This window comes from Streptomyces sp. PR69, from assembly GCF_026420845.1.
Taxonomy (GTDB): Bacteria; Actinomycetota; Actinomycetes; order Streptomycetales; family Streptomycetaceae; genus Streptomyces.
In genome coordinates, this window is record NZ_JAOWCB010000018.1 from 1 (window position 1) to 57671 (window position 57671).

43 protein-coding genes and 4 pseudogenes (1 of these 47 running past the window's edge) are annotated in these 57671 nt (G+C 71.3%); 14 read left to right on the forward strand and 33 right to left on the reverse strand.

From position 1 onward, the window contains the following. Positions 1-532 precede the first annotated feature (532 nt). Positions 533-727: an acyl-CoA carboxylase subunit epsilon gene (locus OF819_RS18370; protein WP_267244659.1), complete on the reverse strand. Its 195-nt coding sequence runs from the start codon at positions 725-727 to the stop codon at positions 533-535. Positions 728-739: 12 nt separating this feature from the next. Then, complete coding sequence (locus OF819_RS18375; protein ID WP_267244660.1) at positions 740-2338, reverse strand: acyl-CoA carboxylase subunit beta; 1599 nt, start codon at positions 2336-2338, stop codon at positions 740-742. A 368-nt stretch (positions 2339-2706) separates the two neighbouring features. On the opposite strand from OF819_RS18375, the gene OF819_RS18380 reads away from it, so the two are divergent. Next, positions 2707-3327, forward strand: a complete 621-nt coding sequence (locus OF819_RS18380; protein ID WP_267244661.1) for a YceI family protein — start codon at positions 2707-2709, stop codon at positions 3325-3327. Positions 3328-3334: 7 nt separating this feature from the next. Here OF819_RS18380 and OF819_RS18385 read toward each other — a convergent pair whose 3' ends face one another. Next, positions 3335-3610 (reverse strand): hypothetical protein, encoded by a 276-nt coding sequence (locus OF819_RS18385; protein ID WP_323748935.1) that lies wholly within the window; start codon positions 3608-3610, stop codon positions 3335-3337. A 167-nt stretch (positions 3611-3777) separates the two neighbouring features. Further along, positions 3778-4902: a carboxylate-amine ligase gene (locus OF819_RS18390; RefSeq protein WP_267244662.1), complete on the reverse strand. Its 1125-nt coding sequence runs from the start codon at positions 4900-4902 to the stop codon at positions 3778-3780. A 347-nt stretch (positions 4903-5249) separates the two neighbouring features. Here OF819_RS18390 and OF819_RS18395 point away from each other — a divergent pair, with 347 nt between their 5' ends. The 5 genes and pseudogenes from OF819_RS18395 to OF819_RS29135 form a co-directional block, all read left to right on the forward strand. Further along, entirely contained in the window at positions 5250-6779 is a 1530-nt protein-coding gene (locus OF819_RS18395) for an FG-GAP-like repeat-containing protein (protein WP_267244663.1), read from the forward strand. 154 nt (positions 6780-6933) lie between these two features. Continuing rightward, a complete protein-coding gene (locus OF819_RS18400) occupies positions 6934-7761 on the forward strand; it encodes a helix-turn-helix domain-containing protein (protein WP_267244664.1) in 828 nt (275 codons plus the stop codon). Next, positions 7761-8024: a DUF397 domain-containing protein gene (locus tag OF819_RS18405; protein ID WP_267244665.1), complete on the forward strand. Its 264-nt coding sequence runs from the start codon at positions 7761-7763 to the stop codon at positions 8022-8024. The genes OF819_RS18400 and OF819_RS18405 overlap by 1 nt, the downstream gene beginning before the upstream one ends. Continuing rightward, positions 8021-8179 (forward strand): hypothetical protein, encoded by a 159-nt coding sequence (locus tag OF819_RS29130; protein WP_323748936.1) that lies wholly within the window; start codon positions 8021-8023, stop codon positions 8177-8179. The genes OF819_RS18405 and OF819_RS29130 overlap by 4 nt, the downstream gene beginning before the upstream one ends. A gap of 21 nt (positions 8180-8200) precedes the next feature. Then, positions 8201-8428: pseudogene (locus OF819_RS29135) on the forward strand (GNAT family N-acetyltransferase); the annotation flags it as partial. Between the two features lie 18 nt (positions 8429-8446). On the opposite strand, the gene OF819_RS18415 reads toward OF819_RS29135, so the two are convergent. The 6 genes and pseudogenes from OF819_RS18415 to ureA all read right to left on the reverse strand — a co-directional run. After that, complete coding sequence (locus tag OF819_RS18415; RefSeq protein ID WP_267244666.1) at positions 8447-9793, reverse strand: hypothetical protein; 1347 nt, start codon at positions 9791-9793, stop codon at positions 8447-8449. A gap of 166 nt (positions 9794-9959) precedes the next feature. Continuing rightward, positions 9960-11570, reverse strand: a complete 1611-nt coding sequence (gene cimA / locus OF819_RS18420; RefSeq protein WP_267244667.1) for a citramalate synthase — start codon at positions 11568-11570, stop codon at positions 9960-9962. Between the two features lie 281 nt (positions 11571-11851). Beyond that, positions 11852-12394 carry a TetR/AcrR family transcriptional regulator gene (locus OF819_RS18425; protein ID WP_267244736.1) on the reverse strand — a complete coding sequence of 181 codons (543 nt, stop codon included), beginning with the start codon at positions 12392-12394 and terminating at the stop codon, positions 11852-11854. 158 nt (positions 12395-12552) lie between these two features. After that, positions 12553-13569 carry an agmatine deiminase family protein gene (locus OF819_RS18430; RefSeq protein WP_267244668.1) on the reverse strand — a complete coding sequence of 339 codons (1017 nt, stop codon included), beginning with the start codon at positions 13567-13569 and terminating at the stop codon, positions 12553-12555. Positions 13570-13579: 10 nt separating this feature from the next. Continuing rightward, positions 13580-15271 carry an urease subunit alpha gene (locus OF819_RS18435; RefSeq protein ID WP_267244669.1) on the reverse strand — a complete coding sequence of 564 codons (1692 nt, stop codon included), beginning with the start codon at positions 15269-15271 and terminating at the stop codon, positions 13580-13582. Between the two features lie 518 nt (positions 15272-15789). Beyond that, positions 15790-16467 (reverse strand): annotated as a pseudogene (ureA, locus tag OF819_RS18440) (urease subunit gamma); the annotation flags it as partial. A gap of 127 nt (positions 16468-16594) precedes the next feature. On the opposite strand from ureA, the gene OF819_RS18445 reads away from it, so the two are divergent. After that, entirely contained in the window at positions 16595-18019 is a 1425-nt protein-coding gene (locus OF819_RS18445; protein ID WP_267244670.1) for a cytosine permease, read from the forward strand. A 614-nt stretch (positions 18020-18633) separates the two neighbouring features. Here the strand turns inward: OF819_RS18445 and OF819_RS18450 are convergent. Further along, on the reverse strand, positions 18634-19722 hold the full coding sequence (locus tag OF819_RS18450; RefSeq protein ID WP_267244671.1) for a branched-chain amino acid aminotransferase: 1089 nt from the start codon (positions 19720-19722) through the stop codon (positions 18634-18636). 230 nt (positions 19723-19952) lie between these two features. Continuing rightward, a complete protein-coding gene (locus tag OF819_RS18455; protein ID WP_267244672.1) occupies positions 19953-20996 on the reverse strand; it encodes a 3-isopropylmalate dehydrogenase in 1044 nt (347 codons plus the stop codon). Positions 20997-21148: 152 nt separating this feature from the next. On the opposite strand from OF819_RS18455, the gene OF819_RS18460 reads away from it, so the two are divergent. Beyond that, the gene (locus tag OF819_RS18460) at positions 21149-22792 is read left to right on the forward strand and encodes a purple acid phosphatase family protein (protein ID WP_267244673.1); all 1644 of its coding nucleotides are present in this window, start codon (positions 21149-21151) and stop codon (positions 22790-22792) included. A gap of 34 nt (positions 22793-22826) precedes the next feature. Here the strand turns inward: OF819_RS18460 and OF819_RS18465 are convergent, their stop codons facing one another. Further along, complete coding sequence (locus OF819_RS18465; protein WP_267244674.1) at positions 22827-22958, reverse strand: hypothetical protein; 132 nt, start codon at positions 22956-22958, stop codon at positions 22827-22829. Between the two features lie 448 nt (positions 22959-23406). Continuing rightward, positions 23407-23964, reverse strand: coding sequence for a GNAT family N-acetyltransferase (locus OF819_RS18470; RefSeq protein ID WP_267244675.1), 558 nt, complete (start codon positions 23962-23964; stop codon positions 23407-23409). Between the two features lie 187 nt (positions 23965-24151). On the opposite strand from OF819_RS18470, the gene OF819_RS18475 reads away from it, so the two are divergent. Continuing rightward, complete coding sequence (locus OF819_RS18475; RefSeq protein ID WP_267244737.1) at positions 24152-24778, forward strand: nitroreductase family protein; 627 nt, start codon at positions 24152-24154, stop codon at positions 24776-24778. 20 nt (positions 24779-24798) lie between these two features. On the opposite strand, the gene OF819_RS18480 is transcribed toward OF819_RS18475, so the two are convergent. From OF819_RS18480 to OF819_RS18490, 3 genes are all read right to left on the reverse strand, one after another. Next, positions 24799-25032, reverse strand: a complete 234-nt coding sequence (locus OF819_RS18480) for a hypothetical protein (protein ID WP_267244676.1) — start codon at positions 25030-25032, stop codon at positions 24799-24801. A gap of 141 nt (positions 25033-25173) precedes the next feature. Continuing rightward, a complete protein-coding gene (pruA, locus tag OF819_RS18485; RefSeq protein WP_267244677.1) occupies positions 25174-26805 on the reverse strand; it encodes an L-glutamate gamma-semialdehyde dehydrogenase in 1632 nt (543 codons plus the stop codon). A 51-nt stretch (positions 26806-26856) separates the two neighbouring features. Next, a complete protein-coding gene (locus OF819_RS18490) occupies positions 26857-27783 on the reverse strand; it encodes a proline dehydrogenase family protein (protein WP_267244678.1) in 927 nt (308 codons plus the stop codon). Between the two features lie 184 nt (positions 27784-27967). Here OF819_RS18490 and OF819_RS18495 point away from each other — a divergent pair, with 184 nt between their 5' ends. Next, entirely contained in the window at positions 27968-29137 is a 1170-nt protein-coding gene (locus OF819_RS18495; RefSeq protein ID WP_267244679.1) for a PucR family transcriptional regulator, read from the forward strand. Between the two features lie 107 nt (positions 29138-29244). Here the strand turns inward: OF819_RS18495 and serA are convergent, their stop codons facing one another. From serA to OF819_RS18525, 6 genes and pseudogenes are all read right to left on the reverse strand, one after another. Then, a complete protein-coding gene (gene serA / locus OF819_RS18500) occupies positions 29245-30837 on the reverse strand; it encodes a phosphoglycerate dehydrogenase (RefSeq protein WP_267244680.1) in 1593 nt (530 codons plus the stop codon). Positions 30838-31095: 258 nt separating this feature from the next. Further along, entirely contained in the window at positions 31096-32097 is a 1002-nt protein-coding gene (gene ilvC / locus OF819_RS18505; protein WP_267244681.1) for a ketol-acid reductoisomerase, read from the reverse strand. Positions 32098-32258: 161 nt separating this feature from the next. Further along, positions 32259-32783: an acetolactate synthase small subunit gene (gene ilvN / locus OF819_RS18510; protein WP_240137233.1), complete on the reverse strand. Its 525-nt coding sequence runs from the start codon at positions 32781-32783 to the stop codon at positions 32259-32261. 41 nt (positions 32784-32824) lie between these two features. Continuing rightward, entirely contained in the window at positions 32825-34684 is a 1860-nt protein-coding gene (locus OF819_RS18515) for an acetolactate synthase large subunit (protein ID WP_267244682.1), read from the reverse strand. A 1161-nt stretch (positions 34685-35845) separates the two neighbouring features. After that, positions 35846-38683 (reverse strand): annotated as a pseudogene (locus tag OF819_RS18520) (putative bifunctional diguanylate cyclase/phosphodiesterase); the annotation flags it as partial. A 420-nt stretch (positions 38684-39103) separates the two neighbouring features. Continuing rightward, positions 39104-40051 (reverse strand): 2-hydroxyacid dehydrogenase, encoded by a 948-nt coding sequence (locus tag OF819_RS18525; RefSeq protein WP_267244683.1) that lies wholly within the window; start codon positions 40049-40051, stop codon positions 39104-39106. Between the two features lie 74 nt (positions 40052-40125). On the opposite strand from OF819_RS18525, the gene OF819_RS18530 reads away from it, so the two are divergent. From OF819_RS18530 to OF819_RS18540, 3 genes are all read left to right on the forward strand, one after another. Then, complete coding sequence (locus tag OF819_RS18530; RefSeq protein WP_267244684.1) at positions 40126-41181, forward strand: aldo/keto reductase; 1056 nt, start codon at positions 40126-40128, stop codon at positions 41179-41181. Positions 41182-41384: 203 nt separating this feature from the next. After that, positions 41385-42539 carry a PQQ-dependent sugar dehydrogenase gene (locus OF819_RS18535; protein WP_267244738.1) on the forward strand — a complete coding sequence of 385 codons (1155 nt, stop codon included), beginning with the start codon at positions 41385-41387 and terminating at the stop codon, positions 42537-42539. A gap of 9 nt (positions 42540-42548) precedes the next feature. Beyond that, entirely contained in the window at positions 42549-42740 is a 192-nt protein-coding gene (locus OF819_RS18540) for a DUF6191 domain-containing protein (RefSeq protein ID WP_267244685.1), read from the forward strand. A 31-nt stretch (positions 42741-42771) separates the two neighbouring features. Here OF819_RS18540 and OF819_RS18545 read toward each other — a convergent pair. The 3 genes and pseudogenes from OF819_RS18545 to OF819_RS18555 all read right to left on the reverse strand — a co-directional run. After that, positions 42772-43158, reverse strand: a pseudogene (locus OF819_RS18545) (ATP-binding protein); the annotation flags it as partial. A gap of 347 nt (positions 43159-43505) precedes the next feature. Continuing rightward, complete coding sequence (locus tag OF819_RS18550) at positions 43506-44060, reverse strand: GNAT family N-acetyltransferase (RefSeq protein ID WP_267244686.1); 555 nt, start codon at positions 44058-44060, stop codon at positions 43506-43508. Positions 44061-44078: 18 nt separating this feature from the next. After that, positions 44079-46289 carry an MMPL family transporter gene (locus OF819_RS18555; RefSeq protein WP_267244687.1) on the reverse strand — a complete coding sequence of 737 codons (2211 nt, stop codon included), beginning with the start codon at positions 46287-46289 and terminating at the stop codon, positions 44079-44081. Positions 46290-46679: 390 nt separating this feature from the next. On the opposite strand from OF819_RS18555, the gene OF819_RS18560 reads away from it, so the two are divergent. Next, on the forward strand, positions 46680-47474 hold the full coding sequence (locus tag OF819_RS18560) for a hypothetical protein (protein WP_416370567.1): 795 nt from the start codon (positions 46680-46682) through the stop codon (positions 47472-47474). A 696-nt stretch (positions 47475-48170) separates the two neighbouring features. Here the strand turns inward: OF819_RS18560 and gatB are convergent. From gatB to OF819_RS18595, 7 genes are all read right to left on the reverse strand, one after another. Further along, positions 48171-49679 (reverse strand): Asp-tRNA(Asn)/Glu-tRNA(Gln) amidotransferase subunit GatB, encoded by a 1509-nt coding sequence (gene gatB / locus OF819_RS18565; RefSeq protein WP_267244689.1) that lies wholly within the window; start codon positions 49677-49679, stop codon positions 48171-48173. A gap of 16 nt (positions 49680-49695) precedes the next feature. Next, the gene (locus tag OF819_RS18570) at positions 49696-49926 is read right to left on the reverse strand and encodes a hypothetical protein (RefSeq protein WP_267244739.1); all 231 of its coding nucleotides are present in this window, start codon (positions 49924-49926) and stop codon (positions 49696-49698) included. A gap of 5 nt (positions 49927-49931) precedes the next feature. Further along, on the reverse strand, positions 49932-51428 hold the full coding sequence (gene gatA, locus OF819_RS18575) for an Asp-tRNA(Asn)/Glu-tRNA(Gln) amidotransferase subunit GatA (protein WP_267244690.1): 1497 nt from the start codon (positions 51426-51428) through the stop codon (positions 49932-49934). A 5-nt stretch (positions 51429-51433) separates the two neighbouring features. Then, positions 51434-51730: an Asp-tRNA(Asn)/Glu-tRNA(Gln) amidotransferase subunit GatC gene (gene gatC, locus OF819_RS18580; RefSeq protein ID WP_030258164.1), complete on the reverse strand. Its 297-nt coding sequence runs from the start codon at positions 51728-51730 to the stop codon at positions 51434-51436. Positions 51731-52028: 298 nt separating this feature from the next. Then, on the reverse strand, positions 52029-54191 hold the full coding sequence (locus OF819_RS18585) for a bifunctional diguanylate cyclase/phosphodiesterase (RefSeq protein WP_323748937.1): 2163 nt from the start codon (positions 54189-54191) through the stop codon (positions 52029-52031). Positions 54192-54525: 334 nt separating this feature from the next. Then, entirely contained in the window at positions 54526-56718 is a 2193-nt protein-coding gene (ligA, locus tag OF819_RS18590) for an NAD-dependent DNA ligase LigA (protein ID WP_267244691.1), read from the reverse strand. Between the two features lie 88 nt (positions 56719-56806). Next, positions 56807-57671 carry the 3' portion of a methionine synthase gene (locus tag OF819_RS18595; RefSeq protein WP_267244692.1) on the reverse strand. The gene runs 131 nt beyond the window's last position, so only the last 865 of its 996 coding nucleotides appear in the window; the start codon falls outside the window, past its right edge; the stop codon is at positions 56807-56809.

Consider the following 57671-nt stretch of genomic DNA (forward strand, 5'->3'; position numbering starts at 1 on the left):
CGGTAACCGCTGCGCGGCGGCGAAGGACGCTGAGACGCCCTCGCACTCCTCGCGGAGTGCGGGGGCGCTGTGTTTTCCCCACCCACCCGCCCAAGACGCGCGGGCTTCGCCCCCACGCCCCCCCCACACCCCCGACGCACCCGGCCCAGCGCTCCGCGCGGGCCCGTGCGCCGCGGCCACCCCATGCCTCGTGCGGGGCGCGGGCTCCGGACCCCGCGCCCAAGGCCACGCCAACCAGCGCCGCGCGGGCCACAGGCTCACGGGCCCTGCGCCCGCCCAGCGCAAGGCGGCACTTGCCGAGGGCCCCCGGCCATGCAGACCAGCACGGTGCGCGGGGCGGGCGTTAGGGACTTACGAGGGGACTGGGGCGCGGCCCGCCACGGCGCAGGGGGGAGCGTGGGGGGTCTGGGGGCGAAGCCCCCAGTTTCGGGAAGGGGCGGGGCAGGGGAGAACCCGGCACGGTGAGGCGGCCGCACAGGGCAAAGGGCCCTCACCCATCCGGGTGAGGGCCCTTGAAAGACGGCCGGTCGCGTCAGGCCTGCCAGCTGTGCGCCGAGCGGAAACCGCGCTGCCGCTCCAGGCGGCGCCAGCCCACCGTGCTGGGACGGTGCGGCTCGGCGGCTGGCTGAGCGGAGGCGCGGGCCAGCAGGATCGCGGTGATGGCCGCGAGCTCCTCCGGCTCGGCGTGGCCCTTCTCGACACGGAGCAGGGATGCGTCAGTCGTCACGAGGGGCTCCTCTTACTGGGGCGGGTTGCCGTGCTTGCGCGACGGCAGGTCTGCGTGCTTGGTGCGGAGCATCGCCAGAGACGCGATCAGCACTGACCGGGTCTCCGCGGGGTCGATCACGTCGTCGACCAGTCCCCGCTCGGCGGCGTAGTACGGGTGCATCAGCTCGGCCTTGTACTCCTTGACCATGCGCGCGCGCATCGCCTCGGGGTCCTCGGCCTCCGCGATCTGCCGGCGGAAGATGACGTTCGCCGCGCCTTCCGCGCCCATGACCGCGATCTCGTTCGTCGGCCAGGCGTAGGTGAGGTCGGCGCCGATGGACTGGGAGTCCATGACGATGTACGCACCTCCGTACGCCTTCCGCAGGATCAGGGAGATCCGCGGCACGGTCGCGTTGCAGTACGCGTACAGGAGCTTCGCGCCGTGGCGGATGATCCCACCGTGCTCCTGGTCGACGCCGGGCAGAAAGCCGGGCACGTCCAGCAGAGTGACGATCGGGATATTGAACGCATCGCACATCTGCACGAAGCGCGCGGCCTTCTCGGACGCCTCGATGTCCAGCACACCGGCCAGCGACTGCGGCTGGTTGGCCACGATCCCGACGACCTGGCCGTCGAGCCGCGCCAGCGCGCAGATGATGTTGCGGGCCCAGCGCTCGTGGACCTCCAGGAAGTCGCCGTCGTCGACGAGCTCCTCGATCACCTTGTGCATGTCGTACGGCCGGTTGCCGTCGACCGGGACGAGGTCCAGCAGGGTGTCGCAGCTGCGCTCCGCCGGATCGTCGGAGGCGACCGCAGGCGGGTTCTCGCGGTTGTTCTGCGGGAGCATCGACAGCAGATAGCGGACCTCGGCGAGGCAGGTCTCCTCGTCGTCGTAGGCGAAGTGCGCCACGCCGGACGTCTCGGCGTGCACATCCGCGCCGCCCAGCCCGTTCTGGGTGATCTCCTCGCCGGTGACCGCCTTGACCACGTCGGGGCCGGTGATGAACATCTGCGAGGTGTCCCGGACCATGAACACGAAGTCCGTCAGCGCCGGGCTGTAAGCCGCGCCGCCCGCGCACGGGCCGAGCATCACGCTGATCTGCGGGATGACGCCCGATGCGCGCGTGTTGCGCTGGAAGATCCCGCCGTACCCGGCGAGCGCCGAGACGCCCTCCTGGATGCGCGCGCCCGCGCCGTCGTTCAGCGACACCAGCGGGGCGCCCGCCGAGATCGCCATGTCCATGATCTTGTGGATCTTTGTGGCGTGGGCCTCGCCCAGCGCCCCTCCGAAGATCCGGAAGTCATGGGCGTAGACGAAGACCGTGCGGCCCTCGACCGTGCCCCAGCCGGTGATCACACCGTCCGTGTACGGCTTCTTCGCCTCCAGGCCGAAACCGGTCGCCCGGTGCCGGCGCAGCTGCTCGACCTCATGAAACGAGCCCTCGTCCAGCAGCAGCTCGATCCGCTCCCGCGCGGTCAGCTTGCCCTTGGCTCGCTGCGCCTCGGTCGCGCGGTCGCTCGGTCCGCGCCGGGCGGATTCGCGCAGAGCGTGCAGTTCGGCCACGCGCCCGCGCGCGTCACTCGCCTCGCTGGCAGTCGCCTCGCTGGCGGTCTCGTCCATAACGGTCATGCATCGACCCTACGGATCCGACCAAGAAAACCCTGCCGTCGGTTCCGTACAGTCTCCGGCCCCATCTGCTGTGAGCCTTGAACATACGAGTGCGAAGGTTGACCCCTACTGCCAGCGCGGAGGCGGTCCACGTTGTAGGGGTCCAACAATCGGCTTATCGGGCGCAGTCGCCTTGCGCAACGGCGTGTCGCGCGCCCCACCGTACCCGCCGGACAGACGGGGCAAGAGCCGGCGTCGAGCGACCCCGTAGCGGCGGGCCCTTTCCTGAAGAGTGGAGACAACTGTTGAAACTTAAACGGAATAGCCCTACAGTGAATCTCGTTCAACATTCAACAAGAATCTGATCACCTCCACCCCGGGAGCACACCATGGGCCTGTTCAACCGCAAGCCGGAAGCCGCTGCCGCGACCGCGACCGCCGCGACCCCCGCGGCCGTCGACCCCGCGCTGGCCGCGCTGACCGGCGACTACACCATCGACGCCGCCCACAGCAGCATCGGCTTCACCGTCCGTCACGCCATGGTGACGAACGTCCGCGGCTCCTTCGGCGAGTACGAAGGCACACTGCACCTGGACGGCTCCGACCCGTCCCGCTCCACCGCCGCCATCGACGTCAAGATCGCCAGCATTGACACGGGCATCGCCGACCGCGACGGCCATCTGCGCAGCCCGGACTTCTTCGACGCGGAGAACCACCCGCTGATGACCTTCCGCTCGACCGGCGCGGAACAGCTCGGAGGCGACGCCTACCGGATCACCGGCGACCTCACCATCAGGGGCGTCACCCGCCCCCTCGCCATCGACCTCGCCTTCAACGGCTCCGCCAAGGACCCGTACGGCAATGAGCGGGTCGGCTTCGAGGGCAGCGCGGAGATCCTCCGCTCGGACTGGGGCCTGACGTGGAACGCGGCGCTGGAGACGGGCGGTGTGATGGTCAGCGACAAGGTGAAGCTGACGTTCGACATCTCCGCGATCAAGTCCCCGGCCTGACGCGCCGTCAGCAGGAGCCCAGCATCCCTGGTGAGTCGATGTCGACGGTGACCACACCGGGCGGGTACGCATCCTCGTTGTCCGTGAGCAGGATGGACATACCGGTGAACTCCGGGCGAGGAAGCGCACAGTACAGCGCATGGCACGCATCGGGGCCGCCATAGCCGTCGCGGATCATGTTGCCGACGCTGACAGAGGACGCCGTGTCGAGGTCGTCGACTACGACAGAGGAGAAGGCGAGCACCCTGCGAGCAAGGTTTTCCTCATCGGCCTCGGCCTGCATCAGACAGAGGGCGGGGACACGAAGCCGCTCGCCCGGCGTCCGCGCCATATTGGCCGCCAGCAGAATCAGGGTCTTGTGTCCGCCCGCAAGCGCCTTGACGGCGCCGGGCCTCAGCGAGCCTTCGTCCGCACCACACCCGTACAGGCTCGGCCGAGGGCTCGGCGGATCTACGCCCGGCCGTCGACGGGATCGGTGACCGCGCCGATGAGGCAGTCGACCACGTCCGGAAGGCTGGACCTGCGGCGGTGGGCGGCCAGCTGGCGTTCCGCGCCCGCGCCGGCGCCGCGCAGCCACTCCCACGACGCGTCGGTCTGCTCCGCGTCGCCGCTGCGCTCCAGCGCGGGGCGCACGTACGCGTACAGCCGGTCGGCGAGGACAGCGGCCGGCACCAGGCGGTGCGTGCGCACGTCCAGCCCCTGGCCGCGCAGCCCGTCACGCGCGGCCCGCCAGTACGCCGCGCGCATCGTCTCCGGGGCGGGGTTCGGCACGGGCTCCCCCTGCTCCGTCTCACGCAGGGCGGTCGCCACCAGCGCCCGCACCAGCGACGCGTACAGCACCGTGTCCCGCGCGCTCATCAGGGCGTCGGCGGTCCGCACTTCGAGGGTGGGCACATGGACCGAGGGGCGTACGTCCCAGTAGAGGCCCTGCGGGTCCATCACGGCCCCGCCGGCGAGCAGCCTGCCCACCAGCTCCTCGAAGTGCGCCACGGATTCGAAGTGGGGCGGCGGCCCCGAAATGGGCCAGCGGGCCCAGATCAGGGTGCGCCAGCTGGCGTATCCCGTGTACCGCCCGGCCCAGTATGGGGAGTTGGCGGCGAGCGATACGAGCACCGGCAGCCAGGGACGCAGCCGGTTGCTCACCTCGATCGCGAGTCGCCGGTCCGCCAGACCGATGTGCACATGGCAGCCAGCTGTGCCCTGGTCGTCGTTCAGGGCCCGGAAGACCTCCAGATTGCGCGCGTACCGGACCCCCGGTGTGAGCGGCGGCGGCACGATATCGCCGAGAACCGGCGACCCGGACGACACCACCGCCAGCCCGTGCGCCGCCGCCGCGCTGACGGCAACCGTGCGCATCTCCCGGATCTGGTCGCCGAGTTGCCGCATCGTGGCGCACGGCGTGGTCCTCGCCTCGATATGGAAGCGGGTGAGCTCGTCCCCGACCCGGTCCTCCCCCAGCTCCTTGGCGGCGGACGCGATCACACTCTCGGCACAGGGCCGCACGGCGCGCGACACCGGATCGACGATGAGGTATTCCTCTTCCAAACCCACGGTGAGCAGTTCGTCACTGCGCATGCCTGGGAGAGTCTCACACCGGACGCGGGCAACGTGCGGCTGCTGTCGGCCAATTGCGTGGCTCAGACACCTGGGTACGGCATGCGCGCGAGCGGCTGCTCGAAGCTGCTCCGGCCCGCACCCGCCCGCCAACAGCCGCTCATCGTTTGTCGGCTGACCAGCTCCCACACCCAATTGCCGCGGTTCGGACAGAGTCAGAGAGAATCCAGGATGGGCGCAGTCCGCCACGTTGCCACGGGAAATCGACCACTCGTGACGATTCGTCACTATGCCCGGGGCGCTGTCCAGGTCCGGTGCTCACATCGCCCTGCCACCCACCCGTACGATCAACCGAAGAAGGAAGTACGTTGTCCCACATAGGAATCCGCACCCGACGGGCTCGCGGCACCCTGACCGCCGGGATTGTCGCGGCCCTCGCCGCCGGGCTGATCACCGCGGCGCCGGCCGCGCAGGCGGTCTCCGACAAGCCCGCGGCCGCAGGTGACCATGCCTTCACCGCCCAACTTCGCATCGGCGAGGGCGATGCGATGCGCGGCTGCTCCGCCGCGCTGGTGCACCAGCAGTGGCTGCTGACCGCCACGAGTTGTTTCGCTACCGCCCCGGGTGCCGAGGTCAAGTCGGGCAAGCCCGCGCTGAAGTCCAGGGCGACCCTGGGCAAGCAGACCGTCGACATCGTCGAGGTGGTCCCGCGCGACGACCGGGACGTGGCCATGGTCCGGCTCGCCGAGCCCATCACCGCGGTCAAGCCGGTGGAACTGGCCGCCGACGCCCCCGAGGCGGGTGAGACCCTGCTCGGTGCCGGATTCGGGCGGACCCGGACTGAGTGGGTCCCGAACCAGCTGCACACCGGTGAGTTCCGGGTTGACTCCACGACCGACACCACCGTGGCGCTGACCGGGCAGGACGGGGTCTCCGTCTGCAAGGGTGACGCCGGTGGCCCGGCCCTGCGCCGCAAGGGTGGCGAGGTCGAACTGACCGCCGTCCACAGCCGTTCCTGGCAGGGTGGGTGCTTCGGCGAGACGGAGACCCGGACCGGTGCGGTGGACGCCAGGGTCGACGGCCTGGCGGGCTGGGTGAAGGACGTCCGTAACCGCGACCGGAGCTACTCAGCTGACATTGACGGCGACGGCAAGGCCGACCTGGTCGTCCTCCGCTCGAACGGCGACGTCGTGGTCTACCGCAACCAGGGTGACACCTTCGCCCCGGGCCGGGTCATGTCCGGCGGCTGGGACCTCTTCGTGACCTGGAAGGACCTGGGCCGGCTGTACTTCGCCGACGTCAACGGCGACCGCAAGGCCGACATGCTCGTCCACACCAAAGACGGCAACATCGCCGTCCGCACCAACCACGGCACCTACTTCGACCAAGGCAAGCACTGGTCCGGCGGCTGGGACCGCTTCATCGACGGCAGTGACCTGGGCCGGCTGTACTTCGCCGACGTCAACGGCGACGGCAAGGCCGACATGCTCGTCCACACCAAAGACGGCAACATCGCCGTCCGCACCAACCGCGGAACCCACTGGGACCAGGGCACACACTGGTCCGGCGGCTGGGACCACTTCCTGACCTGGAAGGACCTGGGCCGACTGTACTTCGCCGACGTCAACGGCGACCGCAAGGCCGACATGCTCGTCCACACCAAAGACGGCAACATCGCCGTCCGCACCAACCGCGGAACCCACTGGGACCAGGGCACACACTGGTCCGGCGGCTGGGACCACTTCATCGACGGAACCGAGTTGGGGACCCTCAAGTTCGGCGACGCCACCGGCGACGGCAAGGCTGACATGTTCGTCCACACCAAGGACGGCAGAGTCGCGGTCCGCACCAACCGCGGAACCTACTGGGACAGCGGCAAGGTCGTGATCACTCTCTGACGCCGCTGATCCGTGGGGTGTCGAAGGTCGCGACCGGGCCGTCGTGGGCCGCCGCGATAGCCAGGTCCGCCCCCCGGCCGGACACCGCCCGTACGCCAAATTTGTACGGGTGGTGTCCGGTCGAGCACCCTGTGTACGGGGAAGGGGGGTTGCCATGCACGGAAAGCGAAACAGCAACAGGCCCAAGAGGATCACCTCTTGGCATCTGATCGGGGCGCAGCTCGCGGTGTTCCGGGCTGCGGCGAAGATGACGCAGGGCGGGTTGGCGAATCTGCTGGGGGTGAGCGAGGAGACGGTCGCGTCGATCGAGCAGGGGCGCAGGCCGCTGAAGATGGACCTGGCGATCAAGCTGGACCATCTGCTGGATACGAAGCAGGCGTTGCAGACGGCGGTGGAGAAGGTGCCGACGCGGGAGAAGTTCCCTGCGTTCGTGCAGGACCTGGTGGACCATGAGCGGGAGGCGCTGACGCTGCTCTCGTACCAGAACTTGGTGGTGCCGGGGCTGCTTCAGACGGAGGAGTACGCCCGGGCGGTGTTCGCCGCCGTCTATCCGCCGTTGGAGGAGGAGGCGTTGGAGGAGCGGGTCTCGGCCAGGATGGACCGGCAGAGGATCTTCGAGCGCAAACCCCGGCCCACGGTCAACTTCATCCTGGAGGAGTCCATCCTGCACCGGCCCACCGGTGGTCCGAAGGTGCTGCACCGGCAGCTCCAACATCTGCGCGCGTCCGCCGAACTGCCCTTCCTGGGGCTGCAGATCATGCCGACGGGCCAGGAGCACCACGCAGGGCTCGATGGGCCCATGGTGCTGCTGGAGACTCCGGACCACGATCTGCTGGCCTATATCGAGGGGCAGCGGGTCAGCTTTCTCGTCGATGACCCCGACGAGGTCAGCATCCTCCATCAGAAGTATGGGATGCTGCGTTCGCAGGCCCTCTCGCCCATGGAGAGCATGCGTCTGCTGGACGAGCTGCTGGGAGAATGATGAACCGCGACGCACGCACCCGCCCTGTCATAGCCCTCGACTGGTTCAAGTCCAGTTACAGCGGCAGCGAGGGTGGCGACTGCGTCGAAGTCGCCTATGAGTGGCGCAAGTCCAGCTACAGCGGCCAGGAGGGCGGCGACTGCGTCGAGGTTGCCGCCCACCCCGACGCCGTACACGTCCGGGACTCCAAGAACCCCCACGGACCCGTCCTCACCGTCTCCCCCGCCGCCTGGGTTTCGGCGATCCGTGGGGTCGTTCGTTGATCGAGGTCGGGGGCGAGGACGAGAAGCTCGACGCGCGGCTCAGCGATGAGCTGGACGCGTTCAACATCGCGGCGACGGGGGCCGACGACCAGCGCGGGCTTTCCGTGCGGGCCGTGGACGAGGACGGCGAGCTGATCGGCGGGATCAGCGGCTAGACCTGGGGCGGCTGCTGCGGCGTCGAGATGCTGTGGGTGCGCGAGGACGCGCGCATGGAAGGCTGGGGCAGCAAGCTGCTTCGGGCGGCCGAGGAGGAGGCCCGCCGCCGTGGCTGCGACCGGCTGATCGTCTCGTCGTTCACCTTCCAGGCGCCCGGCTTCTACGAGCGCCACGGCTACCAGGAGACGGGCCGCACCGGCGGGTTCCCGGGCGGGGCGAGCGACGTGCACTTCCTCAAGCAGCTCTGACCGGCCCGGCCGGAAACGTCAGAAACCGCCGCCCGCGTCGAAGCCGCCGAAGCCGCCTCCGCCGAAGTCTCCGCCGCCCCAGTCGCCTCCGCCGCCGAAGTCGCCGGAGTCGAAGTCCGCGCCGGAGTAGTCGCCGCCGGTGAATTCCCCGCCGCCGTATTCGGAGGCGTACGCGGGCGTGGCGAGCATATGGCCGAGCATGGTGCCCATCAGCAGGCCGGGGAGCAGTCCGCCGCCGAAGTAGCCGCCGGCCCAGGGGCCGTACGCCGGGCCCGCCTCCCAGTACGGGCGGCGGCCGGATTCGGTCTCGACCGTGCGGGCCATCGGCTCCCGGCCGTCTTCCAGGCGGGCCGCGTCCGCCGCGCAGACAGGGATCTGGCGAGGGGAGCCGCCTGACGGGCTCCACATGGCGTCCACAGCCGCCGGGCCGTGGCGGGGGTCGAAGAAGCAGGGCGGACGGCGGTCCGGGACCGGCTCGCCGGTGCGGCGGGCGTCCAGGACGGCGAGCGAGTAGCGGCCTTCCGCAAGCTCCTGGGTGACCGCCTTGACGTCGTGCGGGTGCTCGGCCGCGCCCATGAGCGACTTGGCCTTGTCGTACGAGTCGAGTGCGCGCTCGTAGTCGGCGCGCATCGTGTCGTCCGCGCCCTTCTCGGAGGGGTGGAAGTCGAGCCGGTCGAGCTCTTCGCCGTACGAGGTGATGTCCTCGTCCACGACGACCCGCAGCTTCTCCAGGGCCGCCCGCTCCTCCTCCGCCTTGCGCCGGCGGTTGCGGCGCACGATGGCGTACGCGCCCGCGCCGCCCGCCGCGGCGACCGTGCCGAGGACGATCAGCGAGGTGCCGCTCGGGCCGTCGTCAAGGCCGGTGGAGCCCCACGTGGCGGGCGCGGTGCCGCGGGCCTGGAGCAGCGCCTGGTCGACGAAGTTGTTGAGCTGGGTGGCGGCGTCGGCGCCCGGCGGGGTCTTGACCGCGGTCACCAGGTTCCGTACGGCGTCATTGGACATCACGCTGCTGTCCGCGCCCGCGTTGAAGCCGTCGCCGAGGCGGATGGCGTACAGGCCGGTGATTCCGGTCTGGGTGCGGAGGTCACGCAGAACGCTGTCCTCGGGGAACTCCTCGCCCTCCGGCAGGACCGCCACGAAGACGGGCTTGTCCGCGTCGAGGATCTTGTCCTCCAGGGCGTCCGCCTCAGCGGGAGGGAGCTGGTCGGAGGCGCGTGGGTCAACATAGACCGGGCCCTGCTTCAGGGCGTCGGCCGCGTCGGGGATTCCCTGGGCTCTCGCTCCGGCGCCGGAAGTCAGTATGAGCAGCACGGAGAGTGCCAGCGCCGCGAGGGCCGACAGGAGTGAAAACGGCCTCGTCTTCATACATCGACGCTACCTGAAGAGGGGCGTAAGTGACGAGGACGGATGTCAGGGACATGGAGACCCGTGCCTGTCGCTCGCGGAGACCCGTGCCCGTCGCTCATGGAGACCTGTGCCGCCGCTCCGGGGAGCGGCGGCCCGGCACCGTCGTCCGGCCGGTTCCACGGCGTCATTCGGCCGGCTCGACACCCGCCCTGAGCAGGCCGTACGTATACGCGTCCGCCAGCGCCTGCCAGGACGCCGCGATCACGTTCTCCGCCACGCCCACCGTGGACCACTCTCCGGTGCCGTCGCCCGTGGTGATCAGTACGCGGGTGGTGGACTCGGTGCCATGGCGGCCTTCGAGGATGCGGACCTTGTAGTCGACCAGCTCCAGCTTGGCGAGCTGCGGATAGAACTTCTCCAGGCCGACGCGCATGGCGCGGTCGAGGGCGTTGACGGGGCCGTTGCCCTCGGCGGTGGCGACGATGCGTTCGCCCTTGGCCCAGAGTTTGACGGTGGCCTCGTTGGCGTGGGTGCCGTCGGGGCGGTCCTCGACGATCGCGCGCCACGATTCCGTACGGAAGTACCGGCGGGCCCGGCCCTCCGCCTCCTCCCTCAGCAGCAGCTCGAAGGAGGCGTCGGCGGCCTCGTAGGTGTAGCCCTTGAGTTCCCGTTCCTTGACCCGCTCGACGACGCGGCCGACGAGTTCGCGGTCGTCGCCGAGGTCGACGCCGAGTTCCCTGCCCTTGAGCTCGACGGAGGCGCGGCCGGCCATGTCGGAGACGAGCATCCGCATGGTGTTGCCGACCAGCTCGGGGTCGATGTGCTGGTAGAGGTCAGGGTCGACCTTGATCGCGGAGGCGTGGAGGCCGGCCTTGTGGGCGAAGGCGGAGAGGCCGACGTACGGCTGGTGGGTGGAGGGGGTGAGGTTGACGACCTCTGCGATGGCGTGCGAGATGCGGGTCATCTCGGCGAGCGAGCCCTCGGGCAGGACGCGCTTGCCGTACTTCAGCTCCAGCGCGGCGACGACGGGGAAGAGGTTGGCGTTGCCGACGCGCTCGCCGTAGCCGTTGGCGGTGCACTGGACGTGGGTCGCGCCCGCGTCGACGGCGGCGAGGGTGTTGGCGACGGCGCAGCCGGTGTCGTCCTGGGCGTGGATGCCGAGGCGTGCGCCGGTGTCGGCGCGGACGGTGGAGACGACGGCCTGGACCTGGGCGGGGAGCATGCCGCCGTTGGTGTCGCAGAGGATCACCACGTCCGCGCCCGCCTCGGCCGCGGTGCGCACGACGGACTTGGCGTAGGCGGGGTTGGCGCGGTAGCCGTCGAAGAAGTGCTCGCAGTCGACGAACACGCGGCGGCCCTGTTCGCGCAGGTGGGAGACGGTGTCGCGGACCATCTCCAGGTTCTCGTCGAGGGTGGTGCGCAGAGCCAGCTCGACATGGCGGTCATGGGATTTGGCGACCAGGGTGATGACCGGCGCCCCGGATGCGAGGAGCGCCCTGACCTGCGGGTCCTCCGCGGCGGCGGCGCCCGGGCGGCGGGTGGCGCCGAAGGCGACGAGCTGGGCGTGCTTGAAGTCGATCTCCTGCTGGGCGCGGGCGAAGAACTCCGTGTCCCGGGGGTTGGCGCCCGGCCAGCCGCCCTCGATGAAGCCCACGCCGAAGTCGTCGAGGTGCCGCGCGATGGTCAGCTTGTCGGCGACGGTCAGATTGATGCCTTCGCGCTGTGCGCCGTCGCGCAGCGTCGTGTCGAAGACATGAAAACTGTCGTCGGCGGGCTTGGCTTCACTAGTGGACATGGGTCTGACTCCTGTCGGATGTGGCTTCCGGAATTCCGGGATCCACTTGCCCCCATCATCGCGCGCGTCTCGCCCTGGCCGGGGTAGGGCCGTAACAACGAAAAAACCTCTCGCGGGTGCGAGAGGTCTGCGCGCGGGTCTGGGGCACGGTGCCGCCTTGCCGCGAGGGGTACTGCCGCGGTTCAGCGGTCACTGCGGACCGGCGCGCTGCTGCCGATAATCATGCCGAGAGCAAGCACGGAGGCAGTTTGCCACAGATGGGACGTACGTGGACGCGCGTCTCACGTAGTGAACAGCGTGTCCGCGAGGAATTCGCGGACGTGGGTGAGGACCTGGGCGCGGCCCGTGCCCGGTATGCCGACTGCTACGTGGACGCTGAAGCCGTCCAGCAGGGCGCGCAGGCGGGTGGCGTAGCGGTCGGGGTCCACGGGGCGGAACTCTCCGCGTGAGATCCCTTCGGCGAGCAGGGCCACCAGGTCGCGGTGCCAGGCGCCCTCGATGGACGCCTGGCGGGTGCGGGCGTCCGCGTCGGCGTCCTGGGAGCGGTTCCAGACCTCCAGCCACAGCGTCCAGTGGGGGTCGCGGTGGCCCTCGGGGACGTACAGATCCACGTACGCGGACAGCCGCTCGGCCGCCGGGGCCTGGCGGGAGAGGAGGGCGCTGCGCTCCGCGCCGAGGCGGCCCTCGCTCCACTCCAGGGTCTGCAGCAGCAGCTCGTCCTTGGTGCGGAAGTAGTAGAGCAGATGGCCGCTGCTCATCCCGACCTCGCGGCCGAGGCCCGCCATGGTCAGCCCGTCGAGTCCGCGCTCGGCGATGGTGGCCATGGCGGCGGCGAGCACGGACTCCCGGGGCGGCGCGACATTGCGACGGCGGCGGTGAGCGGGGCCGGAGGCAGGGCCAGAGGCAGAGCCGGAGGCGGGGGTCATCACCCGTATGTTCTACCTGATCGCCGCGGGTGCTCGTGTCCTCTCCCGGCAGGCCGTCAGACCTTCGGCTGCTGCTGGGTGATGCAGTGGATGCCGCCGCCGCCCGCGAAGACCGTACGGGCGTCGACCAGCGTCACCGTGCGGTCCGGGTAGAGGCGGCGGAAGATCCCAGCCGCGATCTCGTCGCGCGGGTCGTCGAAGGCGCACAGCACGACGCCGCCGTTGCATACGTAGTGGTTGATGTAGGAGTAGTCGACCCACTCGCCGTCCTCCTCGACGACGGTCGGGGCCGGGATCTCGACGACCTCGACGGCGCGGCCGCGTGCGTCGGTCTGGGACTTCAGGAAGGCGACGTTCTCCTTGCAGATCTCATGGTCGGGGTGGGACGGGTCGGGCTGGGTGTGGGCGACGATCACGCCGGGGCCCGCGAAGGCGGCGACGATGTCGACATGGCCGAGGGTGCCGAAGCCGTGCGGGGGGTAGTCGGCGGTCAGTCCGCGCTTGAGCCAGATCGCCTTGGTCGTGCCGAGTTGGGCGTGGATCTCGGTCTCGACCTGCTCCTTGGTCCAGCCGGGGTTCCGCTCGGGGCCGAGCTGGACGGTCTCCGTCAGCAGGACCGTGCCCTCGCCGTCGACATGGATGCCGCCGCCCTCGTTGACCAGCGGGGAGCTGTGGACGGTGACGCCCGCGAGGTCGGCGACATAGCGGGCGATCTTGGAGTCATGCTCCCAGCTGGCCCAGTCCTGGGCGCCCCAGCCGTTGAACACCCAGTCCACGGCGGCCAGGCGCGTGCCGTCGGTGACGAAGGTGGGGCCGATGTCGCGCATCCAGGCGTCGTCCAGCTCACGCTCGACGAGATCGACGTCCGGGCCGAGGAGGGTGCGCGCGTGTTCCGCCTGGCCGGGGCCGACGACCATCGTGACCGGCTCGAAACGGCGTACGGCGCGGGCGACCGCGGCCCAGGCGTGGCGGGACTCGGCGAGGTCGTCGCCGGTGAAGGTGACATTGGGGCCGGGCCAGGCCATCCAGGTGCGTTCGTGGGGGGCCCACTCGGGCGGCATGCGGAAAGACATCAGTTGGTCCCTAGAGGAAGTAGAGGCGGTTGAGGGAGATGGAGTCGGCGGGGTCGGAGCGCACGGGGTCGCCGTCGAGGGTGACCAGTCCGGTGCGGCCGTCGACGCCGACGTGCCCGATGCGGGAGTTGAGGCGCAGATCGGCGGGGCCGATGCCGCGGGTGCCGCGGACGGCCACCCGGCGGCGGCGCGTGGGCATCCGGTCCGCGCCCAAGTCCACGGCGGCCTGGGCGACGAACGCGACGGAGATGTCGGCGGGGGTCGCGCCGTGCGCCCCGAACTGCGGTCCCAGCACCAGCGGTTCGCAGGTGTCGGTGGCGGCGTTCGGATCGCCCGTCACCCCGTACGCGGGAAAGCCGGACTTCAGCACCAGCTGCGGCTTCGCGCCGAAGTACTGCGGCTTCCACAGCACGATGTCGGCGAGCTTGCCGACCTCGATGGAGCCGATTTCATGGGCGAGGCCGTGGGCGATGGCCGGGTTGATCGTCAGTTTGGCGACATAGCGCAGCACGCGCGCGTTGTCGTCGTGCGGGCCGTCGCCTTCCAGCGGGCCGAGCTCCGCCTTCATCTTCCCGGCCATCGCGAAGGTGCGGCGCACCGTCTCGCCCGCCCGGCCCATGCCCTGGGCGTCGGAGGAGGTGATGCCGATGGCCCCCAGGTCGTGGAGCACGTCCTCCGCGCCCATGGTTCCGGCGCGGATGCGGTCGCGGGCCATGGCGGCGTCGCCGGGGAGGTCGGTCTTGAGGTCGTGTACGGAGACGATCATCCCGTAGTGCTCGGCGACCGCGTCCCGGCCGAAGGGCAGGGTGGGGTTGGTGGACGAGCCGATGACGTTCCGCACGCCCGCCATCTTGAGCACGTTGGGTACGTGTCCGCCGCCGCAGCCCTCGATGTGGAAGGCGTGGATGGTGCGGCCGTCGAGGACCCTCAGGGTGTCCTCGACCGACAGGCACTCGTTGAGGCCGTCACTGTGCAGCGCCACCTGGACGTCGTGTTCCTCCGCGACCCGGAGGGCGGTGTCCAGGGCGCGGGTGTGCGCGCCCATGTCCTCGTGGACCTTAAAGCCGGACGCGCCGCCCTCGGCGAGCGCCTCGACGAGCGGGGCCGGGTCGGAAGACGATCCGCGGCCGAGGAATCCGATGTTGACGGGCCAGGCGTCGAAGGCGCTGAAGGCGTGGCGCAGCGCCCAGGGGGAGTTGACGCCGACGCCCCAGACCGGGCCGAACTCCTGGCCGATGACCGTGGTCACGCCGGAGGCGAGCGAGGCCTCCATGATGCGCGGCGACAGCAGATGGACATGGGTGTCCACCGCGCCGGCCGTGGCGATCAGTCCCTCGCCGGGGACGATGCTGGTGCCGGTGCCGACGACGACGTCCACGCCGTCGAGGGTGTCGGGGTTGCCCGCGCGGCCGACGGCGGCGATCCGGCCGTCCCGGATGCCGATGGAGACCTTGCGGATGCCCTGGGCGGCGTCGATGACCAGCACATTGCTGATCACGATGTCGCAGGTGTCGCGTACGGCGGCGGCCTTGAGGTGCAGTCCGTCGCGGGCGGTCTTGCCGAATCCGGCGAGGAACTCCTCACCGGGCTTCTGGGCGTCGGACTCGACGCGGACGACGAGGCCGGAGTCGCCGAGGACGACGCGGTCGCCGGCGCGGGGGCCGTGGACGGCGGCGTACTCGTATGGGTCGATGCCGGTCATCGCGGACCTCCCTGGGGGTGGTCGGGTCGGGGGGTGTCCGGCCCGGCGGCGGGCGCGCCCGGGACGTCCACGCCGGGGGTGTGCGGGCTGGTGGCGTTCAGGTCGGGGGCGTCCGGGCCAGCGGCGGGCACGCCGGGGGCGCCCGGCCCGGGGGCATCCACGCCGGGGGCCTCCGGCCCGGCGGCGGGCAGCCCGGGGACGTCCGGCCCGGCGGCGTCCACACCGGGGACGTCCAGACCAGCGGCGTCCGGCCCGGGGGCGTCCACACCGGCGGCGGGCAGCCCGGGGACGTCCGGCCCGGCGGCGTCCACACCGGGGGCGTCCGGGCCGAGGGGGTCCGGCCCGGCGGCGTCCACACCGCGGGCGTCCGGCCCAGCGGCGGGCAGCCCGGCGGCGTCCACACCGCGGGCGTCCACACCGCGGGCGTCCGGGCCGAGGGCGTCCGACCCGGCGGCGTCCACACCAGGGACGTCTCGCCCGGCAGCGTCCACACCGGGGACGTCCAGACCAGCGGCGGGCGCGCCGAGGTAGCCGCAGGCTGCTGCTCTGCGCAGGGCCTCCTCCTTCGCGCCGGGCGCGTCCAGCGGGCCGTCGACCAGGCCCGCGAAGCCGATCGCGACACGGTCGCCGCCGATGGGCACCAGGCCGACCTCCGAGACGCCGCCCGGGTCGAAGCGGGCGGAGGAGCCCGCGGGCACGCACAGCCGCATGCCGTACGCCGCGGCGCGGTCGAAGTCGAGGCGGGGGTTCGCCTCGAAGAAGTGGAAGTGCGAGGTCACGCTGATGGGCACGGCGGCGGTGTTCCGCACGGTCAGCCGCAGGGCGGGCCGCGGCTCGGGGTGGGGCGGCGCGGGCCGTACGGCGCCGGGCGCGGCGTCCCCCAGACCGGTCGCGCCGCGGAGGGGGTCGGAGACGACGGCGAGCCGGGACCCGTCGTCGAAGACGGCCTCCACATGCACCTCGGTGACCACATCCGCCACGCCGGGCAGCACATCGTCGGGCCCGAGCACACCGCGGGCCGCCTCGATCGCCTCGGCGAGCCGCCGGCCGTCGCGGGCCGCCTCGCAGACGGCATCCGCGATCAGGGCGGTCGCCTCGGGGACATTGAGCCGCAGTCCGCGTGCCCGGCGGGCCCTGGCCAGCTCAGCGGCGGTGAAGATCAGGAGCCGGTCGCGCTCCGTCGGGGTCAGTCGCACCTCGTCATGCCTCCCATTTTGAGCACCACTCTAACTACCTGCGTCTTTGAAACCAAGCATTGACTCTGAGGTTGGGATGACTCACATTGAGCGTCACTCAAAGAACGTCGAGCGTCAGGGGCAGCACATGCCGATAGAACAGCGCGGAGTCGACACCATCCCGGAAGCGGAGCGCACCAGCTCGCCGCGCGATCTCGTAGCGATCCTCCTGGGGTCGAACCTCTGCCTTGGCGTGATCGTCTTCGGCTGGCTGCCGGTCTCCTTCGGCCTGGGACTGTGGGCGTCCGTCAGCTCCATCGTGGTGGGCACGGTCGTGGGCGTGATCCTCACCGCGCCGCTCGCGCTGATCTCACTCCGTACGGCCACAAATCTGTCCACGTCGAGCGGCGCGGCGTTCGGGGTGCGGGGACGGCTCGTCGGCTCGATCGTCGGACTGCTGCTGTCCCTCGGCTACACCGCGCTGACCCTGTGGATCGGCGGCGATGTGATGATCGGCACGCTGGCGAGGATCGCGGGGCTGCCCTCGAACGGCCTCACCCACACCGTGGTGTACGCGGTGCTCGCCGGATGCACGGTGATCGGCGCGGTGTACGGGTACCGGCTGCTGCTGCGGCTGAGCAAGGTGCTGGCGGTCGGCATGACCGCGCTGCTTGCGCTCGGGCTGGTGGCGTACGCCCCCGACCTCACCGTCTCCGCCCCCGCGGACGCGCCGTATCTGCTGGGGTCCTTCTGGCCGACATGGCTGCTGTCCGCGGTGGCGGCGGGGCTGAGCGGGCCGATCGCGTTCATCACGCTGCTCGGCGACTACACGCGCTATATCTCGCCGCGGCGGCACGCGCCGAGACGCGTGCTGCGGGCGACGGCGCTCGGGCTGTTCGCGGGGCTGCTGATCCCGCAGCTCTTCGGCACGTACACCGCGCTGGCGGCGCGCGCCTCGCTGGACTACGCGGGGCCGCTGGTGGCGGCGTCTCCGGGGTGGTATCTGGCGCCGCTGCTGCTCGCGGCGACCGCGGGGTCCGTGGGCAACGCCGGGCTGATGCTCTACTCGATGGGGCTCGACCTGGACGCGATCGTGCCGCGGGCGACCCGGACCTGGGCGACGGTGATCGTGGCCGTCGTGGCGACGGCGTTCGTCTTCCTCGGGCACTTCGCATGGGACGCGCAGTCGGCGATGACGTCGTTCGTGCTGCTGCTGACGGCGATCGGCACGCCGTGGGCCGTGATCACGATGATCGCGCACGTCCGGTGCCGCGGGGAGTACGACGCGGAGGCGCTCCAGGTGTTCAACCGGCGGGCGCGGGGCGGGGCGTACTGGTTCCGCGCGGGCTGGAACGCGCGCGCCACGGCGGCGTGGGCGGCGGGTGCGGGGGTGGGGCTCGCGGCGGTCTCGACACCGCTGTACGAGGGGCCGCTGCTGGGGCTGACGGCCGGGGTGGACTGCAGCTTCGTCCTCTCCGGGGCGGTGTACGCGCTGCTGACGCTGGGGGGCTCGGGGGCGAGGCGGGAAGGGGTGGTGGGGCGGAGTGTGGAGCGGGAGGCGGCGCTTTCCTGAGGCGGGGGGGCCTCTCCCCCACCCCGCCCCTCCCCGAACTGGGGCTCCGCCCCAGACCCCGTACGGGGGCTCCGCCCCCGGACCCCCGCGCCTCAATCGCCGGCGGGGCTGAATTGTGCGGGTCCTTGCGCCTCAAACGCCCCCGAGGCTGAGCATCCCCACCCCTGCACCGCAAGCACCCACCGGGCTCAATTGCGCGAGGCCCTCACGCCCCAAACGCCCGCGGGGCTGAATTTCCTGACCCCCGCGCTGCAAACTCCCCCAGCCACCTCCCCCGGCGGGGCTGATGTGCGGGCCCCCGCGCGTCAAACTCCCCCGGCCGCCTCCCCCAGGCGGAGCTGATCGTGCGGACACGGCCTTCCGGCCGTACCGGGGGGCGGGGCGGCAGGCCCGCAGCCTCTCTCCCCCGAAGGGGGCCTGGGGGCGGAGCCTCCAGTTAGGGGAAGGGGCAGGGTGGGGGAGCGAACCGCCGGAGAGCGCCGAGTCGGCGGTAGTGCAGGCGGCGCGGAGCTGCCGCTTGTCGGGGCGCGGGGCGACACAGGGCGGGTGGGTGGGGAAACGGCACCGGCCCGGCACCGTTGAGGGGCCGGGCCGAGGCGCGCACGGGGAGGGCGTCAGCCCAGGGGGTGCATCCAGCCGTGGGGGTCGGGGGCCGTGCCCGTCTGGATGGCGAGGAGGGACTCGCGCAGGCGCATCGTGACCTCGCCCGGCTCGCCGCCGGACTGCGTCCACTCGCCGGACGCACACTTCACCAGCCCGACCGGGGTGATCACCGCGGCCGTGCCGCAGGCGAAGACCTCCTTGAGCGTGCCGTTCTCGGTGTCACGCCGCCAGTCGTCGATGGAGACGCGGCCCTCCTGAGGCTGGTAGCCGAGGTCCTTCGCCAGCTTCAGCAGCGAGTCGCGGGTGATGCCCGCCAGCAGGGAGCCCGTCAGCTCGGGGGTGACGATGCGGTCCTCGTACACGAAGTACAGGTTCATGCCGCCGAGTTCCTCGACCCACTTGTGCTCCAGCGCGTCGAGGTAGGCGACCTGGTCGCAGCCGTGCGCGGCCGCCTCAGCCTGGGCGAGCAGCGAGGCCGCGTAGTTGCCGCCGGTCTTCGCGGCGCCGATGCCGCCGGGGACGGCGCGCACCCGGTCCTCGGAGAGCCAGATGGAGACGGGCTTGACGCCGCCGGGGAAGTACGCGCCGGCGGGCGACGCGATCACGATGAAGAGGTACTCGTTCGCCGGCTTCACCCCGAGGCCGACCTCGGTCGCGATCATGAAGGGGCGCAGATAGAGCGAGGCCTCGCCGCCGTGCGCCGGGACCCATGCCTTGTCCTGCTGGACCAGCGCGTCACACGCGGCGATGAAGGTCTCGACGGGCAGCTCCGGCATGGCCAGCCGCGCGGCCGACCGCTGGAAGCGCTCCGCGTTGGCCTCGGGGCGGAAGACCGCGACCGAGCCGTCCGGCTGGCGGTAGGCCTTCAGCCCCTCGAAGATCTCCTGCGCATAGTGCAGCGTCATATTCGCGGGGTCGAGCGAGAGCGGCGCGTACGGAACGAGCTCGGCGTCATGCCAGCCGCGCCCCTCCGTCCACTTGATCGTCACCATGTGGTCGGTGAAGTGGCGGCCGAATCCGGGATTGGCCAGGATCGCCTCACGCTCCGCGTCGGACAGCGGATGCGCGGATGGCTTGAGCTCGATCGTGGTCGTGGTCATGAGTGCAGTCCTTCACCGTTTGGTTGTGTTGGACCGCGCTTCACGCACGCCACCGCAGCTTGCTAGGACGTCCGAGCTTTCCCGCAGACACACGGCCCGGGTTCGATTATCGCTCGGGGTGAAGACGGCGTGAATGCGGCCCAGGGATTGATGGTGACACCCGGAGGCCGCACAGGAGAAGCCGCCGGGTGCGGTTGCGACCCGGCGGCTGTGGTGGTATCAGACGCGGGTCAGCTCGCTACGCTTACCGCGAGCGCTTCGCCGATCTCGTCCGTCGTACGGGGCCGGTCGGGCGTCCGCTCGGCGAGATCGGCCGCCACGGCCGCCTCGACGCGCGCCGCCTCCGCCTCGTAGCCGAGGTGGCGCAGCAGCAGCGCGACGGAGAGCACGGTGGCGGTGGGGTCGGCCTTGCCCTGGCCCGCGATGTCGGGCGCGGAGCCGTGGACGGGCTCGAACATGGACGGGAACTCCCCCGTCGGGTTGACGTTGCCGGAGGCGGCCAGGCCGATGCCGCCGGTGACGGCGGCGGCGAGGTCGGTGAGGATGTCGCCGAAGAGGTTGTCGGTGACGATGACGTCAAAGCGCTCCGGCTGGGTGACGAAGAAGATCGTCGCCGCGTCGACGTGCAGATAGTCGGTGGTGACCTCGGGGTATTCGCGGCCGACCGCGTCGAAGATGTTCTTCCACATATGACCGGCGTAGACGAGGACGTTGTTCTTGTGCACCAGCGTCAGCTTCTTGCGCGGCCGGGCCTGGGCCCGCTCGAAGGCGTCGCGGACGACGCGCTCGACTCCATACGCCGTGTTCACGCTGACCTCGGTGGCCACCTCGGCGGGCGTGCCGGTGCGCAGCGAGCCGCCGTTGCCGGTGTACGGGCCCTCGGTGCCCTCGCGGACCACGACGAAGTCGATGTCCGGGCGTCCGGCGAGCGGGGTGGCGGTGTTCGGGAAGAGCTTCGAGGGACGCAGATTGATGTAGTGGTCGAAGGCGAACCGCAGTTTCAGCAGCAGTCCGCGCTCCAGGACGCCCGACGGCACGGACGGGTCGCCGATCGCGCCGAGCAGGATCGCGTCATGGCTCTTGAGGGCGTCGAGTTCGGCGTCGGGGAGGGTCTCTCCGGTGCGGTGCCAGCGCTGGGCGCCGAGGTCGTACTCCTTGGTCTCCAGCTTCACATCCTGCGGCAGGACGGAGTCGAGGACCTTCAGGCCCTGGGCCACGACTTCCTGGCCGATGCCGTCACCGGGGATCACTGCGAGATTGATGCTGCGAGACATGGCGGCACCCTACTCCTCGTCCCATCCCATGACACATGCCGTCCGCCATTCGGACGTCAGCGCGAACTGCCGTTCCCGGCATGGGCATTCCGTTGAATTCCGTTCATCCGGCGTCTGGCGTCACGTCGGAAGTTACTGGCAAGTTTTGAGCCATGGCTGACACTCCTCGACTCGGAATCCCCGAGCATCTGGCACGTGACATGAGCATGCCTGAGCAGCATGAATATCTGCGGGCCAGGCACGCCCGCCCGGCCCTCTCCCGGCGCAGGGCGCTGACGGGCGGCGCCGGCGCCCTGGCGGCGGGAGCGGCCGGCGCGCTGGCAGGAGGGGGCGGTCTGCTGCTCGCCGGAGCGGGGACCGCGGCCGGGGCCGGGGCAGGAACCGCCGCCGCCGCGACCGCTCCCGAACTGGTCGGCTTCACGGCCGCGGCCCGAGTGGACGGCTCGCTGGTCGCGCCGTTCGGCCGCCATCTGGCCTTCGGGGCCGACCCGCGGACCCAGATGCACGTCTCCTGGCAGGTGCCGTTCGCCGTCCGGCGTCCGTATCTGCGCATCGGACCGCAGCCCTGGGAGCTGGGCCGGAAGATCGAGGCCGAGGTGCGGAGCCTGCACACGCCGTCCCTCTCCCGCAAGCTGCCCGCGGTCGACCAGTTCTATCTGCACGTCGGCCTGGACGGACTGGAGCCCGGCTCCACGTACTACTACGGCGTCGGCCATGACGGCTTCGATCCGGCGTCGCCCGAGCGCCTCGGGACGATCGGCTCCTTCCGCACCGCCCCGGCAGCCCCCGAGCCCTTCGTCTTCACCGCCTTCGGCGACCAGGGCGTGAGCTATCACGCCCTCGCCAACGACCAGTTGATCCTCGGCCAGAACCCGGCCTTCCATCTGCACGCCGGCGACATCTGCTACGCCGACTCCAGCGGGCAGGGGAGAGAGTGGGACACCTACGACGCCCGCGTCTGGGACCAGTTCCTCGCACAGACCGAGAGCGTCGCGGCGCGTGTGCCGTGGATGGTGACGACCGGCAACCACGACATGGAGGCCTGGTACTCCCCCAACGGCTACGGCGGCCAGTCCGCCCGCTGGTCACTGCCCGGGAACGGCCCCGATCCGCGGACCGCGCCGGGCGTCTACTCGTTCACCTACGGCAATGTGGGCGTGGTGGCGCTGGACGCCAATGACGTCTCGTATGAGATACCGGCCAACAAGGGCTACACGGACGGGCGGCAGACCGCCTGGCTCGACAAGCGGCTGGGCGAGCTGCGCCGACAGCCCGGCGTCGACTTCATCGTCGTCTTCTTCCATCACTGCGCGTACTCGACGTCGACGCACGGCTCCGACGGCGGGGTGCGCGACGCCTGGCTGCCGCTGCTGGCCAAGCACCAGGTGGATCTGGTGATCAACGGCCATAACCATGTCTACGAGCGGACGGACGCCATCAAGAACGGGGAGGTCGGCCGCCCGGTGCCGATCGGCGCGACGACCGACCCGACGCGGGACGGCATCGTGTACGTCACGGCGGGCGGCGCGGGCAAGGAGCTGTACGGCTTCGGGCTCGGGGTCAAGGACAGCTACGAGGGCCATATCCATGACCACGACACCATCCTGACCTTCCACTGGACCAGGCTGCGGCTGCCCGACCCGGACACGGTGCACTGGTCGCGGGTACGGTACACCGGCTTCTCCTTCCTCGCGGTGGAGGCGGCGGCCGGTGCGACGCCGAAGCTGAAGGTCTCCGCGCTCGCCGAGAGCGGCGAGCGCATCGACTACTTCGAGATCCAGCGCTCAAGAGCGTGAGGACCAGGGGCGTGAGGCCCAGGGCCGTGAGGGCTCAGCGGCCGCTCGCGCCGCCGTTGTCCCTGCGGTCCAGTGCGCGCTGCAGAGCAGCGGCGGCGTTGCGGCGGTCGGACTCGCTGAGGCGGGCGGCGGTGTGGCGGACACGGCGGACGGTCGTCTCGGGCATGGTGATCGACTCCTGGAGATCACAAGGGATATCGAGGCGCCGGAGGGGCGGGGGACCGGTGCCGCAGGGGTGACCTGCGTGGGGCACGGGCTCGCATCCGCCATTCGCTTGATCGAGCGAGACGTTCGGCTTCTACAAAGCTAAGCGAGGACAGCGCGGCTGTCTCCACAATTACTCGGACTTCCTACTATCTGAGACGGGGACCGGGTTGCGGGGGTTGTTTCCCCACCCCTCCCCCTACGCCCTGGGGCGTGGGGGGGACCCCCACTCCCCGTAACTGGGGGCAAGCCCCCAGACCCCCGTACGGCCTCCGGCCGTGTCCTCAATCGCCGGACGGGCTGAATTTGGCTGCGCCAAATCCCAGCCCCGCCGGCGTTTGAGGCGCGGGGTCTGGGGCGGAGCCCCAGGTCGGGAAGGGGCGGGGTGGGGGAAACAACCCCCGCGGGGCCTACAGCACGTCCCCGTCCCGCCAGTCGAAGCAGACCTCCCCCGCCACATCCGGCAGCCCCCGGTTCCCCGCCCCGCGGACATACGTGCTGCCCGACTCGTCCGGCAGCGGGATGCGGCCCGCGGGGCCGAGGGCGGTGATCGGGCCCTCCCAGAGGCGCCAGCCGCGGGCGCGGTAGAGGAGGGCGCCGGTGTCGGAGGCGGAGAGGGCGCCGAGGGCGTAGGCGCCGTCGATCACCTGCTCCAGCGCGTCCATCACGCGGTCGCCGTATCCGCGCCGCCGCCGGTCGGCGCGTACGGCGACGCCCTCGACATAGCCGACCCGCAGCGAGCGGCCGTCGCAGATCGCCCGGCGCTGGATGACACTGCCGTGTGCCACCAGCTCCTCGCCGTCGTACAGCAGCGCGTGCACTCCGCCGAGCGCATGGTCGAAGTCCTCGTCGCCGAAGTCGCCGTCGAACGCGTCGGTGAGCAGCGTGCGGATCTCCAGCAGCTCGGCGGGGCTCAGTTCGAAGGTATGGGCGGTGCGCAGGGATTCGCTCAGGCTCGGCTCACTCATGTCCGGCATTCTCTACGGCCCCCTTGGCCCGGCGTGGCCCGCGCAGCAGACTTCAGCCATGGCCTCGACATCTGACTCTGTGACCGCCGACAATGCGCACGCCGACCGCACAACCCGCGCGGCCGCGCCTCGCTGGACGCCCGTGCACGGCCTGGACTACCGGCCCGTGCCGTACCGCCCGGAGCGGATGAGCGCCGAGGAGTCGCTGCGGCGGGCGGCCGCGCTGCGCGGGCGGATGGACGAGCGGCGCACGGTGCGGCAGTTCGCGCCCGATCCGGTGCCCGAGCAGGTCGTGCGGGACGCGATCGCCTGCGCCGCGACCGCGCCCTCCGGGGCGCACCAGCAGCCGTGGACCTTCGTCCTGGTCAAGGACCCCGGCATCCGGCGGCGTATCCGTGAGGCGGCGGAGCACGAGGAGCGGATCTCGTACGACGGCAGGCTCGGCGAGGAGTGGCTCGCGGCGCTGCGGCCGCTGGGCACGGACGCGGTGAAGACGCATCTGACGGATGCGCCCGCGCTGATCGTCGTCTTCCAGCAGCGCTACTGGCTCGGCGAGGACGGCGTCAAGCGCAAGCACTACTACGTGGACGAGTCCGTCGGCATCGCGGTCGGGATGCTGCTGAGCGCGCTGCATCTGTCGGGGCTCGCGGCGCTGGTGCACACGCCGAGCCCGATGCGGTTCCTCTCCGAGGTGCTTCAGCGTCCGGCGAACGAGAAGGCGTTCGCGGTGATCCCGGTCGGCTATCCGGCCGCGGACTGCCAGGTCCCCGATCTCGTACGCAAGTCTCTGGACCAGGTGCTCGTGGAGAAGTGAGGCGTGCCGCGAGGCGGGGGTCACCCTCGGTGGTCGAGTCCTCGCGTCAGGTCCTCGACCCACCGCGTGAACTCCTCCCGCTGCTGGGTCCTGCCCCCGCACAACGCCGCCACCTGCGCATCCGTGAGGCGGTTGGGGCCGTCGAGGCGCAGCAGCCGGGCCAGCTCGTGCAGTGTCGCGGCGAGCCGCCGTGCGTCGTCCGGGGCGATGGTCGACGCCCAGTGCGTATGGGCGATGGTGATGGAACCAGGCATGCCAGATACCTCCCAAACCTCCCGTTCCGTTCCCCCTGTCGGCCATCTTCCCGCAACACGGCCGCCCCCGTCCGGTTGGGGGCCGGACGGGGGCGGAGCCTGGCGGGGCCGGAGCCTGCCGCGCGGGGCTGACGGAACGTGTCAGCCCATGTGCGGGTAGGTGTAGTCGGTCGGCGGGACCAGCGTCTCCTTGATCGCGCGGGTCAGCGTCCAGCGCATCAGGTTCTGCGGGGCGCCGGCCTTGTCGTTGGTGCCGGAGGCGCGGCCGCCGCCGAAGGGCTGCTGGCCGACCACGGCGCCGGTCGACTTGTCGTTGATGTAGAAGTTGCCCGCGGCGTAGCGCAGCTTGTCCATCGTGTGCCGGGCGGCCGCGCGGTCATTGGCGATGACCGAGCCGGTCAGCGCGTACGCGGACACCGACTCCATCTGCTCCAGCATCGCGTCGTACTGGTCGTCCTCGTAGACGTGGACGGCCAGGAACGGCCCGAAGTATTCGGTCGTGAAGACCTCGTTGGCCGGGTCGCTGCACTCGACGACGGTCGGGCGGACGAAGTAGCCGACCGAGTCGTCGTAGCTGCCGCCCGCGACGATCGTGCAGGTCGGGTCGGACTTCGCGCGGTCGATCGCGGCCTTGTTCTTGGCGAAGGCCCGGTCGTCGATCACAGCGCCGATGAAGTTGGACAGATCGGCGACATCGCCCATCTTGATGCCCTCGACCTCGGCGGCGAACTCCTCCTTGAAGCCGGAGTTCCAGATGGAGGCCGGGATGTACGCACGCGAGGTCGCCGAGCACTTCTGGCCCTGGAACTCGAAGGCGCCGCGGGTCAGCGCGGTCTTCAGCACGGCGCGGTCGGCGCTCGGGTGCGCGACCACGAAGTCCTTGCCGCCCGTCTCGCCGACGATGCGCGGGTAGGAGCGGTACTTGTCGATGTTGTTGCCGACCGTCTTCCACAGGTGCTGGAAGGTCTTGGTCGAACCGGTGAAGTGGATGCCCGCCAGGTCCGGGTGGTTCAGGGCCACCTCGGAGACGGCGAGGCCGTCGCCGGTCAGCAGGTTGATGACGCCCTTGGGCAGGCCCGCCTCCTCCAGGAGCTGCATCAGCAGCACGGCGGCGTGGGTCTGCGTCGGGGACGGCTTCCAGATCACCACATTGCCCATCAGCGCGGGGGCGGTGGGCAGGTTGCCGGCGATCGCCGTGAAGTTGAACGGCGTGATCGCGTAGACGAAGCCCTCCAGCGGGCGGTGGTCCAGACGGTTCCACACGCCAGGGGAGTTGGCCACCGGCTGCTCGGCCAGCAGCTGGCGGGCGTAGGCGACATTGAACCGCCAGAAGTCGATCAGCTCGCAGGGGGTGTCGATCTCGGCCTGCTGAGCGGTCTTGGACTGGCCCAGCATCGTCGAGGCGGCGAGCGTCTCGCGCCACGGGCCGGAGAGCAGGTCGGCGGCGCGCAGGAAGATCGCGGCACGGTCGTCGAAGGACATCGCACGCCAGGCGGGGGCGGCGGCCAGCGCGGCGTCGATCGCGTCCTGCGCGTCCTGCTGCGTGGCCGTGGCGAACGTGCCCAGGACGGCCTGGTGGTTGTGCGGCTGGACCACGTTCACACGCTCGCCGCCGCCCATGCGCTTGACGCCGCCGATCGTCATCGGCAGCTCGATGGGGTTGTCGGCCAGCTCCTTGAGCTTGGCCTCCAGCCGGGCGCGCTCCGGGGTGCCCGGCGCGTAGGAGTGAACCGGCTCGTTGACCGGCGCGGGGACCTGGGTCACAGCGTCCATGGTTGCCGTATCTCCTTCAATCAGTAGGGCAGTCGGTCGGGCAGTGGGGGATCAGCCGCGGCTGATCAGCGAACGCATGAAGAAGGCGAGGTTCGCGGGGCGCTCCGCGAGACGGCGCATAAAGTAGCCGTACCAGTCCGTTCCGTATGCGATGTAGACCCGCATACGGTGCCCCTCGGCGGCCAGCCGGTGCTGCTCCGCCTCGCGGATGCCGTACAGCATCTGGAATTCGTACTCGTCGAGCTTGCGCCCGGCCTGGCGGGCGAGCTCCTGGGTGATCGCGACGATCCGCGGGTCATGGGACCCGATCATCGGATACCCGCTGCCCTGCATCAGAATCTTCAGACAGCGGATATACGCCTTGTCGACCTCGTGCTTGTCCTGGTACGCGACGGAGGCGGGCTCCTTGTACGCGCCCTTGACCAGGCGGACGCGCGAGCCCGCGGCGGCCAGCTTGCGGCAGTCGTCCTCGGTGCGGAAGAGGTACGACTGGACGACCGCGCCGGTCTGCGGGAAGCGCTCGCGCAGCTCGGCGTGGATGGCGAGGGTCGAGTCGACCGTCGTGTGGTCCTCCATGTCGAGGGTGACCGTGGTGCCGATCTCGGCGGCAGCCTCGACGACCGGAGTGACGTTCTTCAGGGCCAGGTCATGGCCGCCGGGCAGCGCCTGGCCGAAGGAGGACAGCTTCACCGACATCTCGGCGCATTCGGCGAGGCCGAGCGGTTTGACGGCCTCGATCAGCTGGAGGTAGGCGTCGCGGGCGCGCAGCGCCTCCGCGGGGTCGGTGACGTCCTCGCCGAGGACGTCGAGCGTGACCTCCAGACCGCGGTCGGCCATCGACTCGATGACCGGCAGGGTCTCCTGAACCGTCTCGCCCGCGATGAAACGGTTCACCACAGGCTTGGTGACCGGGGCCGCCGAGACGATTCGGCGCATGGCGTCGCTGCGCGACGCGGCGAGGATCACGGGACCCAGCACGGGCACCTCCACGGGGAGTCAAGAGACCTAAGCCGCAACCAGAACAAAACACAACAGAACTGGAACGGCACGAAGAACCACCGTGAAACCTAAGGATCGCTCCGATCCCCCGCCATCGACAGGTGTCACGCATCCGTGGCCGGGATCTCAGACATCTGTCTGAAGAGGGTGCGAGAATGTCCGGGTGAAGGGCGATTATCAAGAGCTGGTCGATGAGATCTCCGCGCTGCTGGCATGCCCGGCGACCCTGGAGAACCGCGACTTCGGGCTGATCGCCTTCGGGGCGCACGACAGCGACGACGACAGCACGATGGACCCCGTCCGCACCCGCTCCATCCTCACCCGCGGATCGACGCCCGCGGTCCGCGCCTGGTTCGAGGGGTTCGGCATCACCCGTGCGACCGGCCCCGTGCGGATTCCGGCCTCGCCGGACGCCGGGGTGTACCGGGACCGGATCTGTCTGCCCGTGCGGCACCGCGGTGTGGTGCTCGGCTATGTCTGGCTGCTGGACACGGACCCCGGCCCGACGCCCGCGCAGCTCGCCGCGGCGATGGAGGTCACCGGGCGGATCGGCTCACTGCTCGCGGACGAGGAGCGGGCGGGCGCGGATCTGTCCCGTGAGCTCCGTGCCGTACTGGGGGCGGAGCGCGGCTGGCAGTACGACATGGCACTGGCCGCGCTGCGCTCCGCGCTGGGCGGCGGGCCGGACGCGGCGGACGGACCGCACACGATGGTCTGCGTCGCGCCCTGGCCGTCCGGCGACGCGCCCTCCGCGCGCTCACTGCCGGGGACGGCCGCGCTGTGCACGGTGCCGTGGCGCGGTGCGGGCGGTGTCGGCGGTCCGGGCGGCGCGGGCGGGAACGCGCTCGCCGTGCTCGTGCGGCTGCGGTCCGCCGACAGCCTCACCCCCGCGCTGACCGCCGCGACACGGCTGTCCGGCCAGGCGGCGGCAGCCGGGGTGGCGCGGGCCCGGCGGGGCCTCGCGGAGCTCAACGCGGCCTGGCACGAGGCGGTCTCCGCGGCCCGCGCGGCACTGGCGCAGCCGCGGCTCGGGCCCATGGCCCAGTGGTCGGCCATCGGCCCGTACCGCCTGCTGACGGCACTGCCCGACGGCAGCGCCCACGACCCCGCCGTACGGGAGCTCCTCACGCCCTCGCACACGGAACTGGCCCGCACCGCCGAGGTGTTCCTCGACTGCGCGGGCCAGGCGGGGCGGACGGCGGCGGCGCTGGGCATCCACCGGCAGACGCTGTACTACCGGCTCTCCCGGATCGAGCAGCTCACCGGGCTTGACCTGGGGGAAGGGGAGGACCGGCTGCTGCTGCACATGACGCTGAAAGCGGCGCGGCTGTAGTTCCCTGGGGCTCCGCCCCAGACCCCGGTCCTCAAGCGCCGGACGGGCTTGTTCAAGCCCCCGCCGGCGCTTGAGGCGCGGGGTCTGGGGCGGAGCCCCGCGGACGGTCAGGCCGTGAGGTTGACCGATCGCGCCGACGCCGCGCCGATCTCCTCCGCGATCTCCGTCAGCACCGGCTGCGGCACCGTGTCGTCCACCGTGAGCACGACCAGCGCCTCGCCGCCCTCCTCCGTACGGGAGACCTGCATGCCGGCGATGTTGAGGCCGGCCTCGCCGAGGATGCGGCCGACGGTGCCGACGACGCCGGGGCGGTCGTCGTAGCGCAGGACGACCATATGGTCGGCGAGCGCCAGGTCGACGTCGTAGTCGCCGACGGCGACGATCTTCTGGAGGTGCTTGGGGCCGGCGAGCGTGCCGGAGACCGAGATCTCCTCGCCGCCGGAGAGGGTGCCGCGCACGGTGACCACATTGCGGTGGTCGGGGGACTCGCTGCTCGTGGTCAGCCGGACCTCGACGCCGCGCTCCTGGGCGAACAGCGGGGCGTTGACATACGAGACGGTCTCGTCGACGACGTCCTCGAACACGCCCTTGAGGGCGGACAGCTCCAGCACCTTGACGTCGTGCTGGGTGATCTCGCCGTACACCTCGACGTCGAGCCGGACCGCGACCTCGCCCGCCAGGGCGGTGAAGATCCGGCCGAGCTTCTCGGCGAGCGGCAGGCCCGGACGGACGTCCTCGGCGATGACGCCGCCCTGGACGTTGACCGCGTCCGGCACCAGCTCGCCGGCGAGCGCGAGGCGCACCGAGCGGGCGACGGCGATGCCCGCCTTCTCCTGGGCCTCGTCGGTGGACGCGCCCAGGTGCGGGGTGCACACGACCTGGTCGAACTGGAACAGCGGGGAGTCGGTGCACGGCTCCTTGGCGTATACGTCCAGGCCCGCGCCGGCGACCCGGCCCTCCTTGAGCGCGGAGGCCAGCGCCTCCTCGTCGACGATCCCGCCGCGCGCCGCGTTGACGATGCGCACGGTCGGCTTGACCTTGTGCAGTGCCTCGTCGCCGATCAGACCGAGCGTCTCGGGCGTCTTCGGCAGATGGACGGTGATGAAGTCGGAGACCTGGAGCAGCTCGTCGAGCGAGAGCAGCTTGACGCCCATCTGGGCGGCGCGCGCGGGCTGCACATAAGGGTCGTAGGCGACGACCTTCATGCCGAAGGCGGACATGCGCTGGGCGACCAGCACGCCGATGCGGCCGAGGCCGACGACGCCGAGGGTCTTCTCGCTGAGCTCGACGCCGGTGTACTTGGAGCGCTTCCACTCGCCGTTCTTCAGGGCGGTGTTGGCCTGCGGGATGTTGCGGGCGGTGGCGAGCAGCAGACCGCAGGCGAGTTCGGCGGCGGTGACGATGTTGGACGTCGGCGCGTTGACGACCATGACGCCTGCCTTGGTGGCGGCGGAGACGTCGACGTTGTCGAGGCCGACGCCCGCACGGGCGACGACCTTGAGCTTGCGCGCGGCGGCGATCGCCTCGGCGTCGACCTTGGTGGCCGAGCGGATCAGGATCGCGTCGACATCGGCGATGGCAGGGATGAGCTCCGCGCGGTCCGCGCCGTTGCAGCTCCGGATCTCGAAGTCCGGGCCCAGGGCGTCGACGGTGGCGGGCGACAGCTCTTCGGCGATGAGTACGACTGGTTTCGAGCTCACGTGAGTCCTCACATGTCCATTGCGGACGGCCGTCCCGACGGCCGCTGGCGGTGGAGGGGCTAGCCGCGTGGAAGACGCACGACGCTGTGGGCCTGACGCGTATGTGTTTCAGAAGTGTAGTGGTGCCGCCGGGCGCGTCTTACGCCTCGTCGGCAGGATCACCCGTCCGGGGATGGACAGGGTGGAGAACTGGTGGAGCAGCGGCCGGGCAGGGGCGGCGCGAGGGGCCGGGAGTGCTCCCGGCCCCTCGCCCGAGGCTTACGCCTCCTCGTTGTCCACCCAGCTCATCAGCTTGCGCAGCTCCTTGCCCGTGGTCTCCAGCAGGTGCTCGGAGTCCTGGGTCTTGTACTCGTTGTACTTCTTCAGACCGCCGTGGTACTCGTCCATCCAGTTCTTGGCGAAGGTGCCGTCCTGGATCTCGGCGAGGACCTTCTTCATCTCGGCCTTGGTCTGGTCGGTGATGATGCGGGGGCCGGTGACGTAGTCACCCCACTCGGCGGTCTCGGAGACCGACCAGCGCATCTTCTCCAGGCCGCCCTCGTACATCAGGTCGACGATCAACTTCAGCTCGTGGAGGCACTCGAAGTAGGCGATCTCCGGCTGGTAGCCGGCCTCCACCAGGGTCTCGAAACCGGCCTTCACCAGCGCCGAGGCGCCGCCGCACAGCACGGCCTGCTCGCCGAAGAGGTCGGTCTCGGTCTCCTCGGTGAAGGTGGTCTTGATGACGCCCGCGCGGGTGCCGCCGATGCCCTTGGCGTACGACAGGGCCAGCGCGAACGCGTCGCCTGAGGCGTCCTGCTCGACGGCGGCGATGCAGGGCACGCCGCGCCCCTCCTCGTACTGGCGGCGGACGAGGTGGCCGGGGCCCTTGGGGGCGACCATGCACACGTCCACGCCGGCCGGGGCCTTGATGAAGCCGAAGCGGATGTTGAAGCCGTGGCCGAAGAAGAGGGCGTCGCCGTCCTTGAGGTGCGGGGCGATGGACTCCTCGTAGACCTTCGCCTGGATCGGGTCCGGGACCAGGATCATGATCACGTCGGCCTCGGCGGCGGCCTCGGCCGGGGTGACGACGCGCAGGCCCTGCTCCTCGGCCTTGGCCTTGGACTTGGAGCCCTCGGGCAGACCGACGCGGACGTCGACGCCCGAGTCACGCAGGGACAGCGCGTGGGCGTGGCCCTGGCTGCCGTAGCCGATCACCGCGACCTTGCGGTTCTGGATGATGGACAGATCGGCGTCGTCGTCGTAGAACAGCTCGGCCACTTTGGGTCTCTCCTTGGAGTGCTGGTGTTGCGTCCCACCGTACGGCGGGTATGCGGGCGGACGTCTTCAGGTCTCGGTATCCGAGAGGGGCGGGTTTCCGGGTTCCGGTTTCCCGGCTCCGTTTTCCGGGTTCGGGGGTTTCCGGGTTCGGGCCGCCGGGGCTACGCGCTGCGGTCCAGGGCGCGCAGCGAACGGTCGGTGATGGAGCGGGCGCCGCGCCCGATGGCGATGGTCCCGGACTGGACCAGCTCCTTGATGCCGAACTGTTCCAGCATCTTGAGCATCGCCTCGAGCTTGTCACTCGAACCGGTGGCCTCGATCGTGACGGCCTCCGGGGAGACGTCCACGGTCTTGGCGCGGAAGAGCTGGACGATCTCGATGATCTGGGAGCGGGTCTCGTTGTCGGCGCGGACCTTCACCAGGACCAGCTCGCGCTGGACCGCGGCGGACGGCTCCAGTTCGACGATCTTAAGGACGTTGACCAGCTTGTTGAGCTGCTTGGTCACCTGCTCCAGGGGCAGGTCCTCGACATTGACCACGATCGTGATGCGGGAGATGTCGGGGTGCTCGGTGACGCCGACGGCGAGCGAGTCGATGTTGAAGCCGCGGCGGGAGAACAGCGCGGCGATCCGGGCCAGGATGCCCGGCGTGTTCTCCACCAGGACGGAGAGCGTGTGCTTGGACATGTTCGTTGCGTCTCTCTCAGGCGTGGTCGTCAGTGGCCGGCTCAGTCGTCTTCGGCGTCGCCGAAGTCGGGGCGGACTCCGCGGGCGGCCATGACCTCGTCGTTGGAGGTGCCGGCGGCGACCATCGGCCAGACCTGGGCGTCCTCGTGAACGATGAAGTCGATGACGACCGGGCGGTCGTTGATCGCGTTGGCCTCGGCGATGACCTTGTCCAGGTCCTCCGGGGACTCACAGCGGATGGCGTGGCAGCCCATGGCCTCGGAGAGCTTGACGAAGTCCGGGACACGGGTGCCGGCGCTGGGCTGGGTGCCGTCGGCCTCGGGGCCGCTGTGCAGCACGGTGTTGGAGTAACGCTGGTTGTAGAAGAGGGTCTGCCACTGGCGGACCATGCCCAGCGCGCCGTTGTTGATGATCGCGACCTTGATCGGGATGTTGTTCAGCGCGCAGGTGACCAGTTCTTGATTGGTCATCTGGAAGCAGCCGTCGCCGTCGATCGCCCAGACGGTGCGGTCCGGCATGCCTGCCTTCGCGCCCATCGCGGCCGGGACCGCATAGCCCATCGTGCCCGCGCCGCCGGAGTTCAGCCAGGTGGCCGGCTTCTCGTAGTCGATGAAGTGGGCGGCCCACATCTGGTGCTGGCCGACGCCCGCCGCGTAGACGGTGCCTTCGGGGGCCAGTTCGCCGATCCGCTGGATGACCTGCTGAGGGGCGAGCGTGCCGTCGTCCGGCTGGTCGTAGCCGAGCGGGTAGGTCTCGCGCCAGCGGTTGAGGTCCTTCCACCAGGAGCTGTAGTCGCCGGTGCGTCCCTCGCTGTGCTCGGCCTGCACCGCCTGCACCAGATCGGCGATGACCTCGCGGGCGTCGCCGACGATCGGCACGTCCGCGGCGCGGTTCTTGCCGATCTCAGCCGGGTCGATGTCGGCGTGGACGATTTTGGCGTACGGCGCGAAGCTGTCCAGCTTGCCGGTCACCCGGTCGTCGAAACGCGCGCCCAGGGCGACGATCAGATCGGCCTTCTGCAGGGCGGTGACGGCGGTGACGGAACCGTGCATGCCGGGCATGCCGACATGCAGCGGATGGCTGTCGGGGAACGCGCCCAGCGCCATCAGCGTGGTGGTGACCGGCGCGCCGGTCAGCTCGGCCAGCACCTTCAGCTCGGCGGTGGCGCCGGCCTTGATGACGCCTCCGCCGACGTACAGGACGGGCCGCTTGGCCTCGGTGATCAGCCGGGCGGCCTCGCGGATCTGCTTGGCGTGCGGCTTGGTGACCGGGCGGTAGCCGGGCAGGTCCAGCTGCGGCGGCCAGCTGAACGTGGTCTGCGCCTGGAGGGCGTCCTTGGCGATGTCGACGAGGACGGGGCCGGGCCGGCCCGTCGAGGCGATGTGGAATGCCTGGGCGATGACGCGCGGGATGTCCTCGGCCTTGGTGACCAGGAAGTTGTGTTTGGTGATCGGCATGGTGATGCCGCAGATGTCCGCCTCCTGGAAGGCGTCCGTGCCGATCGCCTTGGAGGCGACCTGGCCGGTGATCGCGACCAGCGGGACGGAGTCCATATGGGCGTCGGCGATCGGGGTGACCAGATTGGTCGCGCCGGGGCCCGAGGTGGCCATGCACACGCCGACCTTGCCGGTGGCCTGGGCGTATCCGGTGGCCGCATGGCCCGCGCCCTGCTCATGGCGGACCAGGACATGGCGGACTCGGGTGGAGTCCATCATCGGGTCGTACGCGGGCAGGATCGCGCCGCCGGGGATGCCGAACACGGTGTCGGCGCCCACTTCCTCGAGAGAGCGGATGAGGGACTGCGCACCCGTGACGCGTTCGACTGCGGCGGGCTGCTGTCCGCCGGTACGGGCCCGCGGCTGCGGATGGTGGGCCCCGGTGGCCTGCTCGGTCATCGTCATTCTCTTCTCGAAGCTGAGGGTTTTGCGGTGGTTTGGGGAGTTCCAGTGCAACAAAAAACCCCTCGTGCCGTAAGGCAAGCGAGGGGAGCGCGCCGGTGATGGTCTGCAGTGCCCATACGAGGGCCCTGCTCAGCCGACGCGCTTTCCAAGTACGAGAATTCGGGTGCGCATGGCACAGACCCTCTCCCCGGCGCACCGTCACTGTCAAGAGGGTGGGACACGCGTCTCATTATGTGAGCCAGTGCGCGCGCCGGGGAGGGTGGGGCCGGTGCGGCCGGGGACGGCGGTCCCGACGACGGCGTAGCCGGAGGCGGCGGTCTCGGCCGGCGGACCCGCCGTCGCGGGTCCCGGCAGCGGGACTGCCGGCGCCGGCGCTCCGGGGGCCGCGGAGGCGGACACGCCCGGACCTGAGGCCACAGGCCCGCCGGCCTCTGCGGCGGCGCTCGCGGACGCGGGACAGGGCAGCCCCGGCTCCGCCGGCCGGGGCAGCGGCCCGGCGACCGCATGGCCGCCGGAAACGGGGGGCCCGGACGCCCCGGAGCCGGGCGGCCCCGACTCCGGCCTCGCCGACGCCGAACCCCCCAGCCGTGAGCCCCCCGGAGCGGCGCTCGCGGGCGCGGCGGAGCCCGGCACCGGGGCCGCCGCCCGCGCCTCCCCCGAAGCCACAGCCCCCGGCCCCACGGGCCGAGGCAGCGGCCCCGCGACCGAATGACCGCCGGTAACAGGGGGCCCCGGCACACCGGAGCCGGATGTCGCAGAGCCCGAGGCGGTGACGGCAGCGGCCGAGGCCCCTGGCCGTGAAGCCCCGGGAACAGCGCTCGCGGACGACGCCGGAATCCCCAGCCCCGATGCCCCCGGAGCGGCGCTCAGGGACGCGGCGGAGCCCGGCACCGGGGCCGCCGCCCTCGCCTCCCCCGAAGCCACAGCCCCCGGCCCCACGGGCCGAGGCAGCGGCCCCGCGACCGAATGGCCGCCGGAAACGGGGGGCCCGGACGCCCCGGAGCCGGGTGCCGCGGAGGCGGTCGCCATGGACCCTGGGACCGGTGATCCGGGTACCGAGCGGGAGACCGCGGAGGCGGTGACCGCTTGGGTCCGCGCTCCGGGGACGGCGCTCGCGGGGCCGGGGGGCGCGGACAGCGCGGGGGCGGGGGCGCGCAGCACCGGTGCGGCGATTCCCTGCGGCACCGGGTACTCGCCCCTGACCAGGGCGCGGCGCAGGCGGTACTCGTCCAGGGCGCCCGAGAACGCCATGCCCTGGGCATGCGTGCATCCCATGGCGCGCAGCGCGAGCACCTGCTCGGGTACGTCCACCCCGTCGGCCACGGACTCCATGCCCAGATCGCAGGCGATGCGCAGCAGGCCCGCCGTGATCTTGTGCAGCCGGGCGGATTCGACGACGCCTTCCACCAGCCCGCGGTCGAGCTTGAGGACGTCCACGGGAAGCCTGCGCAGGGCGTTGATCGCCGCGTAGCCGCTGCCGAAGCCGTCCAGGGCGATCCGGACGCCGAGCGTGCGCAGGGCGGTGAGCCGCTGCTCCAGCTCGTCGAAGGAGATCCGCGGGTCGCTGTCGGCCAGCTCGATCACCAGGCCGCCGGCGGGGAGTTCGTACCGGGTGAGGAGCGCCTCGACCGAGCCGAGCGGCAGGGACTTGTCCAGCAGCCGGCGGGCCGGGATGCGTACGGACACGGGGGTGCGATGGCCCTGCCGGGCCCGCTCGGCCGCCTGCCGGACGGCTTCTTCGAGCATCCAGCGGCCGAGTTCCGCGGTGCGGTCGTGCTCGCCCCGTGCTCCGTCGCCGCGGCCGCCCTCTCCTCGGACGCCGTCACCGCGGCCGCCGTCCTCGGCGACGCGCAGGAACTCGGCGGGGGTGAACAAGATGCCCTTGGCGGAGCGCCAGCGCGGCTGGGCCGCGACCGCGGTGACCCGGCCGGTGGACAGACTCACCACGGGCTGGTGCAGCAGGGTGAACTCCCCGTCGTGCAGGGCGCTGCGCAGCCGGGTGGCCAGCTCGGTGCGGCGTACGGCCTCGGCCTGGAGCTGGGGTGCGTACAGCTCGACGCGGTTCTTGCCGGCGGCCTTGGCGCGGTACATCGCGAGGTCGGCGTTGCGCATAAGGCTGGTGGGGCTGATGTCGGGCTCGGCGAAGGCCACGCCGATGGAGGCCGCCACCCGGACATCGTTGCCGTCGATGCGGTACGGCTGGGAGAGGGTCACCCGCAGCCGGTCGGCGATCTCGCAGACCTGGCGCTCGCGCGCGGCCCGGTCGCGGCCGCCGTCGCCGACGATGAGGGCGGCGAACTCGTCGCCGCCGAGCCGGGCGGCGGTGTCGGCGGCCCGGACGGAGTCGGAGAGCCGGCGGGCGGCCTGGATCAGCAGCTCGTCGCCCGCCTGGTGGCCGAGGCGGTCATTGACGCCCTTGAAGCCGTCGAGGTCGATGAAGAGCACGGCGGTGCCGGGGTCGCCGGAACGGCGTCCGGTCAGGGCCTGGCGGACCCGCTCGGTGAACAGGGAGCGGTTGGGCAGATCGGTGAGCGGGTCGTGCTCGGCGTTGTGCTGGAGCTGCGCCTGCAGGCGCACCCGCTCGGTGACATCGCGGCTGTTGAAGATCAGGCCGCCCTGGTGGCGGTTGACGGTGGACTCGACGTTGAGCCACTCGCCGCTGCCGGACTTGAAGCGGCACTCGATCCGGGTGGTCGGCTCCTCCGCGGCGGGCGCGGCGAGGAACCGCCGCACCTCGTGGACGACGCGCCCCAGGTCGGCCGGGTGGATGAGGCTGGCCAGCTCGGAGCCGATCAGCTCGTCCGCGTCGCGCCCGTAGACGCCGGAGGCGGCGGGGCTGACGTACCGCAGCACTCCGGTGGGTGCGGCGATCATGATGACATCGCTGGACCCCTGGACCAGGGAGCGGAAGTGCTTCTCCTGCTGGGCCAGTTCATGGGTGAGGGCGATGTTGTCGAGCAGCATGATGCCCTGCCGTACGACCAGGGCGAGCACGACCGCGCAGCCGGTGAGGACGACGACGCGGTCGACCCGCCGGCCTTCGATCACGTTGTAGAGGATGCCGAGGGTGCAGACCGCCGCCGCGAGGTACGGGGTGAGGGCGGCCAGCGAGCTGGCGATCGGGCGGCTGGAGTGCCGCGCCTGCCGGGGGCCGCGCTGGGCGGCGGCGCTCCCCTGCGGCTGCAGCGGCCGGCGCGGGCCCCATGGGGCGTAGGCCAGCAGCAGCGAGCCGGCGAACCAGCCCGCGTCGAGCAGCTGTCCGGAGCGGTAGCTCTCCCGCAGCAGCGGGGAGGTGAACAGTGCGTCGCACAGCACGGTGAGCGCGAGTGCGGCGATGGCCGTGTTGACGGCGGAGCGGTTGGCGGCCGAGCGCTTGAAGTGCAGCGCCAGGACCATGCTGACGAGCACGATGTCCAGGAGGGGGTAGGCGAGGGAGAGGGCGGCGGGGGCCACGCTCTGGCCCTGCACCTGGGCCGTGTGCGCGAGGGCGAGGCTCCAGGAGAGGGTCAGCAGCGAGCCTCCGATGAGCCAGGCGTCCAGGCTGAGGCAGACCCAGCCGGCCCTGGTGACGGGGCGCTTGGCGAGCACCAGCAGCCCGACGATGGCGGGCGGTGCGAAGCACAGGAAGAACAGATCCGCGATGGAGGGGCTGGGCACTTCGCGGCCGAGCACGACCTCGTACCAGCCCCAGACGGCGTTGCCGCAGGCGGCCATGGCGGAGGAGAGCGCGAACAGCAGCCAGGCCGGCTGGAAACGGCCCCGGTGTGTGCGCGCGTAGACGTAACAGGACCCGGCTGCGACCAGGGCGGCGGCGCTCAGTCCGAAGTCGCCCATGATCAGCGCCAGTGTGGGCGACCCCCAGCCGAGGGCCGCGCCGACGCCGTATCCGGCACACAGGCCGGCCAGCAGAAGCTGCAGCAGCACGCCCCGGCCGGCGGGGCTCGCCGCCGGACCGCTGGGCACGCTCTGCCGCGCCATGAGCGCCCCCGGGGCGCTCATCGCCGGCCTCCGCCGGCGACCGGATTCCAGCGCTCCGGATGGCGGCGCGCCACCGGGGCAGGGCCCGGCCATGGCCGGAATCTGCGCGTCGGTGCGCGCGAGGGTCGCCGTCGGCCGCCTCGCCGCGTCGGATGGTTGGTCCAGTGGCCGTGCATCGCCAGTCGCCCCCCTCAAAGTCTGATCGGCAGTCAGGTCGCTTGCCGGTACCGCCCCATGCCGGTGCAGCCCCCGGTCGGGACGATACACCAGGACGGTCACTCAGGGACATAGGCGCTCTACTCTGTGTGACCGTGATCAGCGGTTCCGGCACGCAGCGCATTCGGGTGATTTCACACGGTGTCCGGACGGGGCGTGCGGGCGGCAAGTGCCGGGGGTGACCTGCGATGACGCTGGGTGAAACGGGCTTCCCGACGGCGCGGGTCAGGTCGTGAGCAGCACGTTGGACAGCGGTTCGGCTGCGGCGAAGCGGGTCAGCTGAGCCGCGAGCAGCCGCTTGGCGCGGGGCCAGAACGCCGAGGTGGAACCGCCCACATGAGGGCTGATCAGCACCCCGGGCGCATGCCAGAGCGGATGGCCGGCGGGCAGCGGCTCAGGGTCGGTGACGTCCAGGGCCGCGGTGATGCGCCCGCTCTCCGTCTCGGCGAGCAGCGCCTTGGTGTCCACGACGGGGCCGCGGGCCACGTTGACCAGCAGCGCTCCGTCCTTCATCCGGGCCAGGAAGTCGGCGCCGGCGAGGCCGCGGGTGGCCTCCGTGAGGGGCGTGGAGAGGATCACCACATCCGCTTCGGGGAGCAGCGACGGCAAATCGGAGAGTGCATGCACAAAACCGCGCGCCGTGTTGCGCTCAGAGCGCGCGATGCGCGCCACCCGCGCGCACTCAAAGGGCACGAGCCTGTCCTCGATGGCCGCGCCGATGGAGCCGTACCCGACGATGAGCACGGACTTGTCGGCGAGCGCGGGATAAAAGCCGGGCCGCCATTCCTCCTGGTCCTGGCATCGTATGAAGCCGGGCAGTCCGCGCAGGGAGGCGAGGATCAGGGCGAGGGTGAGCTCGGCGGTGGACGCCTCGTGCACTCCCCTGGCATTGCACAGGCGCACGCCGGCGCGGAGAGCGCCGAGCCCGGGCTGCACATGATCGATGCCCGCGGAGAGGGTCTGGACGACCTGTACGGATGACATCCGGGCCAGCGGCCGGACGGCGGTCTCCATGGGCTTCAGATAGGGCACGACGTAGAAGGCGCAGTCCGCGGGGTCCGCGGGGAACTCCTCGCCGCCGTCCCAGAAGCGGTAGGTCAGTCCCGCCGCGGCGGGATCGGGGAGACCGGCTATCTCATCGGCCGCGAACGGCAGCCATACATCCGAAGTCATGGCCCGAGGCTACGCGAAGAGTGATCAGCGGCATTGGTTACTTTGGGGTGCGGCCAAGGGAGGGGTACGGGGAGTTGGAGCGCAGGACAATCGGTGCGGCAGCCCTCGAGGTGGGCGCGATCGGGCTTGGCTGTATGCCGATGAGCTGGGCGTACAGCAGCTCCCAGCAGCGCGGGGACCGCTCGCTGCGCACGGTGCACACCGCGCTGGACGCCGGCTCGACCCTGCTCGACACGGCCGACATGTACGGCCCCTTCACCAATGAGCTGCTCATCGGCCGGGTGCTCAGACAGCGGCGGCACGATGCCTTCGTCTCCACCAAGGTGGGGCTGCTGGCAGGAGATCAGCATGTGGTGGCAAACGGCAGGCCGGGGTACGTCAAGCGCGCGTGCGACGCCTCGCTGCGCCGGCTGCAGACCGATGTGATCGATCTCTATCAGCTGCACCGTGCGGACCCCGAGGTGCCGGTCGAGGAGACCTGGGGGGCGATGGCCGAGCTGGTGAGCGCCGGGAAGGTGCGGGCGCTCGGGCTGTGTGCGGTGGGCGCGCGGGCCGCCCGCCGTGCGGGGCCGGCAGGCGGCGGCCGTTCCGGGGCCGAGCGGGCGGGCGGGAAGCGGGCCGCACCGGCCGATCTGTACGAGCAAACGATCCGCCAGCTCGAACGCGTACAGCAGGTCTTCCCGGTGAGCGCGGTGCAGGCCGAGCTGTCGGTGTGGTCGCCCGAGGCCCTGGTGCGGCTGCTGCCCTGGTGTACGGCGCGCGGCGTCGGCTTTCTGGCGGCGATGCCGCTGGGGAACGGGTTCCTCACCGGCACCCTCACCCCCGGGCAGGGGTTCGAGCCGGATGATGTGCGCGCCCGGCACCCCCGGTTCACCGCCGAGATGATGGCGGCGAACCAGCCCATCGTGGCCGGGCTGCGGCGCATCGCCGAGCGGCATGGACCAGGTGCGACCCCGGCCGGGGTGGCGCTGGCGTGGGTGCTGGCGCAGGGGCCCCATGTGGTGGCCGTGCCGGGGGCGAAGCGTGAGGAGTGGGCGGCGCAGAACGCGGGCGCGGCGTCGCTGCGGCTCTCCCCGTACGACCTGGCCGAGATCGCTCAGCTGCCCCCGGCCCGGGGATCCTGGGACTAGGGACCCCGGGACCAGGGGCCCGGGAGTGCAGGTGTCCGGGAGTGCAGGTGTCCGGGAGTGAGCGGCACAAGGCGCTGCGTTCTTGTAAGAAGGACCGGTCAGCGTGATCGCCCCATGGGACGCCGAAGTGCGCCCGGGCCGCGGAAGTGCGCCCCGGGCCGTCGAAGGGATTGCCAGCCGTGAAACGTCCTCAAGTGACGGCCTTGCGCGCCGCCGTGTGCGCCGCCGTGCTGCTGCTCGCCGCCGGATGCTCCTCCGGGGAGGGCGGGGACCCGGCCGGCGGACAGGGGACGGCGTCGTCCGGCGCGGCCTCTCCTTCGCCGACGGCGACCCGGTCGGACGCGGCCCCGGCGGCGCCGCCCGACAAGGGCTCGGTGACGGTGGTCTCCACCCTCACCGAGGAACTGGCGTCGCCCTGGGGGCTGGCCGCGCTTCCCGGCGGCGATCTGCTGGTCAGCTCGCGCGACGAGGGGACGATCACCCGAGTCGACGCCGAGACCGGGCAGAAGACCCTGCTCGGCTCGGTCCCGGGCGTGGCCCCCGGCGGCGAAGGCGGGCTGATGGGACTGGCCGTCTCGCCCGACTACGCCTCGGACCGCATGGTGTACGCCTACTTCACCACGGCGTCGGACAACCGCATCGCCCGCATGCTGTACGACGAGCAGAAGCCCGCAGGACAGCAGCTCGGCGCGCCCGACACGGTCCTCCGCGGCATCCCCAAGGGCATCATCCACAACGGCGGCCGGATCGCCTTCGGCCCGGACAAGATGCTGTACGCGGGCACCGGCGAGACCGGCGACACCGGGCTGGCACAGGACAAGGAGTCCCTCGGCGGCAAGATCCTGCGGATGACCCCGGACGGCGACCCGGTGCACGGCAACCCGGAAGCGGACTCCGTCGTGTACTCCTACGGGCACCGCAATGTGCAAGGGCTCGCCTGGGACTCGCAGAACCGGCTGTGGGCGGCGGAGTTCGGCCAGAACACCTGGGACGAACTCAATCTGATCGAGCCGGGCAAGAATTACGGCTGGCCTGAAGTCGAGGGCAAGGGCGGCGAGTCCGGCTTTGTCGACCCGGTGGCGCAGTGGTCCACCGACGAGGCCTCCCCCAGCGGCATCGCCTACGCCGAGGGCTCCATCTGGATGGCGGGCCTGCGGGGCGAGCGCCTGTGGCGCATCCCGCTCGCCGGGACGGAACTCTCCGCCGACCCCCAGTCGTTCCTGGAAGGAGAGCACGGCCGCCTGCGCACGGTCCTGTCGGCAGGCGGGGACGCGGTCTGGCTCGTCACCAGCGAGACGGACACCCGAGGCACGCCCGAGGCGGGGGACGACAAGATCCTCCGGCTGGAGGTGGAATAGAGGGAACCGTTGTTCAACCTCATCGAGGAGCTCTTCGCACCGGGCCGCCGGCACACGGACGAGGAGCGCAAGCGGCTGGAGCTGACGAAGGCCGACGTCAATGACAACGACCCCACGCGCGGCCCGATAGATCTGGCCTCCGGCAAGGTCACGATCCGCCTCCAGCCGCAGGATCCGCCCGCGGACCGGCCGCATCCGTGAACAGCCGCAGGCGGTGGGCCACCGCCGCGGCCTCCCCCAGCTCCGGCAGCAGCCGGGCGAGCTCGCCCTCCTGGCCGGCGGCGGCCTCGGCGAGCTCCTCGGGGAGCCTGCGGTGCAGGGTGCGCAGGGCGGTGGAGAAGGGCGCGAACGGCAGCCCGTCCGCGCCGATCTCCACACAGCCGCCGACGGCCACGGCGGCCTCGCGGCGGCAGGCCTCGGCGATCAGCTCCTCGACGAGGCGGGTCTTGCCGACCCCCGCCTCGCCGCCGAGCAGGAGCAGCTGAGGCTCGCCTGCGGAACCCGCGGCCCCGGGGGCGTCCCCGGAGGCGCGGGCCAGCGCGGCGGTGAGCGCGGTCAGTTCGGCGGCGCGGCCGACGAACACCGGGCTGACGGACCTGTTTTCCACGCTGCCGAGCATCGCACAGGGGTACACGGCGTACTCGGCGTTCATGGCGCACTCCCTGGTGACGAGATCTGCGATCGGCTGCCACCGGTTTCGGTGACGGCTTCGACTCTCGTCGGGGAGGGGGTGGGGGCGCATCGGGAGGGTGCCGGATTCTTGGGGGGTGGGGGCTGCGGGGTGCGGGCCTAAGGCGGTGGTTGCTCCCCTGCCCCGCCCCTTCCCGAAACTGGGGGCTCCGCCCCCAGGCCCCCGATCCTCAATCTCCCCCAGCTACCTCCCCCACAGAGGTGCCCCCAACGGGCTGGATTCTCCAGCCCCGCCGGTGATTTCAGGCGCGGGGGTCCGGGGGCGGAGCCCCCTGGTCAGGAGAGGCGGCCGCGCCACTCGGGCGCGAGCAGGGACCAGATCTCAATGTCCTGCCGCTCCCCCCGGTACGCGTACTGCTGCCGCAGCACACCCTCGCGCGTCATGCCCAGGCGCTGGGCGACCTTGATGCTGGGCTTGTTGGCGGCGGAGACGTACCACTCGACGCGGTGGATGCCGCGTTCTTCGACGGCCCAGTCGATGAGGACGCGGGTCGCGCGGGTGACGAGGCCGCGGCCCGTGGCGGACGGCTCCAGCCAGCAGCCCGCCTCGCACACGCCCTGGGCGGCGTCGAAGTTCGGGAACAGCACGCCGCCCACGAGCGTGCCGTCGAGCCAGATGCCGTAGATGCGGCCGGTGTCCGCGGCCTGCTTGTCGGCGTAGCGCTGCAGATGGGCGCGCGCGGAGTCGAGGTCGGCGACGACGTCGGGGAGTCCGACGTACTGGCCTATGTGCTCGCGTCCGCGGTCCATGTGGGCGAGGAACTCCTCTGCCTGCCAGGGTTCCAGTGGACGCAACTGTGCCTGGTCGTCGCCGAGCGACACCGCGAACATGCTTCTCCTCAGCCGGGGTTACGGCACGAGCTGGCCTTCTTCGCTCGCGCGCTGCCCTGGGATCTTCGCACGGGCGCCCGCGACGCAGTCCGGGGGTTCGATGCTGATCCTGGGGAGACGGCGGTCGAGCCAGCGCGGCAGCCACCAGTTCGCGCCGCCGAGCATATGCATCAGCGCGGGGACGAGAAGGGTGCGCAGGACGAAGGCGTCGAGGGCGACGGCCGCGGCGAGGGCGATGCCGAACATCGCGATGACCCGGTCGCCGCTGAGCACGAAGGCGAGGAAGACCGAAATCATGATCACGGCAGCGGAGTTGATAACGCGGCTGGTCTCGGCGAGGCCGACCCGTACCGCGCGCCGGTTGTCGCCGGTCTCCAGCCACTCCTCGTACATCCGGCTGACCAGGAAGACCTGGTAGTCCATGGAGAGTCCGAAGAGCACGGAGACCATGATGACCGGCAGGAAGGGTTCGATCGGCCCGGCCGCGCCCAGTCCGAGCAGTTCGCTGCCCCAGCCCCATTGGAAGATCGCGACGACGATGCCGAAGGAGGAGGCGACGGCGGCGATGTTCATCGCGGCGGCCTTGAGCGGGATGCCGATCGAGCGGAACGCGAGCAGCAGGAGCAGACAGCCCAGGGCGATGACGACGCCGACGAAGAGCGGGAGCTTGCCGACGATGACGTCGGCGAAGTCGTCGTAGCCGGCGGTCAGGCCGCCGACGTACACATCCAGGGAGGTGCCGTCCACGGCGTCGGGCAGCACATCGCCGCGCAGCCGGTCGACGAGGTCGCTGGTGGCCTGCGACTGGGGTGCGGAGTCGGGTACGACGGTGAGGACGGCGGTGTCGCCGCTGCCGTTGTAGGCGACCTGGCCGACCGATTCGACGCCCTTGGTGTCACGCAGCGTGTCGGCGAGCTTGTCCATGGCGACATGGTCGCCGGGCCCTTCGAGGTCCCCGACGAGGGTCAGCGGTCCGTTGACGCCCGGCCCGAAGCCGTCGGCCAGCAGGTCATAGGCCTGTCGGGTGGTCGAGGAGGCGGGCTTGTTGCCCTGGTCGGAGGTGCCGAGGTGGAGCGAGAGCATCGGCAGGGCGAGCACCGCCATGACGACGGCGGCGACGGCGCCGAGCAGCTTGGGGTGGCGCTCGACGAACGCGGACCAGCGGGCGGCGAAGCCGGTGGGCAGTTCGGGCTGCGGGCCGTGCTCGGCGAGCTGACGGCGCTCGCGGCGGCTGAGGGCCCGCATGCCGATGAACGACAGCAGCGCGGGCAGCAGCGTCACCGAGGCGGCGACGGTCAGCACGACGGTGAGGGAGGCGGCTATGGCGACGCCGTTGAGGAAGCCGAGCCGCAGGATGAGCATGCCGAGCAGGGCGATGCACACGGTTGCGCCGGCGAAGACGACGGCCCGGCCGGTGGTGGCGACGGCGTTGCGCGCCGCCTCCTCCACCGTGAGTCCGCGTTTGAGGCCTCTGCGGTGCCGGGTGACGATGAACAGCGCGTAGTCGATGCCGACGCCGAGGCCGATGAGCAGGCCGAGCATCGGCGCGAAGTCGGCGACCGTCATCACATGGCCGAGGAGCTGGATGCCCGCGTAGGCGGTGCCGACGGACACCAGGGCGGTGGCGATGGGCAGCACGCTGGCGGCGAGGGAGCCGAAGGCGAGGAAGAGGACGACGGCGGCGACGGCGACGCCCACGATCTCGGCGATATGCCCGCCGGACGACTCGGTCATCGCGATGGCGCGGCCGCCCAGCTCGATCTGGAGCCCGTCGCCCTCGGCGGCCTTGGCGGTGGCGACGACCGCTTCCGCCTGCTCCTTGGGGATGTCGTTGGCCGACTGCTCGAAGGTGACCGTGGCGTAGGCGGTGTGGCCGTCGGCGCTGATGCGTCCCTGGCCTTCGCTGCCGTACGGGCTGGTCACGGAGGCGACGCCGGGCAGCTGCCCGACCTCGTCGAGCATCCCGGAGGTGCGCTCCTGGACGTCCACGGCGCGCACGCTCTGGCTGTCGGCATGCCAGACGATGGTGTCGCTGTCGCCGCCCGTGCCCGGGAAGCCCTCCTGCATCAGGGCTGAGGCGCGGCCCGACTCGGTGCCTGGGATGTGGTAGTCGTTCGAGTACGCGGATCCCGTGGCGCCCGCCGCGGCCGCGACGCCGACGAGGGCGAGCAGCCAGAGCAGGACGGTGGCGAGTCGGTGCGAGATGCACCATCGGGCGATGGCTGCCAAAGAACTAGCTCCCTGGGTCGAATACGGATCTTTGCCAGGGAACAGCCTGCAAAGAACTCATGACCTACGGGTAGACACTCTGGCAGCGAATCGTGATCATTTGTCCGTTTCGTGGTGTTACTCACAGCGGGCGCTCCGATGCGCCCGACGGGCGCACGCATGATCAACGCCCGCCCTTCGTCACGCAGTGTGAGGCACAGGCCGCGGTCATCGTCATGGGGGCCTGCATGGGTTGGCCGATGTGCGACACCGTTGTCAGCGGCGGCTGGCACGATGGCGGGTATGGACTACAGGGGGACAGACCAACGACATGCGTTAGCGCCGCATGACGCGGCGGAGTTCGCCCGGTCGCTGTATGAGGCGTCAGGGCTTTGGCCGGGGCAGAGACCGGTGCCCCTGCTCACTCTCGACCCGCGGGCGCCGCTCGCGGAGCGACGGGAGTCCTTCCGGGCGGTGTATGACGCGATCGTGGACCGGATCGGCGAGCCGACGCTGTACGGCGGCTCGGCGCACGGTCCGAACATCCGCTGGCGGGACGCCGGGCGGCTGCTGCTGCTCTCCGGCGACCGCCATCAGGTGCAGCTCTCGCTGCACGACACCGAGGCGCTGGAGGACCAGGAGCGCAGGACGTTCGCCTGGGGCGGGGCCTGGTCCGCCGATGAGCCGCATGACTTCGAGCATCTGCCGTACAGCTGGCAGCTGGACCGCGGGGGGCCGGGCGAGCGCCCGCCGGAGCGGCCGGGCGGCCGCCGCGCCACCTCGCTTGAGCACTTCGAGCGTGCGCTTTCGCTGCTGCTCACCGCCTGGGTGGAGCAGTTGTCGGTGCAGGTCGGCTGGGACTGGGCGAGCTTCTGCGTGACCAGCGGAGCGGACCGCGGCCGACAGCTCCTGGTGTCGTACAGCCTGGAGGACGGCCTGCATGTGTCGATCGACGACCGGGACGGGGAGGACACAGCGGAGCGCGCGCTGCTGATGACCTCCCGCGGCTGGCAAAGCCGCGACCGGGGCTGGTGGCAGGCGGACTTTCCCGATCCGGACCGCGCGGACGCCGCCCTGTTGGCCCGCCTCGCCCTCACCGAACTCCGCGCCCGCGGCACCCGCTCTCCGGACCAGCTCCGCGCCCGCGATGTGAGCTGCAAGGACCGCGGCGAGATGTGGCTGCCGGGGCTGGGCATACGGCACTGACGCGCGGCCGCGGCCCGGCGGGGTGGGGGGGGCTTCGCCCCCCACCCCAGGGGCTGGCCCAGCGCTGCGCGCGAGCCGGCCCCGCGGCGCGGACGACAGACGCCCTGGCACCCGGCGGCGCGGCACGGCGCGGCAGCGACACGGCGACAGCGACACCTGCGTGGCGACCGCGACACACCGGACGATCAACCGTGCCCGCCACCCGAGCGGCGGGGGCCACGCGGCATGTCCGACCGTGCCCACGCCGGGAGGACGATCGGGCCGTTCAGCAGCACGCCGCCGCGGCTCGCGGTGCGGGCAGGCGCGCGGGGGCCTCCCTCCGAGAGGCGGACGAAGCCCGCCCGCCCGGCAGCGGCATCGGCCTTCAGCCGCCCCGCGAGGGTTGTGCCCCGCCGAGTGGTGTAGCCGGTCAGCCTTGGCCGCCGCGCAGGCGGCGGCAGGTTTGGCCGGAGGGCCGGATCGCCTCCGCCACCCCGACCGGCCCGCGCGGCGGCGCGGAGCCTCGGCCGGGCCAGCCGATCACAGACCATCCGGACCGGCGCGGTCCGGATGACTGCGCCACTCGGCGGGACGCCACCCCCGCGGGGACGCAGAAGCGAAAGTCCGCCCGGCGAAACACGGCCCGGCGAAACGCCAGGGGCGGCGCGCCGTCATACAACGGCGCGCCGCCCCTGGGTCGGCCTCAGCGGCAGGCGATCACGCCTCGACGCCGAGCTTCTGCAGGATCAGCTCCTTGACGCGGGCAGCGTCCGCCTGGCCGCGGGTGGCCTTCATGACCGCGCCGACGAGCGCGCCGACCGCCGCCACCTTGCCGCCGCGGATCTTGTCGGCGATGGCCGCGTTGCCCGCGATCGCCTCGTCGACGGCCGCGCCCAGCGCGCCCTCGTCCGAGACGACCTTCAGACCGCGCTTCTCGACGACCGTGTCCGGGTCGCCTTCGCCGGCGAGCACGCCCTCGATGACCTGCCGGGCGAGCTTGTCGTTCAGATCGCCGGAGGCGACCAGCTCGGCCACGCGGGCCACCTGCGCCGGGGTGATCGGCAGGGCCCCGAGTTCCACGCCTTCCTCGTTGGCGCGGCGGGCCAGCTCGCCCATCCACCACTTGCGGGCGGACGCGGCGTCCGCGCCCGCCTCCGTGGTGGCGACGATCAGATCGACCGCGCCCGCGTTGAGGATGGACTGCATGTCGAGCGCGGAGACGCCCCACTCCTCCCGCAGCCGGTTGCGGCGTACGCGCGGCAGCTCGGGCAGCCCGGCGCGCAGTTCCTCGACCCACTCGCGGGACGGGGCGACGGGCACCAGGTCGGGCTCCGGGAAGTAGCGGTAGTCCTCGGCCTCCTCCTTGACGCGGCCCGGCGTCGTCGTGCCGTCGTCCTCGTGGAAGTGGCGGGTCTCCTGGACGATCTTGTCGCCCGCGGCAAGCACGGCCGCATGCCGCTGGATCTCGAAGCGGACGGCCCGCTCGACCGACCGCAGCGAGTTGACGTTCTTCGTCTCGCTGCGGGTGCCGAAGACCGAGGCGCCCTGCGGGCGCAGCGACAGGTTGACGTCGCAGCGCATCTGGCCCATCTCCATCCGGGCCTCGGAGACGCCCAGCGCCCGGATGAGCTCGCGCAGCTCGGTGACGTACGCCTTGGCGACCTCCGGCGCACGCTCGCCCGCGCCGACGATCGGCTTGGTGACGATCTCGATCAGCGGGATGCCGGCGCGGTTGTAGTCCAGCAGGGAGTGGGACGCGCCGTGGATACGGCCGGTGGCGCCGCCGATGTGGGTCGACTTGCCGGTGTCCTCCTCCATGTGGGCGCGTTCGATCTCCACCCGGAAGACCTCGCCGTCCTCCAGCTGGACGTCCAGATAGCCGTTGAAGGCGATCGGCTCGTCGTACTGGGAGGTCTGGAAGTTCTTCGGCATGTCCGGATAGAAGTAGTTCTTCCGGGCGAAACGGCACCACTCGGCGATCTCGCAGTTGAGCGCCAGGCCGATCTTGATCGCGGACTCCACGCCGGTGGCGTTGACGACCGGGAGCGAACCCGGCAGGCCCAGACAGGTTGGGCAGGTCTGCGAGTTCGGCGCCGCGCCCAGCTCGGTGGAGCAGCCGCAGAACATCTTGGTCTTGGTGCCGAGCTCGACATGGACCTCCAGGCCCATGACGGGGTCGTAGGCCGCGAGGGCCGCCTCGTACGACACCAGTTCAGTGACGGTCACGGTGAAACTTTCCCTCTCAGCCGAGCAGGACGTCGTCGTCGCCGATGCGCTTCAGCTCGCGGTAGAGCAGCGCAAGGCCGGTCACGATGGCCGCGGCGGACACGGCGGCGTCGATCAGCCGGAGTGTGTCGTGCTCCATGCGGGCCTTCTTGGCCTGCTTGATCACACTCACCGCGCCGAACGCGGTGGTGCCCATGGACAGATACGTACCGGTCTTGGACTTCTTGAAGCCCTTGGCCTTGGACATGGCACTCACAGCGAGGGAGCCTCCTCCAGCAGCGGATGACCCCACTTTTCCACGAAGGCGGCCTCGACGGCGGCACCCACCGTGTAGAGGCGGTCGTCCTTCATCGCGGGGGCGACGATCTGCAGACCGACCGGGAGGTTGTCCTCCGGGGCCAGGCCGCAGGGCAGCGACATCGCGGCATTGCCGGCCAGGTTGACCGGGATGGTGCACAGGTCGGCGTAGTACATCGCGATCGGGTCGTCCACGCGCTCGCCGATCGGGAAGGCGGTGGTCGGGGTCGTCGGGGAGACGATCACGTCGACCTGCTCGAAGGACTTCTCGAAGTCCTGCTTGATGAGGGTGCGCACCTTCTGGGCGGAGCCGTAGTACGCGTCGTAGTAGCCGGAGCTCAGCGCATAGGTGCCGAGCATGATGCGGCGCTTGACCTCGGGGCCGAAGCCGTCCGCGCGGGTGACGGCGGTGACGTCCTCGGCGGACGTGGCGCCGTCGTCGCCGGTGCGCAGGCCGTAGCGCAGACCGTCGAAGCGGGCCAGGTTCGAGGAGCACTCGGACGGCGCGATCAGGTAGTACGCGGAGAGCGCGAGGTCGAAGGACGGGCAGTCCAGCTCCACGACCTCTGCGCCCAGCTCCTTCAGCAGCGCGACGGACTCCTCGAAGCGCTGCATCACCCCGGCCTGGTAGTGCTCGCCGCGGAACTGCTTGACGACGCCGACGCGCATGCCGGCGACCGAGCCGTTGCGGGCGGCCTCGACGACCGGCGGGACCGGGGCGTCGATCGACGTCGAGTCGAGCGGGTCATGGCCGGCGATGGCCTCGTGCAGCAGCGCGGCGTCCAGGACCGTGCGGGCGCAGGGGCCGCCCTGGTCGAGGGAGGACGAGAACGCGACCATGCCGTAGCGGGACACCCCGCCGTATGTCGGCTTGACGCCGACCGTGCCGGTGACCGAGGCGGGCTGGCGGATGGAGCCGCCGGTGTCCGTGCCGATGGCCAGCGGCGCCTGGTACGAGGCGAGCGCCGCGCTGGAGCCGCCGCCGGAGCCGCCCGGGATCTTCGTCAGGTCCCAGGGGTTGCCGGTCGGGCCGTAGGCGCTGTTCTCGGTGGAGGACCCCATGGCGAACTCGTCCATGTTGGTCTTGCCGAGGATGACGACGTCCGCGGCCTTCAGCTTCTTGGTGAGCGTCGCGTCGTACGGCGGGATCCAGCCCTCAAGGATCTTGGATCCGACGGTGGTCGGGATGCCCTCGGTGGTGAAGATGTCCTTGAGCGCGAGCGGCACGCCCGCCAGCGGGCCGAGCTTCTCGCCCGCCTCGCGCTTGGCGTCCACGGCGCGGGCCTGGGCGAGCGCGCCCTCCCGGTCCACGTGCAGAAACGCGTGCACCTTCTCGTCGACGGCCTCGATGCGGGCGAGGTGCGCCTCGGTGACCTCGACGGCGGTGAGCTCGCCGGAGGCGATCTTCGCGGCGATCTCGGCCGCGGTGAGCTTGATGATGCTGTCCGTCATGGCGCTCACTCCTCCCCCAGGATCTGCGGCACCTTGAAACGCTGCTGCTCCTGGGCCGGGGCGCCGGAGAGCGCCTGCTCGGGGGTGAGCGACGGACGGACCTCGTCCGCGCGCATGACGTTGGTCAGCGGCAGCGGGTGGGAGGTCGGGGGCACGTCTTGGTCGGCGACCTCGGAGACGCGGGCGACCGCGCCGATGATGTCGTCGAGCTGTCCGGCGAAGTGGTCGAGCTCTTCGTCCTTCAGCTCCAGACGCGCCAGCCGGGCGAGGTGGGCGACCTCCTCGCGCGTAATGCCAGGCATGCAGCGATCCTCAGGGGTGAGTGTGAGTGTTTTGGCCTCAATCCTATGGGGCGCGCGACGTCGGCCGGTAAACGGTTCGGTTCACGTGTGGGGCTCCGCCCTCACACCCCCCTGCCCCGCGCCTTAAGGCACCGGCCTCCGTTGGGTGCGGATTGCCTGCCCTTGGGTTCCTTGGGGTGCGGGGTCTTGTCCCGCCTCGGGTGGTCGGGGCCCCTCCGGGCCTGACGGGCCCGGCTCCCCCGGCGACCCGCACCCGACAGGGCGCCAGCCCGGCGCGGCCGACCCGCGGGGTCTGGGGTCAGGCGACCGTCTGCCCCGAGGGGTTCTCCGCGTCGGCGGAGACCGCGGGCGCCGCCGACGCCCCCGCGCCCGCACCGGCACCGGCACCGGCAGGAAGCTCCGCCGGGCGCCGCCACCCGTGCTCCCCGCGGGTGCGGAGCCACGCCGTGGTCTCCTGCGGCGGCATCGCGGGCGCGACCAGCCACCCCTGCACGGCGTCGCACCCCATGCTCCGCAGCCGCTCCCAGGTCTCGTCGTCCTCCACGCCCTCCGCGACCACAAGGAGCCCCAGCGAATGCGCGAGGTCCAGGGTGCAGCGGACGATCTCCGCGTCTTCGGCGTCGACGGCGAGCCGGGCCACGAAGGAGCGGTCGATCTTGAGTTCGCTCACCGGGAGGCGGCGGAGGTGGACCAGTGAGGAGTACCCGGTGCCGAAGTCGTCGAGGGACATCTTCACGCCGTGGTCGCTGAGCCCGGCGAGCGTGTCGGCGGCGCGCTGCGGGTCCTCCAGCAGCACATGCTCGGTGATCTCCAGCTGGAGGGCGCCCGGCGGCACCCCGTGGCGGGCGAGCCGCGCGGCGACGGCCCCGGCGAAGCCGGGGGTGTGGACGTCGCGCGGGGAGACGTTGACCGCCACCGGGACCGTCAGGCCCTGCTCGCGCCAGCGGGCGACCTGTGCGAGCGCGGTCTCCAGGACGTACTCCGTCAGATGCGGCATCAGCCCGGAGGACTCGGCGATCGCGATGAATTCGTCCGGCGGGACGCGCCCCCGGTCCGGGTGGACCCAGCGCACCAGCGCTTCGAGGCCGGCGACATGCCCGTCGAAGCCGACCTTGGGCTGGTAGTGCAGCTCCACCTCGCCGGCGTCGAGGGCCCGCCGCAGATCGCCGAGGAGGCCGAGCCGGTCGGGGGTGTTGCTGTCGCGCTTGGATTCGTACACCTCGACGCCCGTGCGGTCCCGCTTGGCCTGGTACATGGCCACGTCGGCGCGGCGCAGCAGCCCTTCGGCGTCATGGGCGTGGTCGGGGAAGACGGCGAGGCCCGCGCTGGCCTCCAGGACGAGGGTGAGCCCGTCCAGGTCGAGCGGCGAGGACAGGGCCGCGGCGAGGTGGCGGGTGATGCGCTGGGCGCTGGTGGTGGAGTCAGCCGTGGGCAGCAGCACCGCGAACTCGTCGCCGCCCAGCCGCGCGGCCTCCGCCCCGCGCGGCAGCGCGGCCTTCAGCCGCTCGGCTATCTGGAGGAGCAGCCGGTCGCCTGCCAGATGGCCGAGTGTGTCATTGACCGAACGGAAGCGGTCGAGGTCGATCAGGACCAGAGCGGCCCGCTCGCCGCTTCCCTCGGCGTCCTCCAGCGCGGCCCAGGTGCGCTCCAGCAGCCACTGACGGTTGGGCAGTCCGGTCAGCGGGTCGCGGAGCTGTTCCTCCGCGCGGACCCGAGCGATCCACAGGGTGGAGTCCAGGGCGATCAGCGGCACGGCGAACAGCGGCAGGAACAGCGGCCTGGTCATGGCGACGACGCAGATCAGCGGGGTGATGCCGAGGAGGGCGACGGCGACGAGCCCCTGCCGGAGCAGGGCGGTGCGCGCGGCGGTGGGCAGTCCGCCGCCCTGCGGGGCCAGCACATACCACAGCAGTACGCGGGTGACGGCGAGATAGGCGGTGGCGGCGGCCATGACCTCGGGGGCGGCCGCGATCCCCCAGCCGAGGGGGTTCCAGGGGGCGGCGACGCTCGGGACCACCCCGAACGCGGCGAGGAGCAGCGCCGCCGCGCCGATGCCGAGGATGTCGACCGCGCCGTGCAGCACGCCCTGCCGCCAGCGGCTGCGGCGGGCGACCCCGACGAGGGCGACGACGGCGAGGCTGACGAGGCCTGCGGGAACCCAGCCGAACAGCAGCAGCACGGCCAGGGTGAGGGCGGCGCCGGAGCCGGTGCCGCCCCACCAGCGGTCGCGCCCCAGCGCGACGAGATGGCCGACGACCAGGCCGGTGAGAAGCGCCAGCGACCAGCCGAGCCCGCCGCCGGGAAAGAGGGCCTGGCCCTCGCGCACGCTGTGCACGATTCCCGCGGCGAGGACGCCCGCGGCGCCGGCCATGACGGCGAGGGGCAGCCAGGGCGCCGTGTCCGCAAGGGCCGCGAAGGCACGCGGCCGTGAGACCGGGGCGGCGCTTTCGGTCGGTTTCATTCCCGTCCCTCTCACAGCCGGCGGTGCCGTTGCCTCTGCCTCGCGATGGCTCCCGTTGTCATCCCACCACGACTGAAATCCCACCACGCAGCCGTGCACGAAAGGCGCGCATCTCAACAGTAGGCCGCAGGAAGCTCGGACGGGCAGCGCTCTACAGCTCTTGCCCGAATGCGACCTGGCCACCCTTATCCATCTGGTATGGGCCGAACGGGTGACCTGTACCGAGTGTTCCGTCCACCCGGCTCGCCGTACATTTCCGGCCTTTCGCGTCCTGTGCACGCCATTGCGTAAGCCCTTCACGGCTCCCTCCCAAGCCCCGCACATTGCCGGTCCATTACGCCTCTTGGGGCACAGCGGCCTCACGCGCCGCGTCCGGGCCCTGTTTCAGCAGGACTTCAAAGCCGTCTTCGTCCAGCACCGGAACTTTCAGCTGCATGGCCTTGTCATACTTGGAGCCGGGGTTGTCACCGACGATCACAAATCCGGTCTTCTTGGAGACCGAGCCAGTCACTTTCGCGCCAATTTTCTGCAGCGCCTCTTTTGCGCCATCCCGGGTGTAGTTCTGCAGGGTGCCGGTGACGACGACGGTGACGCCCTCCAGCGGCCGGGGCCCCTCGTCCTCCCCCGCGCCCTCTTCCTCCATCCGGACGCCCGCGGCACGCCACTTGCGCAGAATCTCACGGTGCCAGTCCTCTTCGAACCACTGTTTGAGCGAGGCTGCGATGGTCGGACCGACCCCTTCGACGGCCGCGAGCTCCTCCTCGGACGCCTGCTCGATCCGCTCGATCGACCGGAACTCACGCGCCAGCGCCTCCGCAGCGACCGGCCCGACATGACGGATCGACAACCCCGTGATGATCCGCGCGAGGGGCCGCTCCTTGGCCGCCGCGATGTTCTCCAGCATGGCGACCGCGTTCTTCTTCGGCTCGCCCTTCTGGTTGGCGAAGACCGTGACGACCTTCTCCTCGCCCGTCTTGGGATCGCGCTTGGGCAGCCCGCTGTCCTGGTCGAGGACATACGCCTTGATGGGCAGCAGCTGCTCGACGGCGAGGTCGAACAGATCGCCCTCGTCCGTCAGCGGCGCCTCGGCGGGCTCCAGCGGCCGGGTCAGCGCGGCAGCCGCCACATAGCCGAAGTTCTCGATGTCCAGGCACTTGCGGCCGGCGAGATAGAACAGCCGCTCACGCAACTGCGCAGGGCAGGAGCGGGCGTTGGGACAGCGCAGATCGACGTCCCCCTCCTTCATGGGACGCAGCGCCGTCCCGCACTCGGGGCACTCGGAGGGCATCTCGAACTCGCGCTCGCTGCCGTCCCGCAGATCGACGACCGGGCCGAGGATCTCCGGGATGACGTCACCGGCCTTGCGCAGCACCACCGTGTCGCCGATGAGGACGCCCTTGGCCTTGACCACGTCCTGGTTGTGCAGCGTGGCGAACTCGACCTCGGAGCCGGCCACGGTGACCGGTTCCACCTGGGCATACGGCGTCACCCGGCCGGTGCGGCCGACGCCAACCCGGATATTGACCAGCTTGGTGTTGACCTCCTCCGGCGCGTACTTCCACGCGATCGCCCAGCGCGGGGCGCGCGAGGTGGAGCCCAGCCGCCCCTGGAGCGGGATCTCGTCGAGCTTGACGACCACGCCGTCGATCTCGTGCTCCATCGAGTGGCGGTTCTCGCCGAAGTACGCGATGAACTCGCGCACCTCCTTGAGCGAGTCCACGACCTTGTTGTGCGCGGCGGTCGGCAGACCCCACTCGTGCAGCAGCTCGTACGCCTCCGACAGGCGGTCGATCTGCAGCCCGTCGCGCGCGCCGAGACCGTGCACCAGCATGTGGAGCGGACGGGTGGCGGTGACCTTGGGGTCCTTCTGCCGCAGCGAGCCCGCGGCCGCGTTCCGCGGATTGGCGAAGGGCTTGTCGCCCGCCTCCACCAGACGGGCGTTGAGCTCCTCGAAGGCGTGCATCGGGAAGTAGACCTCGCCGCGGATCTCCACAAGATCCGGGATGCGGTCGCCCTTGAGCCGGTCCGGAATGCCCCCGATGGTGCGGACGTTGGGCGTGATGTCCTCGCCGGTGCGGCCGTCGCCGCGGGTGGCGGCCCGGGTCAGCCGCCCCTTCTCGTACGTCAGATTCACCGCGAGGCCGTCGACCTTCAGCTCGCACAGGAAGTGGTGCTCGGACTCTCCGACCTCGCGCGCCACCCGCTCGACCCAGGCGGCCAGCTCCTCGTCGTCGAAGGCATTGTCGAGCGACAGCATGCGCTCGCGGTGCTCGACGGCCGTGAACTCCGTCTCATAGGTGCCGGCGACCTTCTGCGTCGGCGAGTCCGGCGTGCGCAGCTGGGGATACTCCTCCTCCAGCTTCTCCAGGGAACGCATCAGCCGGTCGAACTCGCTGTCGCTGATGACCGGCTGGTCCTTCACGTAGTACCGGAAGCGGTGCTCCTCGACCTGCTCGGCCAGCTGCGCATGCCGCTCCCGCACCTCCGCGGGCAGGTCCTGCTGCGCCTTCTGCTGCTCACCAGCCACCGTGTCGTCCTCCCGTGTCCCACCGGTGCCACCCGTCACCGGTACCCGCCGGACCCGCCGTGGGCGCCGCCGTACCCCCGAGCACCCGTCACTCAGGGTTGTCCGCGAGCGATCTCGCGGCCCGGACGCAGTGGGCGAGCGCCGCACGGGCGTACGCGGGCGAGGCACCCGCGAGACCGCATGTGGGAGTGATCACCACGGACTCCGCGAGAGTCCCCGGATTCAGCCCCAGCCTGCGCCACAGCGTCCTGACACCCATGACGCTACCGGCAGGGTCTGACAATGCCGTGTCGGCGGACGGCACGACCCCGGCGAGCAGCCGGACGCCCGCCTCCACCGCCTCGCCGATCGCTTCCTCATCACGCTCGGTGATCAGTTGGAAATCGAACGAAACGGCCGACGCTCCGGCGCGCCGCAGCAGCGCGAAGGGCACGTCCGGCGCGCAGGAGTGCACCACGAGCGGGCCGTCGCAGACCGCCCCCACCTCGCGCAGCGTGCTCTCGACGAGCTGCCGGTCGACGGCCCGGTGGGTGCGGTAGCCGCTGGCCGTGCGGATCTGTCCGCGCAGCACGGCGGTGAGCGACGGCTCGTCGAGCTGGAGGACCAGCTGCGCGCCCGGCACCCGGCGGGCGACCTCCGCGAGGTGGGCGCGCAGCCCCTCCGCGAGCGACGCCGCAAGATCCCGGCAGGCCCCCGGATCGGCGAGCGCCGCCTCGCCGCCGCGCAGCTCCACGGCGGCGGCGAGCGTCCAGGGCCCCACGGCCTGCACCTTGAGCGGCCCGGCGTACCCCTGGGTGTGCTCCTCCAGCGCGTCGAGGTCTTCGCCGAGCCAGGAGCGGGCGCGCCGGGTGTCCCGGCCGGGCCGGTCGCTGATCCGCCAGCCGCTGGGCTCCACGTGCGCGTACAGGTCGACAAGCAGCCCGACGGTCCGCCCGATCATGTCCGCGCCGGGC

Excerpts from the sequence above, each read along its gene's own strand:
- OF819_RS18375 (WP_267244660.1), bottom strand. The coding sequence starts at position 2,338 with ATGACCGTTATGGACGAGACCGCCAGCGAGGCGACTGCCAGCGAGGCG.
- OF819_RS18380 (WP_267244661.1), top strand. The coding sequence starts at position 2,707 with ATGGGCCTGTTCAACCGCAAGCCGGAAGCCGCTGCCGCGACCGCGACC.
- OF819_RS18385 (WP_323748935.1), bottom strand. The coding sequence starts at position 3,610 with ATGCAGGCCGAGGCCGATGAGGAAAACCTTGCTCGCAGGGTGCTCGCC.
- OF819_RS18390 (WP_267244662.1), bottom strand. The coding sequence starts at position 4,902 with ATGCGCAGTGACGAACTGCTCACCGTGGGTTTGGAAGAGGAATACCTC.
- OF819_RS18400 (WP_267244664.1), top strand. The coding sequence starts at position 6,934 with ATGCACGGAAAGCGAAACAGCAACAGGCCCAAGAGGATCACCTCTTGG.
- OF819_RS18405 (WP_267244665.1), top strand. The coding sequence starts at position 7,761 with ATGAACCGCGACGCACGCACCCGCCCTGTCATAGCCCTCGACTGGTTC.
- OF819_RS18415 (WP_267244666.1), bottom strand. The coding sequence starts at position 9,793 with ATGAAGACGAGGCCGTTTTCACTCCTGTCGGCCCTCGCGGCGCTGGCA.
- cimA (WP_267244667.1), bottom strand. The coding sequence starts at position 11,570 with ATGTCCACTAGTGAAGCCAAGCCCGCCGACGACAGTTTTCATGTCTTC.
- OF819_RS18425 (WP_267244736.1), bottom strand. The coding sequence starts at position 12,394 with ATGGCCACCATCGCCGAGCGCGGACTCGACGGGCTGACCATGGCGGGC.
- OF819_RS18430 (WP_267244668.1), bottom strand. The coding sequence starts at position 13,569 with ATGTCTTTCCGCATGCCGCCCGAGTGGGCCCCCCACGAACGCACCTGG.
- OF819_RS18435 (WP_267244669.1), bottom strand. The coding sequence starts at position 15,271 with ATGACCGGCATCGACCCATACGAGTACGCCGCCGTCCACGGCCCCCGC.
- OF819_RS18445 (WP_267244670.1), top strand. The coding sequence starts at position 16,595 with ATGCCGATAGAACAGCGCGGAGTCGACACCATCCCGGAAGCGGAGCGC.
- OF819_RS18450 (WP_267244671.1), bottom strand. The coding sequence starts at position 19,722 with ATGACCACGACCACGATCGAGCTCAAGCCATCCGCGCATCCGCTGTCC.
- OF819_RS18455 (WP_267244672.1), bottom strand. The coding sequence starts at position 20,996 with ATGTCTCGCAGCATCAATCTCGCAGTGATCCCCGGTGACGGCATCGGC.
- OF819_RS18460 (WP_267244673.1), top strand. The coding sequence starts at position 21,149 with ATGGCTGACACTCCTCGACTCGGAATCCCCGAGCATCTGGCACGTGAC.
- OF819_RS18465 (WP_267244674.1), bottom strand. The coding sequence starts at position 22,958 with ATGCCCGAGACGACCGTCCGCCGTGTCCGCCACACCGCCGCCCGCCTC.
- OF819_RS18470 (WP_267244675.1), bottom strand. The coding sequence starts at position 23,964 with ATGAGTGAGCCGAGCCTGAGCGAATCCCTGCGCACCGCCCATACCTTC.
- OF819_RS18475 (WP_267244737.1), top strand. The coding sequence starts at position 24,152 with ATGAGCGCCGAGGAGTCGCTGCGGCGGGCGGCCGCGCTGCGCGGGCGG.
- OF819_RS18480 (WP_267244676.1), bottom strand. The coding sequence starts at position 25,032 with ATGCCTGGTTCCATCACCATCGCCCATACGCACTGGGCGTCGACCATC.
- pruA (WP_267244677.1), bottom strand. The coding sequence starts at position 26,805 with ATGGACGCTGTGACCCAGGTCCCCGCGCCGGTCAACGAGCCGGTTCAC.
- ilvN (WP_240137233.1), bottom strand. The coding sequence starts at position 32,783 with ATGTCCAAGCACACGCTCTCCGTCCTGGTGGAGAACACGCCGGGCATC.
- OF819_RS18515 (WP_267244682.1), bottom strand. The coding sequence starts at position 34,684 with ATGACGATGACCGAGCAGGCCACCGGGGCCCACCATCCGCAGCCGCGG.
- OF819_RS18525 (WP_267244683.1), bottom strand. The coding sequence starts at position 40,051 with ATGACTTCGGATGTATGGCTGCCGTTCGCGGCCGATGAGATAGCCGGT.
- OF819_RS18550 (WP_267244686.1), bottom strand. The coding sequence starts at position 44,060 with ATGTTCGCGGTGTCGCTCGGCGACGACCAGGCACAGTTGCGTCCACTG.
- OF819_RS18570 (WP_267244739.1), bottom strand. The coding sequence starts at position 49,926 with ATGTCCAAGGCCAAGGGCTTCAAGAAGTCCAAGACCGGTACGTATCTG.
- gatA (WP_267244690.1), bottom strand. The coding sequence starts at position 51,428 with ATGACGGACAGCATCATCAAGCTCACCGCGGCCGAGATCGCCGCGAAG.
- gatC (WP_030258164.1), bottom strand. The coding sequence starts at position 51,730 with ATGCCTGGCATTACGCGCGAGGAGGTCGCCCACCTCGCCCGGCTGGCG.
- OF819_RS18585 (WP_323748937.1), bottom strand. The coding sequence starts at position 54,191 with ATGAAACCGACCGAAAGCGCCGCCCCGGTCTCACGGCCGCGTGCCTTC.